Raw genomic sequence first — 56,064 nt, forward strand, 5'->3', positions numbered from 1 at the left:
CGCGAGCATCGTGGTGACCAGTTCCTATGGCTACAGCATCGAACGGATCGCCTACCGCCCCTTGCGCGGCAGCAACCGTCTGATCCCGCTGATTTCGGCCATCGGCATGTCGATCTTCCTGCAGAACACCGTTCTGCTGTCGCAAGACTCCAAGGACAAATCCATTCCCAACCTGATTCCGGGTAACTTTACCTTCGGGCCAGGGGGGGCACAGGAAGTGCTGATTTCCTACATGCAAATCGTGGTGTTCGTGGTGACCCTGGTCGCCATGCTCGGCCTGACGCTGTTCATCTCCCGTTCCCGCCTGGGCCGCGCCTGCCGCGCCTGCGCCGAGGACATCAAGATGGCCAACCTGCTGGGCATCAACACCAACAACATCATTGCCCTGACCTTCGTCATCGGCGCTGCCCTGGCGGCCATCGCCGCCGTGCTGTTGAGCATGCAATACGGTGTGATCAACCCCAACGCCGGTTTCCTCGTGGGCCTGAAGGCCTTCACCGCCGCGGTACTGGGCGGCATCGGCAGCATCCCCGGAGCCATGCTCGGCGGGCTGGTGCTGGGCGTGGCGGAAGCCTTTGGTGCCGACATCTTCGGCGATCAATACAAGGACGTCGTAGCGTTCGGCTTGTTGGTTCTGGTGCTGCTGTTCCGGCCGACCGGCATCCTGGGCCGTCCGGAGGTTGAGAAGGTATGACTAAACATCTTAAATCGGCGCTCTTCAGCGCGCTGTTGGTCTGGGCGGTCGCGTACCCGGTACTCGGCCTGAAACTGACCATCGTGGGCATCGATCTTGAAGTGCACGGCACCAGCCCCGCCATCCTGGCGACCATCGCCGTGTGTTCGGTGCTGATGTTCCTGCGGGTGCTGTTCAGCACGCAGATCAGCGCCGCCTGGAAGGCCTCGCCCGGCCTGCCGATAGTCCCGGCCAAGGCCAGCAACTTCCTGACCCTGCCGACTACCCAGCGCTGGATCATCCTGGCCCTGATCGTCATCGCGTTGGTCTGGCCGTTTTTCGGCTCTCGCGGTGCGGTGGACATCGCCACCCTGATCCTGATCTACGTGATGCTGGGCCTGGGCCTGAACATCGTGGTAGGGCTGGCCGGTCTGCTGGACCTGGGTTACGTCGGCTTCTATGCCGTCGGCGCCTACAGCTACGCGCTGCTGTCCCACTACTTCGGCTTGAGCTTCTGGATCTGCCTGCCAATTGCCGGGATGATGGCCGCCACCTTCGGTTTCCTGCTGGGTTTCCCGGTGCTGCGCTTGCGCGGTGACTACCTGGCAATCGTGACCCTGGGTTTCGGCGAGATCATCCGTCTGTTCCTGCGCAACCTGACCGACATCACCGGTGGCCCGAACGGCATCAGCAATATCGAGAAACCGACGTTCTTCGGCCTGACCTTCGAACGCAAAGCCGCCGAAGGCCTGCAGACCTTCCACGAGTACTTCGGACTGCCCTACAACTCGATCAACAAGGTGATTTTCCTCTACCTGGTTGCGCTGTTGCTGGCCCTGGCTGCGCTGTTCGTCATCAACCGCCTGCTTCGCATGCCTATCGGCCGTGCGTGGGAAGCGCTGCGTGAAGACGAGATCGCCTGCCGTGCCCTGGGTCTGAACCCGACCGTGATCAAGCTTTCAGCTTTCACCCTCGGTGCCGCCTTCGCCGGTTTCGCCGGTAGCTTCTTTGCTGCCCGTCAGGGTCTGGTGACGCCGGAATCCTTCACCTTCATCGAGTCGGCGATCATCCTCGCCATCGTGGTGCTGGGCGGGATGGGCTCGCAGCTGGGTGTGATCCTGGCGGCAATCGTGATGATCCTGTTGCCTGAAATGATGCGTGAATTCAGCGAATACCGCATGTTGATGTTCGGCGCCTTGATGGTGCTGATGATGATCTGGCGTCCTCAAGGTCTGCTGCCTATGCAACGCCCGCACATGGAGCTGCGCAAATGAGCCGCGAGATCCTGAAAGTCGAAAACTTGAGCATGCGCTTCGGCGGCTTGCTGGCGGTCAATGGCGTGGCCCTGACCGTGAAAGAGAAACAGGTCGTTGCATTGATCGGGCCGAACGGCGCGGGCAAGACCACCGTGTTCAACTGCCTGACCGGCTTCTATCAGCCTACCGGCGGCACGATCCTGCTGGACGGCGAGCCGATCCAGGGCCTGCCTGGTCACCACATCGCCCGCAAGGGTGTGGTGCGCACCTTCCAGAACGTGCGGCTGTTCAAGGACATGACGGCGGTCGAGAACCTGTTGATCGCCCAGCATCGTCACCTGAACACCAACTTCTTTGCCGGCCTGTTCAAGACCCCGGCGTTCCGCAAGAGCGAACGCGAGGCCATGGAGTTCGCCGAGTACTGGCTGGAGAAGGTCAATCTCAAGGAGTTCGCCAACCGTACCGCCGGCACCCTGGCCTACGGCCAGCAACGGCGCCTGGAAATCGCCCGCTGCATGATGACCCGCCCGCGGATCCTCATGCTCGACGAACCGGCCGCCGGCCTGAACCCGAAGGAAACCGAAGACCTCAAAGCGCTGATCGGCGTGCTGCGCGAGGAGCACGATGTCACCGTGCTGCTGATCGAGCACGACATGAAGCTGGTCATGAGCATTTCCGACCATATCGTCGTGATCAACCAGGGCACGCCGCTGGCCGACGGTTCGCCGGAACAGATCCGCGACAATCCTGAAGTGATCAAAGCCTACCTGGGGGAAGCGTAAATGCTGCAGTTCGAAAACGTTTCCACCTTCTATGGCAAGATCCAGGCCCTGCACAGCGTCAACGTCGAAGTCCGCCAGGGCGAAATCGTGACGCTGATCGGTGCCAACGGTGCCGGCAAATCCACCCTGCTGATGACGCTCTGCGGTTCGCCCCAGGCCCACAGTGGCAGCATCCGCTACATGGGTGAGGAACTGGTGGGCCAGGACTCTTCGCAGATCATGCGCAAGAGCATCGCCGTGGTGCCGGAGGGCCGTCGGGTATTTGCCCGACTGACCGTGGAAGAAAACCTCGCCATGGGCGGTTTTTTCACCGAAAAGGGTGATTTTCAGGAGCAGATGGACAAGGTGCTGCACCTTTTCCCCCGCCTGAAAGAACGCTTTAGCCAGCGCGGCGGCACCATGTCCGGCGGCGAACAGCAAATGCTCGCCATCGGCCGTGCGCTGATGAGCAAGCCCAAGTTGTTGCTGCTCGACGAACCGTCCCTGGGCCTGGCGCCGATCATCATCCAGCAGATCTTCGACATCATCGAACAACTGCGCAAGGATGGCGTGACGGTATTCCTGGTGGAGCAGAACGCCAACCAGGCGCTGAAAATCGCTGACCGGGCGTACGTGCTGGAGAACGGCCGCGTGGTGATGCAAGGCACGGGTGAGGCGCTGCTGACCGACCCGAAAGTACGCGAGGCGTATCTGGGCGGTTGAGTCTGTTGCTGCATGAGAAAACGGCCTTCGGGCCGTTTTTTTTTGCCCAGTTCTCAAGTGAATGCTGTTGTGGCGAGGGGATTTATCCCCTCGCCACAATGGATTTCGAAACAAACAAAAAAAATCGAGAACCTGCTGTAACGCATTCCTCCACCCCCTCTCTAGTTCAACAGACCGGCGCTAACGCCGGTTCATTTCCTGAAACTGGAGAATCATCATGACTGCTTCGACCCGCACCCTGTCCGCCGCCGCCCTGGCCCTGGCACTTGGCTCTGCCTTGAGCATGACAGGCGTCTCGACTGTCCATGCCGCCGACGACACCATGGAAAAATGCTTCGGTGTCGCCCTCAAAGGCAAGAACGACTGCGCCGCCGGCGCTGGCACCACCTGTGCCGGCACCGCGAAAATGGACTATCAGGCCAACGCCTGGAAATCGGTCCCCAAGGGCACCTGCACCACCCTCAAAAGCGAAACCTCGCCCACCGGCTTCGGCCAGCTTGAAGCCTATAAAGCCAAGTCCTGATCGCACCGCCTGAGGCCTGCCGCCATGTCGAACACCGCTTCCCTCGCCTTCGATACCCGGCTACCGCCGCGGGCGGGGCTGGGGCTCAAGACCGAGCATTTTCGTGAAGTGCTCCAGACCCGACCGGATCTGGGTTTCTTCGAAGTGCACGCGGAAAACTACATGGTGGCCGGCGGGCCGTTTCATCACTTCCTGGGGCGGATACGCGAACAGTATCCGCTGTCACTGCACGGCGTCGGCCTGTCGATCGGTGGAGAGGGGCCGCTGGATGTTGCGCATTTGCAGCGCCTGGCCACACTGATCGAACGCTATCAGCCCCAGTCTTTTTCCGAACACCTGGCCTGGTCCAGCCATGGCCCGGTGTTTCTCAACGATCTGCTGCCCCTGGCCTACGATGAAACGACGCTCAGGCGCGTCTGCGAACACGTCGATCAGGTCCAGTCCAGCCTCAAATGCACACTGCTGCTGGAAAACCCGGCCACTTATCTGGCGTTCGAGGACTCGACCCTCGACGAGCCTGACTTCATCAGTGAAGTCATCCGTCGCACCGGCTGCGGACTACTGCTGGATGTGAACAACGTCTACGTTTCATGCATCAACCATTGCCGTGATCCCCAGGCTTACCTCGACGCACTGCCCCTGCAGGCCACCGGCGAAATTCATCTGGCCGGGTTTGCCGAAGACTCCGACAGCCTGGGCGAGCGTTTGCTGATCGATGACCACGGTGCGCCAATCGATAACGAGGTCTGGCGCTTGTATCGCACGGCGCTGGCGCGGACCGGGCCAGTCGCCACGCTGATCGAGCGCGACAACCGCATCCCGGCGTTGGCAGTGCTGTTGGCCGAAGCCGGTCAGGCCGACCAACTATTAAACGCCGCCAGGGTCCAGCCATGAGCCGCTACAGCGAATTCGCCGCCGCCCTGCTCGACCCGCGCAAAGCTTGTCCGCAGGGTTTGACCTGCGCCACCGGCGCCGATCCAGAGAGCCGGTTCGCGGTGTATCGCAACAACGTGCTCAGCTCATTGATCAACGCCCTGGCCGACAACTATCCGGTGGTGGCACAACTGGTGGGCGAGGAGTTCTTCGGCGCGATGGCCGGAATGTACGCCCAGTGCGCCGCACCGCGAAGCCCAGTCATGAGTGACTACGGTGCTGACTTTGCCGGGTTCATCGAACATTTCGAACCCGCCGCCAGCGTGCCGTATCTGGCGGATGTCGCCCGACTGGAGCGCCTGCAGGTGCAAGCCTGGCACGCCGCCGACGCCCGGCCCATGGATGCACAACAGGTCATGCAAGTGCTGTCATCGCCGGCATCCCATGATCATCTGAGGGTCGGTCTTCACCCGTCACTGCACCTGTTGCAATCGCCCTTCGCCGTGGTGGCGATCTGGGCCGCCCATCAGCAAGAGCCCGTCATGCCGGTCGACCCCTTCACGCCGCAATGCGCCCTGGTGCTGCGCAACAATCTGGACGTGGAGGTGTTTGCGATCAGTCCCGGCGCCCATGATTTCCTCAAGGACCTGCTGCAAGGTTGTTTCCTGGGCGCGGCCATTGATGCTGCAACCAGGCGCGACAGCGATCTGGAACTGGAGCACACCCTGGCGCAGCTCATCAGCCATCAAGCCGTCACCCATCTGTTAGCCGAGCAGGTATTGCCATGAACGCCCTGATCACTCGCTCCATTGAATGGCTGGATAAAATCCCTCACAGCCTGATCGCCTTCGTTGGGCGCTTTTGCATCGCGGCGGTGTTCTGGAAATCCGGCCAGACCAAAATCGAAGGCCTGGCCATAGACCTGATCGACGGCACCTTCCAGCTCGGCCTGCCGCGACTGGCCGATTCGACCATTCCCCTGTTCAAAAGCGAATACGCCTTGCCGCTGTTGTCGCCAGAACTGGCAGCGCATCTGGCGGCAGCGGCCGAGCATGTGTTCCCGACCCTGATCCTGTTTGGCCTGGCGACACGCTTCTCGGCCCTGGCCCTGCTGGGCATGACCTTGACCATTCAACTGTTCGTCTACCCCGACGCCTATCCGACCCATGGCACCTGGGCGGCGGTACTGCTTTATCTGATGGCGCGCGGGCCGGGCAAGCTGTCGCTCGACCACCTGATCGCCAGGCACTACGCTCGCTGATCAAGTTCGGGACTCCTCTGGGAGCGAGCCTGCTCGCGATAGCAGTGTCAGCTTCAGCACAATTGTTGCCTGACCCACCGCTATCGCGAGCAGGCTCGCTCCCACAAGGTTCGTGTGATGCCTTGCTATCGCTGAAGCCGATCCAGCGCCTCGCCACTGCGCTTGAACCAGTCGATCAGATAATCGGCCAGCACCTGGGTGCGCTTGGGCAAACCGCCCTGGTACGGGTGCACGAGGTACATCGGCATGCGACGGGTCTGAAAATCCCTGAGTAACCAGCGCAAACGTCCGTCAGCCAATTCCTCATGCAACAGATAGGACGGCAACCGGGCGATCCCGGCGTTGGCCAGGGCGGCTTTTTTCAGCAGGCTGTAGTGATTGCTGGCGAACGGTCCCGATACCCGCACCCGCAACAATTCGTGTTGCTGGTGATAGAGCCATTCTTCGCGGCCGCTGTAATGACTGTTGAGCAAGCAACGATGTTCGACCAGGCCCTGGGGCGTCAGGGGTTCGCCGTAGTGTTCGAGGTAGGCCGGGCTGGCGCAGGTCAGTTCATGCCAGGCCAGCAACGGACGCGCCACCAGGCGCTCATCGAGGGCAGCGTCGGAGCGGATCGCCAGGTCGAAACCATCACGGGACAGATCCCGGTAGCCATTGTTGAGTTCCAGTTCAATCTGCACGTCGGGGTAGCGCTGGGCGAACTCCGTCAGCAAACCCTCAAAGAAGGTTTCGCCCAACGACACCGGAACCGTCATACGCACCGGCCCGGAAATTTCATCCTTCAGGCGAGCCAGGGCCTGACGCGCCCTTTGCACCTGCACCAATAACGCCTGGGCCTGGGGCAATAACGCCGCCCCCGCTGCCGTGAGACTCAAGCGCCGCGTGGTGCGCTGTAGCAACACCACCGAAAACCGACTCTCCAGCAGGCTGATGCGCTTGGACAACTGGCCCTTGCTGCAGCCCAATTGCTGGGCCGCCAGGGTGAAACTACCGGCCTCGATCAACACGGCGAACGCCGCCAGGTCGTCCATTTCGCTCATCGGATTGTTTCCAATTGAAAACCAAAGGTTGCCTATTACCACGATTATCAAGAGAAAGAACCTCTCTAGACTGCAATCTCATCCAGCCCATTGAGGAACAGCTAATGAAAATCCTGTTGATCGGCGCCAGCGGCACCATCGGTTCGGCCATTGATAAAGAACTGTCGCCGCGTCACGAGATTGTCCGCATCGGCCGTCACAGCGGCGACCTGCACGTGGATATCAGTGACAGCTCTTCGATCCGTGCCCTGTTCGAGAAAACCGGTCGCTTCGATGCACTGGTCTGCGCCGCGGGCAACGTCACCTTTGCGCCCTTGGACGAGATGACGCAGGACAGCTTCGCCCTGGGTTTGAAAGACAAACTGATGGGCCAGGTCAACCTGCTGCTGATCGGCCGCGAATTCGCCAATGACGGTGCGTCCTTCACCTTCACCACTGGCGTGCTCAGCCACGATCCGATCAGAAGCGGTGCGTCGGCGGCGCTGGTCAACGGTGCCCTGGACAGTTTCGTGCGTGCCGCGGCAATCGAATTGCCCCGGGGCTTGCGGGTCAACTCGGTCAGTCCGAACGTGCTGCTCGAAGCCATGGACAACTATGCCCCGTACTTCCGTGGCTATAAGCCGGTACCAGCCGCCGATGTCGCATTGGCCTACGCCAAGAGTGTCGAAGGCCTGCAGACTGGCCAGACCTTTCACGTCGGTTGACCTCTTGTGATGCAGGATCAGTCTGCGTAACGTGGCGGCACTTGTCTGGAGACTCAATGATGCGTGCCGCCCGTTCCCTGCTGTTTGTCGCCCTCCTGCCGCTTTTCGCCGGCTGCCAGTTGCTCGACGCTCCACCCCAGAGCGTTTCCCATGCCGGCCAGATGCGCATGCAGGGCGAACTTACGGCGGCCGATGGCAAGCTGGTGTTCCAGCCCTGCCAGGAGCAGCGTCGCTACATCGTCAACGACAGCGGCGGCACCAGCGTACTGCAACAGGCCGCCAGCCTGGCCGATGATCAGGGCAAACTGTTTGCCGATGTGCGCGGCCATATCGTCACCAGCGCAGCGGCCGGTACCGACAGCCAGTTGAATCTTGAGCAGCTGTATCGCCTGGAGCGTTCGGGCAGCGCTTGCGACGACGCCGACTTCAAGCGGCTGCTCCTGCGCGCCACCGGCCATGGCCCCGAGTGGAATCTGAACGCCAGCGGCAAAGGCCTGGTGCTCGAACGTGAGGGCCAGCCGCCTCTGGCAGTGCCTTTCGTTGAAGAACAACTGGGCGATGGCCGCTTCAATCTCGGCACCGAAGCCAACGGCCAGAAGGTCGAGCTTTGGGTCACTCCCCAGCGCTGCGTCGACAGCGCGACCGGCAGCGTGCAACACATGAGCGCCGAGCTGCGGGTCAACGGTCAGGTCCAGCGCGGCTGCGCTTACTTCGGCGGTGCGCGTAACGACTGATTCGAAGGTTTTTGGCTTATAATCGCCGCCTCACGCCCTGGCGCAGTTGTGCGTCCCGCGAACCGGATCCTGTCATGTTACGAATCACCGAACTCAAGCTGCCGATCGACCATCCCGAAGAAGACCTGCGCCCAGCCATCGTGCAGCGCCTGGGCATCGCCAGCGATGATCTGCTCGACTTCACCCTGTTCAAACGCAGCTACGACGCGCGTAAGAAGTCCTCTGAACTGTGCTTCATCTACACCATCGACCTGACGGTGCGCGATGAAGCCGGCTTGCTGCGCAAGTTCGCCGATGACCGTAACGTCAACCAGGCGCCGGATGTCAGTTATAAAGTGGTGGGCCAGGCACCGGCTGACCTGAGCGAACGGCCGATCGTGGTCGGCTTCGGCCCGTGCGGGATCTTCGCCGCCATGTTGCTGGCACAGATGGGCTTCAAACCGATCATCCTCGAGCGCGGCCCCGAAGTGCGCCAGCGCACCAAGGACACCTGGGGCCTGTGGCGCAAAAGCGTGCTCAACCCCGAATCCAACGTGCAGTTCGGCGAAGGCGGTGCGGGGACGTTCTCCGACGGCAAGCTCTACAGCCAGATCAAGGATCCCAAGTTCCTGGGTCGCAAAGTCCTGCACGAATTCGTCAAGGCCGGCGCGCCGGAAGAAATCCTCTACGTCAGCAAGCCGCACATCGGTACGTTCCGTCTGACAGGCGTCGTGGAAAACATGCGTGAGCAGATTCGCGCCTTGGGCGGCGAAGTTCGCTTCCAGCAGCGGGTCACGGATGTGTTGATCGAGGACGGCCAGTTGGTCGGTGTTGAACTGGCCAGCGGCGAACGTATTCATTCAAAACATGTGATTCTGGCCCTGGGCCACAGCGCCCGGGACACGTTCCGCATGCTCCACGGCCGCGGCGTGTACATGGAAGCCAAGCCGTTCTCGGTGGGTTTCCGCATCGAACACCCGCAATCGCTGATCGACAGCGCGCGCCTGGGCAAATATGCCGGCCACCCGAAGCTTGGCGCCGCCGATTACAAACTGGTGCACCACGCCAAGAACGGTCGCTCGGTGTACAGCTTCTGCATGTGCCCGGGCGGCACCGTAGTGGCGGCCACCTCCGAGCCGAACCGCGTCGTGACCAACGGCATGAGCCAGTATTCACGTAACGAGCGCAACGCCAACTCCGGCATCGTGGTGGGCATTACGCCTGAAGTGGATTACCCGGGCGGCCCCTTGGCGGGCATCGAATTGCAGGAGCGTCTGGAATCCCACGCTTTCGTGCTCGGTGGCAGCAACTACGAAGCCCCGGCACAACTGGTGGGCGACTTCATTGCCGGCAAACCGTCTACGGCGCTGGGCAGCGTCGAGCCGTCCTACAAGCCGGGTGTGTCTTTGGGCGACCTGGCCTTGGCCCTGCCCGACTTCGCCATCGAAGCCATCCGTGAAGCCCTGCCGGCGTTCGAAAAGCAGATTCGCGGCTACTCGCTGCATGACGCCGTGCTGACCGGCATTGAAACCCGCACCTCGTCGCCGCTGCGCATCACCCGCGACGAAACGTTGCAAAGCCTGAACGTCAAGGGCTTGTTCCCGGCTGGCGAAGGCGCCGGCTACGCGGGCGGGATTCTCTCGGCGGGCGTGGACGGAATCCGGATTGCCGAGGCGGTGGCGCGGGATATCCTGGGCCTCAAGGCCTGACCCCTACCCACTGTGGGAGAAGCTTTGTGGGAGCTGGGCTTGCCCGCGATGCAGGCAGCTCGGTCTATCAGGTGAACCGAGGTGATGCTATCGCGGGCAAGCCCAGCTCCCACACAAGCTCGCTGCCACAAGGAAATTCAGTGTTTTCCAGTGTTCAGATATTGGCTCGGAGCACACTTTCCGGCAGCGCCTCACCCCGCTCCACACTCGCCGCCACGGCGTCCATCAATCCACTCAGCTCATAGCCCTGGGCCTTGAGCCACGCCGGATCGTAATAGGTCGTGGCATAGCGCTCACCGCCGTCACACAAGATTGCCACGATCGAGCCCGTCTCACCTGCTTGCACCATCTGCCTGGCGGCGATCAGCGCGCCGATCAGGTTGGTGCCGCTGGATCCGCCGACCCGTCGGCCCAATCGCTGGGCCAGGTAGTGCATGGCCGCCAGCGACAGGGCATCCGGCACTTTGACCATCGCATCGATCACCTTGGGCAAAAACGACGCTTCGACCCTTGGCCGGCCGATACCTTCGATCCGCGAACCACAATCCAGGCGCAGGCTCGCATCGCCGCTGCGGTAATAGTCGAAAAACACCGAACGCTCGGCGTCGGCACACAGCACACGGGTACAGTGCTGGCGGTAGCGTACGTAACGACCCAGGGTCGCGGTGGTGCCGCCGGTGCCGGGGCTGGAAATCAGCCAGCTCGGCTCCGGATGCCGCTCGAAACGCATCTGCTGGAAGATCGATTCGGCAATGTTGTTATTGGCGCGCCAGTCCGTGGCGCGCTCGGCGTAGGTGAACTGGTCGATGAAGTGGCCGTCATGCTCACGGGCCAAACGCTCGGACTCGGCGTAGATCTGCGTAGGATCGTCCACCAGGTGACTCTGGCCACCATAGAAGGCGATCTGTGCGATTTTTTCCCGGGAGGTGGTCGCCGGCATCACCGCAATAAAGGGCAAGCCCAAAAGCCTCGCGAAGTAAGCCTCGGAAATAGCCGTCGATCCGCTTGAAGCCTCGATCACCGGGGCGCCAGGCTTGAGCCAGCCATTACACAGCGCGTAGAGAAACAGCGAGCGGGCGAGTCGATGCTTGAGGCTGCCGGTGGGGTGGCTGGACTCATCCTTGAAGTACAACTCGATACCCGGCAGCCCTGGCAGCGCCAGTGGAATCAGATGGGTGTCGGCGCTGCGCTGGAAGTCAGCCTCGATGATACGGATCGCTTCACGCGCCCACTGGCGGTGGTCATTCATGATGTCTTCTCACTGGATCAATGCGACGCGAGGAACCTGACGTACAGACAGGCACGACTTGTCTCGGAAAAACCAGTCGCAAGCTTAGGAAAAAACCGACATCGCGCACAGGTACAGCTAAGGTCCAATATGGCCTGTCACTGCCTGACCACGCGTTGCATGCGTTGTAACGACATATAACAAAAAAGAATATAACTTTTGTTTTAACAACTAACAGTACCGGTTAGGGTGGACCATCTTTTTGATTTGATCCATGGAGAGCAACCGTGCCTCTACGTAATACTTTGACCCGTTTCCTTCAGTTGGAAGCTGCCAGCGGCCTGCTATTGATCGCCGCCGCCGTGCTGGCCCTGATACTCAATAACTCACCGCTGTCGTGGCTCTATACGGACTTTCTGGACACCCCTGTGGTGGCCCAGATCGGGGCGCTGAAAATCGCCAAACCGGCGTTGTTGTGGATCAACGACGGCCTGATGGCCATGTTCTTTCTGCTCATCGGCCTCGAAGTCAAACGTGAGGTTCTCGACGGGCAGCTGTCGAAACCCTCGCAGATCGTCTTGCCGGGTGCGGCAGCGATCGGTGGCATGGTCGTCCCCGCCCTGATCTACTGGTTCCTCAACCGCGACAATCCGGCCGCCCTCGCAGGCTGGGCGATTCCAACGGCCACCGACATCGCCTTCGCCCTTGGCGTGCTGGCCCTACTGGGCAAACGGGTACCCGTGTCGCTCAAGCTGTTTTTGATGACCCTGGCGATCATCGACGACCTGGGCGCCATTATCATCATTGCCATCTTCTACTCGGGCGCCCTGTCGACCTTGTCACTGGTATTGGCAGCCGCCTGCATCGCCGCGCTGGTGGCGATGAACCGCGCGGGAGTGGTCAAGCTCGGCCCCTACATGGTTGTCGGCCTGATTCTCTGGGTCTGCGTACTCAAGAGCGGTGTCCATGCCACCCTGGCCGGTGTGACCCTGGCGTTCTGCATTCCGCTGCGCACAAAAAATGCCGAGACCTCGCCGCTGCTGACCCTGGAACATGCCCTGCACCCCTGGGTGGCCTACGGCATCCTGCCGCTCTTCGCCTTCGCCAACGCCGGCTTGTCCCTGAGCGGCGTCACCGTCGAGAGCTTCACCCATCACGTGCCGATGGGCATCGCCATCGGCCTGTTGCTGGGCAAGACCGTCGGCGTTTTCGGCCTGACCTGGCTGGCGGTCAAGATCGGTATCGCCAGCCTGCCCGCCGGCGCCAACTGGGGGCAGATACTGGGCGTGGCAATCCTGTGCGGCATCGGCTTCACCATGAGCCTGTTCGTCGGCTCCCTGGCGTTCGCGCCCGGTACCAGTGAGTATGCCGGTATGGACCGGATGGGTATTCTCACTGGCTCGATCCTGGCGGCGTTGCTGGGTTATGCGGTGACAGCGGCGGCTAGTCGTAAGCAGACTGCATTTAAAGCCAACTAAAATTACCTGATCGGGGTGATGTTTGTTGTGTGTTTATTGGTGTGTATATCCGTTTCTTCGGTGACGGCCACTGGCGGTTCCGCCCTTACGGCGGGTCACTTTTGAACAGCGCAAAAGTAACCAAAACGCTTCTGCCCCACCACTTGGCACCTCGCCTAGGCTCGGTGTGCCCGAACGAAGGCATTGCTCCGTGGGCCCGCCGCGAAGGGCCATCCATGGCCCAGCGCGGCTATCCCGGCATCCATGCCGGGATACCCACTCCACAATGCCTGCGTTCGGCCAGCGTGGTTAACGGGGCGTCCAAGATCAACATCCTCCGCGAGGCGGCCTTATAGCCGACCTGTTTTTTTGATGATCGCGTTTTTCCTGTGGGAGCGAGCCTGCTCGCGAAGAGGTCGACACATGCAACATCTTCGTCAACTGTGTAGCCGCCTTCTCAGCCTTGCGATAGTTCAGTTACATAGCGATTGAATTGGATGCCGTCATCGCGAGCAGGCTCGCTCCCACATTCGATCTTTCAGTGAGCACAAATTTATATCCAACACAGAACCACTGAGGGAGCGGGCTTGTTCGCCAAAAGGCCAACACACCCAACATCTTCATCGACTGTGATACCGCTTGCGTGAGCAAGCCCGCTCCCACAGGAGAAACGCGGTCCCACCAAGAATCAGGCCGGCTATAAGGCCGCCTCGCGGTGGACGTTGATCTTGGACGCCCCGTTAACCACGCTGGCTGAACGGAGGCGTTGTGGAGTGGGCAACCCGGCATGGATGCCGGGTTAGCCGCGCTGGGCCATGGATGGCCCTTCGCGGCGGGCCCACGGAGCAATGCCTTCGTTCAGGCACACCGAGCCTAAGCGAGGTGCCGAGTGGTGGGGCAGAAGCGCTTTGGTTACTTTCGCGCTTTTCGAAAGTGACCCGCCGTAAGGGCGGAACCGCCAGTGGCCGTTACCGAAGAAACGGATATACACGCCGCCCCCCCCCACCGAAACGAAGCCATAAAAAAATCGCGCCTCCCCGTTCAGGAAAAAGCGCGATTTTCTCTTAGCGATTCCAGCTTAGTGCGATACGCGGCTCGTACCATCCACAGTGGCAATACGAACCCGCTCACCCACACGGAACACTTCGTTTTCCTGAACCTGCTGCACATAGGCGCGCATGCTGCCGTCGTCTTCACGAACGGTGATTTCCACACCCTGGGTACGGGTCAGGCCTTCTTCGGTCGCGGAGCCGATCAGGCCGCCGGCCACGGCGCCGATCACGGCAGCAACGATACTGCCACGGCCACCGCCGATGGCGCTGCCACCCACACCACCTACCACCGCACCCGCCGCGCCGCCGATCGGGGTCTTGGTGCCTTCGATCTTGACCGGACGCAAGGCTTCAATGGTCCCCATGCGAATCGTCTGCACGCGACGCGCTTCGTCACGGGAATAGGAGTCACCGGTCAGGCTCGACTGACAGCCAGTGAGCAACATCGCCATCGTGGAAAAGGAAGCAACCAGCAAAACAGACTTACGCATAGCATCAAACTCCAAAAGACAGGTATTCATTAAACTCCGCAGCTTGACGCCTGTCACGGCCTCGCCGGGATAAAATTGTTTTCATTCAGGTGGGATACAGACTCGCCCGAAAAATTCACCCAAACAGTAGCGCCAATTTCCGCTATCCGCGTCACTGGCCTGAGGATTTCTCATGGATTATTTCATCATAGCCGCTACCACCGTCGCCGGTTTGTACTTTCATTGGTGGCTGTACGTGCGGATCAAACGCTGGATGGACCGCGATCTGGCGCTGTCTTTGGCGGGGCAGGATGAGCTGAAAAAAACTTACATGCTGCAACAATTGGCCCACGCCCAGAAGCAAGGGATCAAGCGGCGCGACCTGCCGCAATGGCTTCAGGCCGCGGCGGCAGGGTATACCCAGGGCTAAGGCGCCAGACGCTCGCGGATCCAGCTCGCCTCTTGCAGGCGGTAGTTGAGGCGATCATGCAGACGGCTGGCCCGTCCCTGCCAGAATTCGATACGCTCGGGCAGCAGACGATAGCCCCCCCAATGCTCCGGGCAGTGAGGCTGGCTGTTACTGAAGCGTTGTTCGGTGGCCTTGAGCAAGTCTTCCAGCTCACCTCGACCTGCAATCACCCGGCTTTGAGGTGAAGCCCAGGCCCCGAGGCGACTGCCCAATGGCCGTACCTGATAATAGGCGTCCGACTCTTGCGCCGTGACCTTCTGCACCTTGCCCTCGATACGCACCTGACGCTCCAGCGTCGGCCAGAAAAATGTCATGGCCGCGAACGGGTTCGCGGCCAGTTGCTGACCCTTGGCGCTCTCGTAGTTGGTGAAGAACGTGAAGCCTTGGGCATCGAGCCCCTTGAGCAGCAGGATCCGGCAGTGCGGGCGCCCATCGGCATCCACGGTCGCCAAGGTCATGGCGTTGGCCTCCACCGGCGCCTGTTCGGTTTTCACCGCGTCGGCGAACCACTGGTGGAACAGCGCGAACGGCTCGGCCGGGGCCTGCGCCTCGGTCAGGCCATCGCGGGTGTAGTCGCGGCGCATATCAGCCAGCGTCTGGGTCATGGCGCGTTCCTTGTAGTTAGCCCATCACTGCTTGGATGCATCGGCAGCCGCGACTTTCTTGGCATCGGTAGCGGCTTTGGTCGGTTGCTGCTTCTTCGCCACCGGCGCTTTCTTGGCCGGGGCTTTTTTGGCAGGAGCCTTGGCGACAGCCTTCTTGGCCGGCGCTTTTTTGCTGGCAACAGCCTTGGACTTGTTAGCCGCCGGCGCGGGCGCTGGCGCCAAAGCCGCAGGTTTCACGTCCTGGACCGCCACCAACCTTACTGGTGCCGGGGCCGGCATGTTGTACTTGCTCAGCAGCGCAACCATGGTGTTTTGCGGCGTGACCAGCAGCTCGACACGACGATTCAAAGCGCGACCTTCAACGCTGTCATTGGCGGCACGGGGCGCAACCGAACCCATGCCACGCAGCATCAGGCGATCACGCTGCAAGCCGCTGAGACGGAAAATCGCCGCCACGGATTGGGCGCGTTCCTGGCTGAGCTTCAGGTTGACCGGCGCGGCGCCCGACGTGTCGGCGTGGCCGAGGATCAGCACGGCAGTTTTCGGATCAGCTTCCAGAATTTTCGCAACGCGGGTGAACGGGCCGAGGCTCACCGGCAGCAGCATGGCCGGACGATCCGGGTTGAAGGAGCCGTCCACCGGTGCGGTGACCACCAGCACGTCGTCGCGGCGTTCAAGTTCGAGCTTGCTGTCCTTGATGGCCGTGCGCAATTTCGGCTCGTAGTCGTCGAGCCAAGCCTGGGTGACTTTCGGATCCGGCATCGGCACCGTCTTGGCGGTTTCCTGATCTTTACCGCCGAATGGCCACCACCACTTGCCGTTGCTTTCAGCTTCAGCCTTGGCGACGGTAACCGGCGTCTTGACTTCAGGTTTGGCGTCGACTTTTTTGGCGACGCCGTCGGCGGCGTCATCGGAAGAAAACGGCCACCACCAGTGAGTGGCACCCTCGGCCTTGGCTTGTGGCGCGACGGCAGCCGGTTTCAGCGGCGCCGCTGACGTCGGTTCTTTGGCCGCGACCTTGTCGGAGGCGCCGAACGGCCACCAGCCACTGCCGCCCTCGGCATCATTTTGTGGGGTTTGTGCGCAACCGGTGATAGCGAAGCACAGCGCCAGAGCGAAAGATTTATTCAATGACATTGGATATCCACAAAATGATGTAAAAAAAAAAACAAAGGCCATGTTCGGGCCGCATAAACAGACGGTTGGAAACTGAAAGGAACACGAGGTTCCTGTGCCCGCCGCCTTCGCTAACGTTTTATAGACAAGTGGCAAGTACCCGCGCAAGGTTCTGCGCCCGCGGATCCATCAAAACGTATGGCCCGAGGGTGTTTGTCACAAAGCCAAAAGCCACATCGTGCTCCGGGTCGGCAAAACCGATGGAGCCCCCCGCCCCAGGATGACCGAATGCCCGAGGGCCGAGGCCATAGGTCGCGTTCGGCACATCCGGCTGATCGAGCATGCAACCCAGGCCGAAACGGGTCTGGGTCAACAATGTCTTGTCCTCGCCGAAGCTGTGCTGGCGAGTCAGTTCGTCGAGCATTTCTCCCTCCAGCAGGCTGCCGTCCAGCAGGCCGGCATAAAACCCGGCCAGGCTGCGGGCGTTACCATGGCCGTTGGCCGCCGGTTGTTCCATACGCCGCCACTCTGGCTTATTGGTGCTGGTCATGATCGAGGGCGGGTTAGTAAAGGCCCGGGTAGTCATGGCCGTGGGTTCGCGCATCGTCACTTGTAAAAGGCGCTGGGCCGCCGCATCCCCCACATTGCCTTTGCCGCGAGCGATGTGGGCCACGCGATGAAACTCTTCATCAGCCAGGCCGACGTGGAAATCTAGGCCCAACGGCTTGGCAATACGGGCCACGATGGATGCCCCCGGTCCACGACCGTCAGCCCTGCGCAGCAGTTCGCCGACCAGCCAGCCATAAGTGATCGCCGCGTAGCCGTGACCGTCACCCGGCGTCCACCAGGGCGCTTCAGCGGCCAGAGCATCGACCATGGTCTGCCAGTTATAAAGTGCTTCGGGCGCCAGCAATTCACGTAACGCCGGCAACCCGGCCTGGTGGCAAAGCAACTGACGGAGCGTGACGGCTTGCTTGCCGGCTGCCGCGAACTCAGGCCAGTAGCGGGCGACAGGGGCGTCCAGCTGCAGCTTGCCTTCGGCCACCAGTTGCAGGGCGGTGACGGCGGTGAACGTCTTGGTGCAGGAAAACAGATTGGCGATGGTGTCGCTGTGCCAGGCCTCACTGCCATCCTTGTCGGCCGTGCCGGCCCACAGATCGATGACCGTGCGGCCACCAACCTGAATGCACAACGCCGCGCCGCGCTCCTGAGGATCGTCGAACAGCGCGGCGAAGGCTTCACGCACCGCCTCGAATTGAAGCTCATAATGGCCTTGAATCTGCACCCGCAACTCCCTTGAAACAAACACTTTTTTGAAGTGGCCTGCATTGTTTCAGCCATTGAGGTTTTTGGGAACCGCCGCAAGACGGCTGACCGGACTGACACTGCCCGTTTCGCTAAATCCCCTCGCCACAGAGACCTCCTCAGTCAAAAATCACCGGGAGGCTAGGATATCTCCCGCCGAAACGGTGGCAGGGCGTTGAGGATCGCCTTGCCGTAGCGCTGGGTCACCAGTCGGCGGTCGAGCAAGGTGATGGTGCCGCGGTCTTCTTCGGTGCGCAGCAATCGACCACAGGCCTGGACCAGTTTCAGCGAGGCGTCCGGCACGGAGATTTCCATGAACGGGTTACCACCGCGGGCCTCGATCCATTCGGCCAACGCGGCTTCCACCGGGTCGTCCGGAACCGAAAACGGGATCTTGGCGATCACCACATGCTCACAGTAGGCACCGGGCAAATCCACGCCTTCGGCAAAACTCGCCAGGCCGAACAGCACGCTGGAATCGCCGCCATCGACCCGCGCTTTGTGCTTGTTCAGGGTTTCCTGCTTGGACAGGTTGCCTTGGATGAACACTTGCTTGCGCCAGTCGCGGTCGAGGCCGTCGAACACGTCCTGCATCTGTTTGCGCGAGGAAAACAGCACCAGGGTGCCCCGCGAGCCTTCCACCAGTTCCGGCAGGTCGCGAATAATCGCCGCGGTGTGGGCGGCGGCATCCCGCGGATCAGCCTTGAGGTCCGGGACCCGCAGCACGCCGGCGTCGGCATGATGGAAGGGGCTCGGAACCACGGCGGTCACGGCTTTTTTCGGCAGGCCGGCGCGCATGCGGAAACGGTCGAACGTGCCCAGGGCGGTCAGCGTGGCGGAAGTCACCAGCGCGCCGTAGGCGACATTCCACAGGTTGCGACGCAGCATTTCCGCCGCCAGGATCGGGCTGGCATTGACCTCGATGTCGAACAGCGAGCCGCTTTCGGCCAGGGTCAACCAACGCGCCATCGGCGGGTTGTCTTCCGGGTCTTCAGTCGTGAACGCGGTCCACAACTCCCAGTTACCCTGGGAGCGGGACAGCAGACTGCCGAACAACGGGTACCACTCCTCGGCCTGGTTGCTGGCGATACCGATATTGACCTCGCCATCCATGCCTTCCTTGAGCAGGTCGGTCAGACGGGTGAACAGGTCGGTCAGGCGGGCAAAGCCTTTCTTGAGCTCGATGCCCATCTCGCGCATGTGCTCGGGAATGACGCCGCCGACAAAGCGATGGCGAGGTCGATCACGACCCTCGACGTCTTCGCCGGGCTTGAAATCCGCCACTTGTTCGCAGGCACTGAACATGAACTGCTGGTTCGTCTTGATTTCACGGGCCAGCTCGGGCACCTGCTCGATGAACTTGCCCAGGTCACCCGGCAGCGGGTGTTGGGCCAACAGCTTGGTGAGGTTCTTGGCGGTGGTTTCCAGCCAGTCAGCGGTGGAACGCAGCCGGGTGTAATGGGCGAAATGGCCGATGGCCTTGTCCGGCAGGTGGTGACCTTCGTCGAACACATAGATCGTGTCACGCGGATCCGGCAGCACCGCGCCACCGCCCAGGGCCAGGTCGGCCAGGACCATGTCGTGGTTGGTGACAATGACGTCGACCTTGCCCATGCCTTCGCGGGCCTTGTAAAAGGCGCACTGGCCGAAGTTCGGGCAATGACGGTTGGTGCACTGGCTGTGATCGGTAGTCAGGCGTGACCAGTCGGCGTCTTCCAGGGCGGTGGACCAGCTGTCGCGGTCGCCGTCCCATTTATTGCCGGCCAGTTTTTCGATCATGCTGGTAAACAGCTTCTGACTGGCCTCATCGACTTCGATCTTGAAGCCTTCTTCCTCGAACAACTGGGCCGTGGCGGTCTGCGCCTGGCCTTCCTGAAGCAACATGTCGAGCTTGGACAGGCACATGTAGCGCCCACGCCCCTTGGCCAGGGCGAAGCTGAAATTCAGCCCGCTGTTGCGCATCAGGTCAGGCAGGTCCTTGAAAACGATCTGCTCCTGCAAGGCGATCGTGGCCGTGGCGATCACCAGGCGTTTGCCGGCGGCCTTGGCGGTGGGGATTGCCGCCAGGCTGTAGGCCACGGTCTTGCCGGTGCCGGTGCCGGCCTCCACCGCCACGACGGCAGGCTCGCCACTGCGCCGGCCTTCGTCGTCGGTGTCGATGTCACCCAGGACTTTTGCCACTTCGGCAATCATCAGGCGCTGGCCATATCGCGGCTTGAGGCTCTTGGCTTCGAGAAAACGCGAATAGGCGCCCTGGATCGTGGTTTTGAGTTCGGTGCTGATCATGAATGGTCGGGCGCTAAAAACGCTGGATAAATTTTCAGTGGTTCGGATCGGCGGCTATCATACCCCGCTAATCAATCCTGCGCAGAACGGAGTAACTCAATGACACCCTTTGCCCTCGTCTACACCCTGCATTTACTGGCGGCCCTGGTCTGGGTCGGCGGTATGTTCTTCGCCTGGATGATCCTGCGCCCCGCCGCAATCGCGGCCCTTGAGGGGCCGGCCCGGCTCAAATTATGGACAGAAGTGTTTCAGCGTTTTTTCGTTTGGGTCTGGGTCGCAGTGGTGCTTTTGCCGATCAGCGGCGTGGGCTTGATCCACATGCGCTTTGCCGGCTTCGAGACCGCGCCACGTTATGTGCAGATCATGATCGGCTTGTATGTGGTGATGACGGCGCTGTTTATCCGCATCCAGGGATTGCAATTGCCGGCCCTGCGCAAGGCCGTAGCAGCCCAGGACTGGCCGACGGGCGCGGCGGTACTGGGGAAAATCCGGCAGTTGGTGGGGATTAATCTGTTGATCGGGTTGCTGGTGGTGGCGATTGGCGCGGCGCGGCCGATGTTCTGAACTTAGCGTATCCCCTGGTGGGAGCGAGCCTGCTCGCGATAACGGTGGGTCAGTCACATCAAGGTTGACTGATACCCTGCCATCGCGAGCAGGCTCTCTCCCACAGGTCTCGAGCTCAGTCCTCTTAGAATCGCTGCACCGTCAGCGCCCCCGCTGCTCCGGCTGGTCCCGGCTGGCCATCGGCACCAGGGCGACCGCTTTTGCCACCGTCGGCGGTATAGACAAAGCACCCCTTGGCCTTGCCGCCAGCGCCGGGTTTACCTCCGGCTCCAGCGGCGCCGCCCGCGCCACCCTCCACCGTAACCTTGATCTGCTCATCGGGATAATCACGGGGCAGTTCGAGACGCACCTGCGCACCCGCCGCACCCGGCTGGCCATCGCTGCCATTGCTGCCGTCGGCACCGCGACCGGCTGCCCCCCACGTACAACCCGGCGCCTGGCCGTTGGCGCCGTCGAGGCCCACGTAACCTGGCGCACCGGTTCCACCGCGGGCATCCACCGACAACAATGGCGCATTCAAGGCATTGAAGCGCAGATTGAGATCACGCCCCGGTCGTGCCGCTTTGGTATAGGTTCCGGGCGCGCCCCGAGCCGTGATCTGACTGCCGTCGGCCAGCTCCCCCTCGGCAACTTTTATCTGCAGTGCCTGTTGCCCAGGCACGATGGCGATGCGTGCTTCGCGCCCCAGGTGCAGTTGGCCAATGGTCAACTCAGTGACGTTGGCAGGCACCAGCAACGTGCCGTAATCGGCCACCTCCAGCCGTTCCAGTGTCAGGGCGCTGGTGGTATTGGGCAGGCGCATCAAGGAATGGGTTTCGACCTGGATCACTTGGGCACTGGCCCAGGGGCACACGAGTGCGACAAGCAGACACAATTTACGCATGGGAAGCCTCGGCGGCGATCGGGAGGGTTTGCAGGTGGAAGATGCCGAACAGCAGCACTCGCAGGCGATCACGGCCTGAAGCCGGCCGGCCGCGCAAGCTGGCTCGAAACAACACCAGTTCCAGCAAATGGATCGCCAGCAACATCGCTGCGCCAAAATTGACCAGCAGATGCAGCGGATGAACGAACGGCATGACCAGGTTGACCAGCACCACCAGCCAGAACAGCAGGGTCAACAAGCGCCCCAGCGCCCATAACAGCTTCATACATCCCCCCGGTAAGTATTATTCTTTGCACGCACAGTAACGGCTTGCGCGCAGAATAAGCCAGAGGCCAGGGCAAATTTAATCTGACGCAAACCTCGACTCGTCGGGTCGCCCCACTGGCGACCCGACGGCTCTGGCACGCGGCTCAGCGCTGGATATGCAACTCAACCCGACGATTCTGCGCCCGCCCCTCATCGGTCTCGTTGTCAGCCACCGGCTCGCTTTCACCCTTGCCTTCACTGGTGAGCTTGTCCGGTGAAAGCCCCTGGGTAAGCAGATATTCCACCACGCTGCTTGCCCGACGCTCGGACAACCCCTGGTTGTAGGCGTCAGTGCCGACGCTGTCGGTGTGCCCCACCACGCGAATACTGGCGACATTGGCATGACTCAATTTGCTCATCAGCCCATCGAGTTGGCTTCGCGCGTCTTGAGTGAGATCGGATTTATCGAAGTCGAACAGCACCTTGCCGGCATCGTTGAGGGTGATCACTTCAGTGGCCGGTGCCTGAGGTTCAACCGGCGGAGCGCTGACCGGGTATTGCGGCAACGGGCAACCATGATGTTCAACCGGGGTATTGGCCGGCGTGTCGGGACAACGGTCACGGCGGTCGAACACGCCGTCATCGTCCTCGTCGCCATCCTGGGCGTAGCAGATCAGGCCGCCGGTCAACAGCCCCAGCGCAGCACCGCCCGCCGCCCAACCGCTGCTTTCGAGGGCCCCCAGGCCGCCGCCAACCAGACCGCCGATCAAGCTACAGACTGGCCAGGTGCGTTGATTGAGCGGTGCGCCGCCATCGCTGTGAGTGGCACAACCTGACAATAGACTGCCCGCCAGCAGTACCGGTAAGGCGGCCCTGAGTAGAACCTTCATGGTGAATGCTCCTGTGTTACCGGCCCATACCGGTCACACAGGAGTAAAGACCCGCATCCGCGACTGTACAAGCCGCGGATGACGGGGGCTTCAGCGATTTATCTTGATCTCCGTGCGGCGGTTCATGGCCCGACCATCGGCGGTGCTGTTGTCCGCCACCGGCTGGCTCTCACCGGCCCCCTCCACCGAAACGAAGCTGGAACGGGGCACGCCGCTCTCAACCAGGTATTGCACCACCGCGTTGGCCCGTTGTTCAGACAGGCGCTGGTTATAGGCATCGCTGCCGACGCTGTCAGTGTGGCCGGTGACGCGCAGTTGCGCGGTGGACGTTTCCTGTTTGAGTCGGGTTGCAATCGTGCTCAGGACCTCCTTGTCTGCCGCCGTCAGCGTGGCCTTGTCGAATTCGAAATGCACGTCACGGATCACAATGGTTTCTTCCTGGACCACCACGACTTCTTCAACCATCGGCGCCGGTGCCGGTGGCGGGCAGCCGTCGGCATCGACTTGCACGCCCTTAGGCGTGCCCGGGCATTTGTCGCGGCTGTCCGGCACGCCATCGCCATCCTCATCGCCGTCGCCATGCACCCAGCAATAAGCCGCCGCCATGGTGCCGACAAACAATGCACCACCGCCGGCCCAGGAGGTGCTTTCGATGGCGCCCAATCCAGCGCCCGTCACACCGCCAACCGCCGCGCAGGTCGGCCAATCGGTTTTCTGCAAACCTGCGCAACCAGTCAACACACCGGTCAGCAGAACCAAGGGTAACGCTGTGCGAACTATGCTCATTGGGTTTTCTCCTTGAGGGATCGGCTTTGCGCCGATTCAGGGGAGTAAAGACCCGACTCCGCATCCGCGCCAGCATCACGCTATCGCGGTTTTTGCCCCCTATTTGCCGTAGATCGATACGTTTAAGCACAAACCGCTCTAGGCCATGGGGTCCGCGCAGGCTATCGTGGCGGCTCTGACAGAGGAACTTCGATGACCGTTGCCATTTCTTCCCGTACGCCCCAGCAAGCCCTGGCTGCCGTGCTGGACCGTTATGCCCCGAAAAAACTGCTGTTGATCGGGGCCAGCAGCTTCCCTGCCCTTGAGGCGTTCCAGCAAGCGCATCCTGATACTGAAGTGGTCCACGCCGCCCCTGGCGCCCTTGCGGCGGACGTGGCGGCGCGACGTTTTGACCTGGCCCTGGCGCTTGATTGCCTGGAGCATTTGCCCAAACGTGACGGTCTGAACCTGTTGGGTGGCATCCGCAATCTCAACGCCAGCCGTATCGCCGTGCTGGCGGACCTCAATGCCTGCGGCTGGCAAGAAACTGATTTCTTTTCCCTGGCCCTGCAGGCCAGTGAGCGATTCCAGCGCGAGGAGCAGGTGCTGACCCTGTTTACCTACGATCTGCTTGAATACAAACAAGTCCCTGACTGGCTCAACTCACGCTTTTGGGCCAACCCGGAAAACTTTGGAAAATACTGGTGGTAGCCGTGAACACAAGCATGCACACAACCATTTGCCCGTGCGGCAGTGGCAACCCATTGGACGCCTGCTGCGGCCATTACCACGATGGTCACCCGGCGCCCTGCGCCGAAGCCTTGATGCGTTCGCGTTATAGTGCCTACGTGCTGGGATTGGTGGACTATCTGGTAGCCACGACCTTGCCCGCCCAGCAGGACGGCCTGGATCGCCAATCCATCAGCGAGTGGAGCGCCAAAAGCACATGGCTCGGACTGGAGGTGGAAAGCAGCGAAGTATTCGGTGGCCAACCCGAACACGCCTTTGTCACCTTCACCGCGCGCTGGCACGACGGCCAGGGGGAACACAGCCACCGCGAACAGTCATCCTTCGTACAGAACGGCGCACGCTGGTACTTCATCGACCCGACAGTGCCAGTCAAGACCGGACGCAACGACACCTGCCCGTGCGGCAGTGGGCACAAATTCAAGAAGTGCTGCGCAGGCTACTTTAATCGCTGATATCGGAATCGTCCGACACTGCTGCGCTCGCCAGCAGGCTAGACTGGGATAAACCAGAGGCACGGACATGACCCTTTCATCACATCTGCTGCGCATCACCTGCCTGCTGCTGTTCATCGGGCTCGGCAGTTGTGCGTCCTGGCGAGGTGATGAGGCCCCTGAACCGCAGGTGCATCTGACCAAGGTCGAGGTGGTACGGGCGCGGCTGGTGGAGCAGAAGTTCATGCTGCACTTTCGTGTGGACAACCCCGACGACAGTGATTTGACCGTGCGCGGCATAACCTACCGCATTCATCTGGGCGACCTGTTGCTGACCGAAGGAGAGCACGAGCACTGGTTCACGGTGCGTCCCGGGCATAGCCGCTACTTCAGGGTTCCGATCCGCACCAACCTGTGGCCGCAAGTGCGCAAGCTGGTGAAAATGCTCGAAAAACCTCGCCAGCAGATCCCCTATCGCCTGGAAGGTGAGCTGGAAACCGGTTTATTCATCGCCCACTACGTGCACCTGAGGCGCAATGGCGTGATAATCGCCGCCGATTTTATTGCGGAGTAACCCCGATGACCCAGCAACCCCACGTCCATGGCCCTGACTGCAACCACGATCATGACCATCATCACGATCATGATCACGGACATGTCCATGGCCCGAACTGTGGCCACGCCCACCAGGAACCGGTGCGCAACACCCTGAAGGATGTCGGCCGCAACGACCCTTGCCCATGCGGCAATGGCAAGAAATTCAAGAAGTGCCACGGCGCTTGATGATCCGGGCGAAGATAATCTTCGCCTATTGAATCGTCCTCGCGAGCAGGCTCGCTCCCACAGGGGCCTGCGGCGAACACAAAATCTGGATTCACTACTGAGCCCTGTGGGAGCCTGCTCGCGATGGGGCGTTTGAGGCTAATCCATACCGGCTGGGGCAACCCCACACACTCGGTTTCAACCCGCCGCAAGAATCTGCTTCACGCTGACCACCGTCGCATACTCGCCATGCAAGTTGCCCAGCGACATGGCATGGACCTCGCCAGCCGAACGGGCATGGCCGAAATAGTCAGCCTTGTCGAAGGTAAAACACGCGTCTTCGGCCACCCAAGTGTCGAATCCCAGATTGCCGGCCGTACGCGCCGTGGACTCCACCGAGTTGTTCGTCGCCACGCCCACGATCACCAATTGCTCAATCCCCGCTTCCCGCAAGTCTGTCTCCAGGCGCGTGCCGCAGAACGCATCCGGCACCTGCTTTTGAACCAGCCTTTCCCCGGCTAACGGCTCGAACCGCTCCTGAACCTCCACGCCCGATTGCCCGGGCCAGAACACTGAGTCCGGCGAGCGGGACAGGTGGTGGACATGAATCACCGGCCGTGCCGATTGTCGCCAGAAATCGAGCAACTGGAGCATGCGCAGCTCCGCATCGGGGTTGTTGCGAGGGCCTAGCCTGGGGTGAAGGATGCCTTTTTGTTGATCGATAAGAATCAACGCTGCGTTTTTCTGTAACTCCATGCCGGTTTTCTCGTGTTCGGTCATTGAATTTTCCACACTTGAGCATCACCTCTTCCTACAGGCAAGCCTTTCGGCAATCAGGACGACCTCCCGCCGTCATGTGTTGTCCATCCATCACGCTGTCTTATCTGGAGCCCTCCATGATCGACCTGTATTACTGGACCACGCCCAACGGCCATAAAATCTCGTTGTTCCTTGAAGAAGCCGGCATGCCCTACAAGGTGCACCCGATCAACATCGGCCAGGCAGAGCAGTTCAAGCCCGATTTCCTGAAAATCGCCCCCAACAACCGCATTCCGGCGATCATCGACCACAAACCCGCCGATGGTGGCGAGCCGATTTCGCTGTTCGAGTCGGGCGCGATCCTGCTGTACCTGGCGGAAAAAACCGGCCAGTTCATTCCAGAGAATTTGCGCGGACGGCAAGAAGTGTTGCAGTGGCTGTTCTGGCAGATGGGCGGCCTGGGGCCGATGGCCGGGCAGAATCATCACTTCAGCCGGTTCGCCCCGGAAAAAATCCCCTACGCGATCAAACGCTATGTCGACGAAACCGCTCGTCTGTATGGTGTGCTGGATCGCCGTCTGGCGGACCGTGAATTCGTGGCGGGCAACGAGTACAGCATTGCCGACATGGCGATTTATCCCTGGACCGTTTCACACCAATGGCAAAGCCAGCGGTTGGAAGACTTCCCGAACGTGCAGCGCTGGTTCAATCGCATCAAGGAGCGCCCGGCCACTGCCAAGGCCTATGCCCTGGTGGACAAGGTCAACCCGCCCAAGCCCTGAGCCCTCCTGATACACCCAAAACCCTGCTGTGGGTAAGCCTCACAGCAGGCTTTCATCGCCAAATCAACAAATAACCCCTGCCCCCGCTTGCGCGCCCTCCTCCTGCTCACTAACGTAGCGCCTTTATCGGTGTCCCCCCCTCCCGCAGGAGCTTTGCCATGGCCTCGCCAGCCTCTATTTTTCCCTTCCCCCGGCTCGGCGTTGCCGCCGCAGTGGCCAGTGTGCTCGGTCTGAGCGGTTGCCAGACCTGGAACGCCCAGGACACGGTTCCTCCGACGTCCGGCGTGCAACCGCTCAAGGGGCTGGCGCAGAACGTCTCGGTTCGACGCAATGCCATGGGCATGCCACTGATCGAGAGCAACAATTTCCATGACGCCCTGTTCAGCCTCGGCTACGTCCATGCCAGCGACCGCATCAGCCAGATGGTGACCATGCGCCTGCTGGCTCAGGGTCGTCTGGCAGAAATGTCCGGCGCCGAACGACTGGACGTCGATCGCTACATGCGTGCGGTCAACCTGAAGAAAAGCGCCGACGAGCTGTACAAAGCCTCCTCGCCGCGGCTCAAACGCTTCTTCGAAGTCTATGCCCGCGGCGTCAACGCGTACCTGTTCCGCTATCGCGACAAGTTGCCACCGGACCTGGCCGCCAACGGCTACAAACCCGAATACTGGAAACCGCAAGATTCGGCGCTGATGTTTTGCCTGCTCAATTTCAGCCAATCGGCCAACCTGCCGGAAGAAATCGCCGCCTTGGTGCTGGCCCAGACGGTCACCCAGGACAAACTGGCCTGGCTGAGCCCCTCGTACCCGGATGAACAACTGCCGATGGCCGAGGCCGATAAGCTCCAGGGCCTGCGGCTCAGCGGTCAGGTCCCGGGCCTCAACGAAGTCAGCAAGGCCAGCGCTCAGTTGTCCGAACTGAATTTGCTGAATATTGCTTCCTCCAGCAACTGGGCCATCGCCCCGCATCGCAGCCGCAACGGCAAGAGCCTGCTGGCCAGCGACAGCCATGGCCCATTGAGCGTGCCGTCACTGTGGGTTCCCGTGCAGATTCGTGCGCCCAAGTATCAGGCCGCCGGGGTTTCCGTGGCGGGCATCCCGATGATTCTGGCGGGGTTCAACGGCAAAGTGGCCTGGAGCATGAGCAGCGTGTTGGGCGACAACCAGGACCTGTTCCTGGAAAAAATCCGACGCCAGGGCAATGGTCTGTCCTACGAGGTCAACGGCAAATGGCAGCCGGTGATGGTCCGCAACGAGACCTACTTCATCAAAGGCCAGCGGCCGATTCGCGAAGCGGTGTATGAGACCCGCCACGGCCCCCTGCTCAACAGCGTCCAGGGCTCGGCCATGGCCAACGGTCTTGGCCTGGCCTTGCAGACGCCGAGCTTTAGCGACGACAAAACCCTGGACGCGTTCTTTGACTTGTCCCGAGCGCAGAATGTCGAGAAAGCCTCCGATGCCAGCCGTGAAATCCGCGCCATCGCGGTGAACATGATCTTTGCCGACGCCAGCCACATTGGTTGGCAAGTTACCGGGCGCTATCCGAACCGCCGCGAAGGTGAAGGCCTGTTGCCATCGCCCGGTTGGGAAGGTCGCTACGATTGGGATGGCTACGCCGACCCGATGCTGCACCCCTACGATCAGGATCCGGCCCAGGGCTGGCTCGGCGCCGCCAACCAGCGAGTCATTCCCGACGGCTACGGCATGCAGTTGTCCAATTCCTGGGGCGCACCGGAGCGCGGCGAGCGTATGGCCGAGCTGGCCGGGGCCGGCAAGCACGACAGCCGCAGCCTGACTGCCATGCAATATGACCAGACCACGACCTTTGCCGCCAAGCTCAAGAAAGTCTTCGAAGCCCCGGGCATGGCCCAACCGCTCAAGCAGGCGATCGACGCGCTACCAGTGGCGGACCGGGCCAAGGCTCGCGAGGCCTATACCCGGCTAATGGCTTTCGATGGCCGGCTCAGCCCAGGCTCCGCCGACGCGGCGATTTATGAACTGTTTCTGCAGGAAAGCATGAAGCAGATCTTCCTCGACGAACTGGGTCCGGACAGCAGCCCGGCGTGGAAAGCGCTGCTCGCCAACGGTCAGTTGTCCTACTCGGCCCAGGCCGATCACTTGCTCGGTCGCGAAGACAGCCCGTTCTGGGATGACGTGCGCACACCGCAGAAGGAAGACAAATCCGTGATCCTGGCCCGCAGCCTGGCAGCGGCCATCACTGCTGGCGACAGCCAGTTGGGCGGTGACCACAAGGCTTGGCAGTGGGGCAAGCTGCATCGCTACGAATGGAAGAACAGCAGCGGCCAAATCGTCCGCGGCCCCCTGCCCGCCGGCGGCGATGCCTCCACGCTCAACAGCTCGGCATTCGCCTGGGGCGAGAATTTCAACACCACCCAGGCACCGGCCATGCGATTCATCGTCGACTTCGGCCAGCCCGAGCCGTTGATGATCCAGGGCGGCACCGGCCAGTCTGGCAACCCCGCCAGCCCGAACTACATCAACGGCATTGATCCGTGGATCAAGGGGAACTATCAGAACCTGCCATTGCAGCCGCAGAACTTTGAGCGGGCGTACGGCAAGGCGCGCTTGACCCTGGTGCCCGGTAAGTAGGCTGTCCTGTGTGGCGAGGGAATTTATCCCCGCTGGGCTAAACCCCCTCGCCACATTTGTCCGCCCTGCCACCTGATCCTGCCGCACCAAACCCGATAGAACTTCTCCTCCCGCCCCCGCCTCTACCAGACAAGCCCATCTTCCCGGTGAATGCATGGATCTTGTCATTGCCCGCCCAGAAGGACTGTACTGCCCGCCCGGAGATTTCTACATCGACCCCTGGCGTCCGGTGGAACGTTCGGTCATCACCCACGCCCACGGCGATCACGCCCGTGGTGGCAACCAACACTACTTGGCAGCGGCCCCCGGAGAAGGCATTTTGCGTTCGCGATTGGGCCAGGACATCAACCTGCAAACCCTGGCCTACGGCGAGCGCTTGCTGCACCACGGCGTGAGCTTGAGTTTTCATCCTGCCGGCCACGTGCTGGGTTCGGCCCAGGTGCGCCTGGAATATAAAGGCGAGGTCTGGGTGGCGTCCGGGGACTACAAGATCGAACCCGACGGCACCTGCGCGCCGTTCGAACCGGTGAAGTGTCATACGTTCATCACCGAATCCACCTTCGGCCTGCCGATCTATCGCTGGCAGCCTCAAGCGCAGGTCTTCGACGAAATCAATCAGTGGTGGCGCGGCAACATTGCCGTCGGCCGGGCCAGCGTGCTGTTCTGCTATTCCTTCGGCAAAGCCCAGCGGATTCTCCACGGAATTGACGCGAGCCTGGGTCCGATCCTGGCCCACGGTGCGGTAGAACCCCTGAACCGGGTCTATCGCGAGGCCGGGATCCGTTTGCCAGCGACGATCTATGCCGGCGACATCAAAAAGAACGACCCAATCATGAACCAGGCGCTGATCATCGCTCCCCCCTCTGCCGGTGGGAGCACCTGGATGCGCCGTTTCGGTGACTACAGCGACGCCTTCGCCAGCGGCTGGATGCGCCTGCGGGGCACCCGTCGGCGACGCGGCGTGGATCGCGGCTTTGTGCTGTCCGACCACGCCGATTGGCCCGGCTTGCTCTGGGCCATCGAACAGACCGGCGCCGAGCGGGTGATGGTCACCCACGGTTCAGTGGGCGTACTGGTGCGCCATTTGTGCGAGCAAGGCCTGGATGCCCAAGGCTTCAGCACCGAATACGGTGACGATGAAGAAGACTCAGGCAGCGCCACCGACGAGGACGCGTCATGAAAGCCTTCGCCCAGTTGTATGCCGAACTGGACGCCACCACCTCCAGCAATGCCAAGCTCGCCGCCATGCAGGATTACTTCACCAAGGCCCCGCCCCAGGACGCAGCGTGGGCCGTGTATTTCCTGTCTGGAGGGCGCCCGCGACAACTGGTACCGGTCAAGACCTTGAGGGAACTGGCGGTGCAGATATCCGGGTTGTCGCTGTGGCTGTTCGAAGAAAGCTATCAAGCCGTGGGTGATCTGGCTGAAACCATCTCACTGGTCCTGCCAGAATCACCTCAGCGTTCCGACGAAGGCCTGGCGCTGTGGATCGAAGAGAAACTCCTGCCGCTGCGCGGTGAATCGCCCGAGGTGCTGGCGGTGCGGTTGCCGGCGTTGTGGGCGCAACTCGACCGAGCCAGCCTGATGCTGTGCATCAAACTCATCACCGGCAGTTTCCGCGTGGGCGTGTCCAAGTTGCTGGTCACGCGCGCGCTGGCGGCCATGGCCGGGCTGGACAGCAAACGGGTCGCCCAGCGGCTGGTGGGGTATACCGACCTGTCCCATCGTCCGACCGCTGCAGGTTACCTCAAGCTCATCGCTGCCGAATCCGCTGATGAGCACGCCCAGCGCGGCGGCCAGCCTTATCCGTTTTTCCTGGCTCATGCGCTATCGCAAGCGGTGGAGCAATTCGACACGACGCTGGGACCGGCCAGTGACTGGCAGGTGGAATGGAAGTGGGACGGAATCCGCGCCCAGGTGGTCAAGCGCGATGGCCATTTGTGGGTCTGGTCCCGGGGCGAAGAGCTGGTCACCGAGCGCTTCCCCGAATTGCACAGCCTGGCGCAGGCGTTGCCCGACGGCACGGTGATCGACGGCGAAATCGTGGTATGGAAAGCCGCGCCGCCATCCACCGCGGATGCCTTCGATCCGGATACGCCGCTGGAACCGAGGGTGCAGCCCTTTGCCCTGCTGCAACAACGCATCGGCCGCAAAACCCTGGGCAAGAAAGTCCTCGAAGACGCCCCCGTGGTGGTGATGGCCTACGACCTGCTGGAATGGCAAGGCAAGGATTGGCGCAGTCGTGTGCAGACCGAGCGCCGCGAACAACTGCAGACCCTGATTACCCGCTGTCGCAGCGCGGTGCTGCTGCCCTCCCCGATCATCACCGGCAAGGATTGGTTCGACCTCGCCCGGCAGCGCGAAGCGTCCCGCAGCCTCGGCGTCGAAGGCATGATGCTCAAGGCCCGCGACTCGCTGTACGGCGTTGGCCGGACCAAGGACATGGGCGTGTGGTGGAAGTGGAAAATCGACCCATTCAGTGTCGACGCGGTACTGATCTATGCGCAACGCGGGCATGGCCGCCGCGCCAGCTTGTACAGCGACTACACCTTCGCCGTCTGGGACAACCCGCCGGGCAGCCGCGAACGCACACTGGTGCCGTTCGCCAAGGCGTATTCGGGGCTGACCGATGACCAAATGCGTCAGGTCGACAGCATCGTGCGCAAGACCACCGTGGAGAAGTTCGGCCCGGTGAGCAGCGTCACGCCGACCCTGGTTTTTGAGCTGGGCTTCGAGGGCATTGCATTATCCAAGCGCCACAAGAGCGGGATCGCTGTGCGCTTCCCGCGGATGCTGCGCTGGCGCCAGGACAAAAGCGTCGAGGAGGCTGACACGCTGGCGACGCTTCAGGATCTGTTGAAAGGTTGACCGTTCTCCTCCGAACAGGGCCAGCGTCGGCCCGTGTCATGACGCCCTCCACATCAAGGCGAAAATACTTTCACCCGGTACTTCAAAACGTATGCGTCCATCCCGGCACTGGACAGGGGCATCGCGCTGGCGGCTATCAGGACCGAAAAGGGCAAGGGATGGGCAAGCAGTGCCTGCGCCCTGCAGGCTGATCCGTTGCAGACGGTCGCCCTTGTTTACCCCCAGCACGCTGCGTTCGTTGCCGCGGGCCATCGCCAGGGCATCGACCTCGAACGCGCTGTTGTCCATACGCAGAACCTGATCGAGCCAGTGCGACTGGATGAATTGCTGCGCCAAGCCTACCGGTTTGAGCTCGAAGCGATCGGGTCCTGGCAGGCGGATCATGCCTTTGAGGTGGTGCGGATCGTCAGCGGCCTGAAACCAATTGAGCACGTCGAGCAAACCATCCTGGGCTGAGTTGATCGCAACCGAGGCCCACCAGAGCGATGCGAAGTGCGTCTCCTGTTCGTAGGGGCTCACGCTTGAGCCACTGGAGATATTGGTCTGGTCCAGCAACAACGCCTTGCGTGGCCGGCCATCGGCTTGCAGGCCGACGACTTCGGCGGCCCGGCGCACGGAGTCGCGGTAGACCCGCGTGGCCAGCAGGTCGCGAATCATCCACTCGTGCCAGGCCAAGGCATCGATTTGTGCTGCCGATTCGTCGAGCATCCGCCGAGCCCAGTCGATGCCACGGTGCTGGGCGCCTCGTCGCGTAAACGGTCCGTTGACGAAACGCGAGCTGGCGGGCATGGCGATGCGCACGCCGGCCTCCCGCGCCCCCGGGTAGTCGAGCACCTGACGATACATGGCGTCGAAGAAGTGCTTGTACGTCGCATAGTCGGGATAGTTGTAATTGGGTTCGTCGGCAAACGAGAGGTAGTGCGTGCCGCTACCCAGGGCTACGGTGGCCGCCAGCCAGGCGTTCAGGCCGGCGTTGCTCTGGCTGTTGGCCTTCAGGTCGGCCTTACGCCCAGTGGCGGCCAGCAAGGTGATGTTCGTATCAATGCCACCGCGTTCCAGATAAAAACGTCTGAAGGCATCTTCGTAATGGGGGTCAGCGGCCATGATGTCGACGGCGCTGTAAAAGCTGCCCGCACGGGGCTTGAGCGCGTCGAGCGCGCTGTAGCTTGCCGGCGGTGGAAGCAGGTAGGGCAAGGCCAAGCCCAAGCGCGGCGTAGGGCCCAGCATGTCGGGGTGCAGGGCCAGCTCGGTGCGGCCGCTGTCCTGTCGCAGCGGCTGCAGGTGCTGCGGGCGCTGGGCGAACAGGTTGGCGGTGCCGTCCAGCCAGAAGGCCGCTTTGCCTCTACCTTGCAGGCGCAAGCGCCAGTCTTGATCCCTATCGCTGACGGGTAAGGCAACCTGGTCGAACTTCGGGTACTCCTGGTAGGGCTTGAGCCTCAGTTCGACTGTTTTGCCATCGCCCAGGCGCTCGGCATTCAGAGCCCTGACGCCGCCGAAATACTTGCCCGCCAAGATCGCCTGCTCGCCACCGCGGACCTTGAAATACAACTCGACGTTGGCGGCGGCCTCGACGCTGAAGTGCACTTTCGTCGGCGCGAACAGGGCGACGGTCTTGTCGTCGTGCTCGAAGCGATAGCGCCTGAAGCTATAGCCCGGGACTTCGACGCGGTAACTGGCGGCGCTGGCGGGCAATGCCCAGTCTTGTTTGCCGCTCCCTTCGCTGGCGGGAATAAAACGCTCGTCGCGCAGTTGCCCCTGGCCGTCGAGCAAGTAGATGCGTTCTTCATTAGCGTCGGTTTGCCAGGCCGGCACCCAACTGACGCGCAAGGTGTCGTCGCGCCCTGCCTGCAAATAGAGGCTGCCGTCACGCACATCGCCCCAGCGCATTGGCGCGGCCTGGGCCAGGCTGCTGAACGCCAGCGTTAATAACACGGCGATGCGTTTCATAATGTCCTTTTCACCATCTAACTGAGGCGCGTTGGCGCTCTGCCATCATCGTTCTATACAGTAGTCGCTGTGTAACAGGCGTGAGAAAAATAGTGTGAATCGTCGATGAACGGTATTTGAAGATATGTATTCAGATGGCGTTTTATGCGTTTCTAAAAAAACTATTGATGCCCCGCCCACTAGCAGTTTTTCTGACGCCGTAATTGCGTCATCAGGGTATCTATCACAACAATAAAAAACCGACTTGCTCTTTTAAAGAGCAATGCTAACGTGACATCAGAGCCCACTATTTATTTAAGTGTCTTAAACCGTCCAGATCCTGCGCCAGGCCCTTCATGCAACAGTGACGGGGATACCATCATTCAGGGAGTGGGCAGCCGCCCTCCCAGGGTGCTGCCCCAATGACGTGGCGACCGGAGTGAAACCCAAGACGTGCCAATCGTACAAGCAAGGGAGCCTGACATGCGCGCAGAGCAGCGGTTTCATTCACTGGACAGTTTCAGGGGGTTGATGGCCATTTCAGTAATGCTCTATCACTTGCGCGTCAGCGGTAGTTTTACCGAATGGTTGTTATTCCGTCACGCTGAAGTATTTGTATCTTTCTTTTTTGTATTGAGTGGCTTTGTATTGACGCACGCCTATGGCAGCTCGGTAAAATTTAACTTTAGAAAGTTCTTCATTTCACGAACCTTCCGCTTGCTTCCCTTGCACCTCTTTATGTTGGGCGTCTTTATACTGTTAGAGTGCGGTCGATATTGGGCTGCGCAAAAAGGCATGGACTTCAACAATGCGCCATTCTCAGGAAAGTTCGCCCCTTCTGAAATCCTGCCGAATGCACTGCTGTTGCAATCCTGGACGCATTTGACTAACCCACTGTCATTCAACTATCCGTCCTGGAGCATCAGTATCGAGTATTACACCTACATGATCTTCGCCCTGATCGTGTGTATCGCTTTCGGCATCAGGACATGGATATGGGCGACGGTGATGCTCCTGGCCTTGGCGCTGATGTATGCCGGTAATACCTTCTTCACCATCGAGTCGCTGCGCGGCCTCGCTTACTTTTTCACTGGCTGTCTGGCTTACGCCGTGTACCTGAGGCTCCCCCAGCCCAGCCGGGCCCAGACTTGGTTATTGAGCACGCTTGAAGTGGCGGCAGTGACAGCGGCGCTGATTTTCGTAATCAACGATTTTGCAGGCAAGCAGTTGTGGGCCAGTCCGTTGTTCGGTGTCATCGTTGTGATATTCGCCTTTGATCATGGCGCCGTGTCGCGGCTGTTGGCGGGCCGTGGCTTCGGTTTTCTCGGCAAGTTGTCTTATTCCATCTACCTGACCCACGCGGCCGTTCTGTTTTGCGTAGTGTCGGCATTCATGGTGGCGAAGAAAATCGTTGGCGTTGACATTGCACCGGTGATCGACGGGACTCGCTACCTGGACCTCGGTAATGTACTGCTCAACAACCTCATCGCTTTGCTGGTAGCGGGATCGGTAGTCCTGGTGTCGATGTTCACCTACCGATATGTCGAAATGACCGGGCAATCCCTTGGCCGAGCGCTTAGCAACACCCCCTCGCACAGCGGTCCGGTATTGAGACCTGATACCGAGGCCTAAAAAAACAGCAGCGTCCGCGCCATCCTGGTGCATCTTTTAAAGCCTGCTCATCCCCGCGCACCATCACGTCCCGCTGGCTGCCGCCAAAGTTTTTAAAACGCTTGTTCGGCACTCTGGTTCGGAAATTGCTACCTTTATGCCGTCATACCGTTCTCGCCTTCACCGGTAACAATACTTACGCGCCACAAGCGCTCATATTGGTTTTAGGGATTGAATAATGAAAAAAGCACTGCTGACCCTTTCTGCACTGGCGTTGTGCATGGCCGCCGGCGTCGCCACGGCCAAGGAATACAAGGAACTGCGTTTTGGTGTCGACCCGTCCTATGCCCCGTTTGAATCCAAGGCCGCCGACGGTAGCCTGGTAGGTTTCGATATCGACCTGGGCAATGCAATCTGCGAAGAATTGAAGGTCAAGTGCCGCTGGGTCGAAAGCGATTTCGACGGCATGATCCCTGGCCTGAAGGCCAATAAGTTCGACGGCGTGATCTCGTCCATGACCGTGACCCCGGCCCGGGAAAAAGTCATCGACTTCTCCAATGAACTGTTCTCCGGCCCGACCTCGTATGTGTTCAAGAAGGGTTCCGGCCTGAGCGAAGATGTCGCGTCCCTCAAAGGCAAGACCGTCGGTTACGAGCAAGGCACCATCCAGGAAACCTATGCCAAAACCGTACTGGACAAGGCTGGGGTCAAGACCCAGGCCTACCAGAACCAGGACCAGGTTTATGCCGACCTGACCTCCGGCCGCCTCGATGCGTCGATCCAGGACATGCTGCAGGCCGAACTGGGCTTCTTGAAATCGCCAAAAGGTGGTGACTATGAAGTCAGCAAACCCGTGGACAGCGAACTGCTGCCTTCCAAGACCGCCATCGGTATCAAGAAAGGTAACAAAGAGCTGAAGGCTCTTTTGGATAAAGGTATCAAAGCGTTACACGAAGACGGCAAGTACGCCGAGATCCAGAAGAAACACTTTGGCGATCTGAATCTGTACAGCGGCAAATAATGCGCAGCGCCCATCCGGCCTCGGATGGGCGCTTTTTTTCTGCCAAAGGCCTCTTCCATGTTCGAACAACTCCTACAAAATCTGGGGCTCAGCGCCTTCAGCCTGCAGGGCTTCGGCCCGCTGCTGATGCAGGGCACCTGGATGACCATCAAGCTGGCGGTCCTGTCTTTGTTACTGAGCGTTTTGCTCGGCCTGCTGGGGGCCAGCGCCAAGCTGTCCAGCGTCAAACTGCTGCGTATCCCGGCCCAGCTCTACACCACGCTGATTCGTGGCGTGCCGGATCTGGTGCTGATGCTGCTGATCTTCTACAGCCTGCAAACCTGGCTGACCTCTTTTACCGACTTCATGGAATGGGAATACATCGAGATCAACCCATTCGGCGCCGGGGTCATCACCCTGGGCTTCATTTATGGCGCGTACTTCACCGAGACCTTTCGCGGGGCGATTCTCGCGGTGCCCCGGGGTCAGGTCGAAGCCGCCACGGCGTATGGCCTCAAGCGTGGCCAGCGTTTCCGGTTCGTGGTGTTTCCGCAAATGATGCGCTTTGCCCTGCCGGGCATCGGCAATAACTGGATGGTGATGCTCAAGGCCACCGCGCTGGTGTCGATCATCGGCCTGGCCGATTTGGTCAAGGCCGCCCAGGATGCCGGCAAAAGCACCTACCAACTGTTTTACTTCCTCGTGCTCGCGGCGCTGATCTATCTGCTGATCACCAGCGCGTCCAATGTCGTGCTGCGCTGGCTTGAACGCCGTTACGCCGCCGGTGCACGGGAGGCGGTGCGATGATCGAACTTCTTCAGGAATACTGGCGACCGTTCCTCTACAGCGACGGCAATCACATCACTGGCCTGGCCATGACGATGTGGCTGCTCAGCGCCTCGCTGCTGATCGGCTTCGTGATCTCAATCCCGCTGTCCATCGCCCGGGTCTCCCCCAAAGTCTACGTACGCTGGCCAGTGCAGTTCTACACGTACCTGTTCCGCGGCACGCCGCTCTACATACAGCTATTGATCTGCTACACCGGCATCTACAGCCTCGAAGCCGTGCGCGCCCAGCCCCTGCTCGACAGCTTCTTTCGCGATGCGATGAACTGCACGATCCTGGCCTTCGCCCTGAACACCTGCGCCTACACCACGGAAATCTTCGCCGGGGCGATTCGCAGCATGAACCATGGCGAAGTCGAAGCGGCCAAGGCTTATGGCTTGACGGGCTGGAAGCTGTACGCGTACGTGATCATGCCGTCGGCGTTGCGACGTTCGCTGCCGTACTACAGCAACGAAGTCATCCTGATGTTGCACTCGACGACCGTGGCGTTCACCGCTACCGTTCCAGACGTGCTCAAAGTCGCCCGGGACGCCAACTCGGCCACCTTCCTGACCTTCCAGTCGTTCGGTATCGCCGCGTTGATCTACCTGACCGTGACCTTTGCACTGGTGGGCCTTTTCCGCCTCGCCGAACGCCGCTGGCTGGCCTTTCTCGGGCCGACTCACTAGGGCTTCTGTTCCAGGACATACACGCAAATGCGCCACCAGATTCATGACCTGCTGGCCCCACTGCCGGGGACCGCACGCAAGATCCACAGTTTTCACTTCGGCCCGGAAGAAGCCGTCGGCAAAATCTACATCCAGTCGTCCCTGCACGCTGATGAGTTGCCCGGCATGCTGGTGGCCTGGCACCTCAAGCAGCGTCTGGCCGAGCTTGAGGCATCCGGTCACCTGCGGCACGAAATCGTGCTGGTGCCCGTGGCCAACCCCATCGGCCTGGAACAAGTGCTGATGGACGTGCCGCTGGGCCGCTACGAAATGGAGAGCGGGCAGAATTTCAACCGCCGGTTCGTCGACCTGAGCGAAGAGATCGGCAACCAGATCGAAGGCCAGCTCACGGATGATCCACAGCACAACCTGATGCTGATCCGCGAACACCTGCGCGACGCCCTCGCCCGCCAGACCGCCAGCACGCAATTGCAATCCCAGCGCCTGGTTCTGCAACGGCTGGCCTGCGACGCCGACATGGTGCTGGACCTGCATTGTGATTTCGAAGCGGTCGCTCATCTCTACACCACCCCCGAAGCCTGGCCCCAGGTCGAGCCGCTGGCCCGCTACATCGGCGCCGAAGCGAGCCTGCTGGCAACGGATTCGGGCGGTCAGTCGTTCGATGAATGCTTCACCCTGCTCTGGTGGCAACTCAAGGAGCGCTTCGGCGAACAATTCGAGATTCCCCTGGGCTGTTTTTCGGTCACCGTCGAACTGCGCGGCCAGGGCGACGTCACCCACGACCTGGCGAGTCTCGACTGCCAGGCCCTGATCGAATACCTGATCCGCTTCGGTGCCATTGACGGCGAACCGATGCCCTTGCCCGACCTGCCCTACCCGGCTACGCCGCTGGCCGGCGTGGAGCCGGTGGCGACACCGGTCGGCGGCCTGCTGGTCTACAGCGCCGTGCCCGGGGAGTACCTGGAGGCGGGGCAACTGGTGGCGCAAATCATCGACCCCATCAACGACACCGTCACCCCCGTTCATTGCTGCAATGCCGGGCTGCTGTACGCCCGCTCGCTGCGTCGCATGGCCACTGCCGGCATGGTGATCGCCCATGTCGCCGGCGCCGAAGCCTACCGCAGCGGCTACCTACTTTCGCCTTGAGGATGCATGCCCCATGTACAAACTGACCATCGAAGGCCTGCATAAGAGCTATGGCGAACATCAGGTGCTCAAAGGCGTTTCGCTCAAGGCCAGGACCGGCGACGTGATCAGCCTGATCGGCGCCAGCGGCTCGGGCAAAAGTACCTTTTTGCGCTGCATCAACTTTCTGGAACAACCTAACGACGGCGCAATGAGCCTGGACGGCCAGGCGATCCGCATGATCAACGACCGCCACGGCATGCGCGTGGCCGACGAAAAGGAACTGCAGCGCCTGCGCACCCGCCTGGCCATGGTTTTCCAGCACTTCAACCTGTGGAGCCACATGAGCGTACTGGAAAACATCACCATGGCGCCGCGCCGGGTGTTGGGCGTCAGTCAGCAGGAAGCCGAAGACCGTGCCCGTCGTTATCTCGACAAGGTCGGCCTGCCGGCGCGAGTGGCCGAGCAGTACCCGGCGTTCCTCTCCGGTGGTCAGCAACAGCGCGTGGCCATCGCCCGCGCCCTGGCGATGGAGCCGGAGGTGATGCTGTTCGACGAACCCACCTCGGCCCTTGACCCGGAGTTGGTGGGAGAAGTCTTGAAGGTGATTCAGGGCCTGGCCGAAGAAGGCCGGACCATGATCATGGTGACCCACGAAATGAGCTTCGCTCGCAAGGTGTCTGATCAGGTGCTGTTTCTGCACCAGGGCCTGGTGGAAGAAGAAGGCGCGCCGGAAGACGTGCTGGGCAATCCCAAAAGCGAGCGGCTCCAGCAGTTTCTCAGTGGCAACCTGAAATAAACCCGACAAACCTGAAAGACTGCTTCTGTGGCGAGGGAGCTTGCTCCCGCTGGGCTGCGAAGCAGCCCCCAGGCGCTGGATGACACGCTGCTGGGGACGCTGCGCGTCCAGCGGGAGCAAGCTCTCTCGCCACAAAAGCGCCCTCGCCACGATTTTCTTCATTAAACCTTTCATCCCTCACCGCGGTCACTGAAAGAGGACTTTCAGGGCGCACGCGGCGGGTATGGCGACATCCAACAACTACGCAAACCAGTGGTTCAGCGCCCGCGGCTGGAAGCCGTTCGCCTTTCAAAAACAAGTGTGGGCTGCCGTCAAACGCGGCGAATCCGGGCTGTTGCACGCCAACACCGGGGCCGGCAAGACCTACGCCGTGTGGTTCGCGGCGCTCAACCGGTTCGCCCGCTCGGCGCCACCGCCGGATAAACCCCGTAAACGCAAACCAGTGACCGAACCGCTGACGGTCCTGTGGATCACGCCGATGCGCGCGCTGGCCGCCGATACAGGCAAAGCCCTCGAGGCACCACTGGCAGAGCTGCAGATTCCATGGAGCGTCGGCCTGCGCACCGGCGACACCAGCGCCAGCGAACGCGCCCGCCAGGGTCGGCGTCTGCCCACCGCGCTGATCACCACGCCCGAAAGCCTGACCCTGATGCTCGCCCGTGCCGATGCGCAAACGGCTACCTCGACGCTGCGCATGGTCGTGGTGGATGAATGGCACGAGTTGCTCGGCAACAAACGGGGGGTGCAGTTGCAATTGGCATTGGCGCGCTTGCGGCGCTGGCATCCCCAACTCATCGTCTGGGGTGTGTCCGCCACCTTGGGTAACCAGGCCCACGCCGAACAGGTATTAATCCCGCAAGGCAATGGCATCAGCGTGCAGGGGGCCAACGGCAAGGCGCTACGGGTCGATACGCTGCTCCTCCCGGCCCTCGAACGTTTTCCGTGGGCCGGCCACATCGGCCTGAAGATGCTGCCCCAGGTCATTGCTGAAATAGACGCCAGCAGCAGTTGCCTGGTTTTCACCAACACCCGGGCGCAATCGGAAATCTGGTATCAGGCCATTCTCCAAGCCAGACCGGACTGGGCCGGGCTGATCGCGCTGCATCACAGTTCATTGTCCCGGGAAACTCGCGACTGGGTAGAGCAGGCCCTCAAGGAAGGGCAGCTCAAGGCGGTGGTCTGCACCTCCAGCCTGGATCTGGGGGTGGACTTCTTGCCAGTCGAACGGGTCCTGCAGATTGGCTCGGCCAAAGGCGTGGCGCGGCTGATGCAGCGCGCCGGGCGTTCTGGTCATGCGCCGGGGCGGACCTCGCGGGTCACGCTGGTGCCGACCCACAGCCTGGAGCTGATCGAAGCCGCCGCCGCCCAAGACGCCGTGGCTCAGCGGCGCATCGAACCCCGGGAATCGCCCCACAAGCCGCTGGATGTATTGGTCCAGCATCTGGTCAGCATGGCCCTGGGCGGCGGTTTCCTGCCTGACGAGCTGTTTGAGGAAGTGCGCGACGCCTGGGCCTATCGGGACCTCAACGAAGCCGAATGGGCCTGGGCCCTGGCCTTCGTGCGCCATGGTGGGCTGTCATTGACCGCCTATCCCGACTACCGGCGGGTCGAGCCGGACGAACACGGCGTGTGGCGAGTCCCCGATGGGCGACTGGCCCGACGACATCGCATGAGCATCGGCACCATCGTCAGCGATGCCAGCCTGCAATTGAAGTTCTGGAGCAAAGGCGGTGGCGGCAAGACCTTGGGCAGCGTGGAAGAAGGCTTCATCGCTCGCCTGCGGCCTGGAGATGGTTTTCTGTTTGCCGGACGCTTGCTGGAATTGGTCCGCGTCGAAGACATGACCGCCTACGTGCGACGCAGCCAGGCCAAAAAAGCCGCCGTGCCGCGCTGGAACGGCGGGCGGATGCCGCTTTCCAGCGAGCTGGCCGGCGCCGTCGTGGCCCGTCTGAGCGAGGCCGCCACGGGCCGCTTCGAGGGCCCGGAGATGAGCGCCGTGCAGCCCTTGTTATCGATCCAACAACGCTGGTCCGGTTTACCCACGCAAGAAACATTGTTGGCCGAGCGCCTCAAATCCCGCGAGGGCTGGCATTTGTTTCTGTATCCCTTTGCCGGGCGCCAGGTTCATCTGGGGTTGGCGAGCCTGCTGGCCTGGCGCGTCAGCCAACAACAGCCGGTGACGTTTTCCATCGCGGTGAACGATTACGGCCTGGAACTGCTCAGTGCCACGACACTGGACTGGACGCAGCACCTGGGGCCGGAACTCCTGAGCGTCGACAACCTGCTGGGCGATGTGCTGGCGAGCCTGAACGCCGGAGAGCTGGCGCTTCGACGCTTTCGCGAAATCGCCCGGATCGCCGGACTGGTATTTGCCGGCTATCCCGGCGCACCCAAAAGCACCCGCCAAGTCCAGGCGTCCAGCGGGTTGTACTTTCAGGTGTTCAAGCAATACGACACCGACAACCTCTTGCTGGCCCAGGCCGGGGAAGAGGTCCTGCGTGAAGAACTGGATATACGTCGACTGGAGCAGACCTTGGAACGCCTCAATACTTTGAAGCTCGACCTGCATGCCATTAAACGCCCCACCCCACTGGGGTTTCCCTTGCTGGTGGAGCGATTCAGGGAAAGCATGAGTTCGGAGAAGCTCGCCGATCGCATCCGGCGGATGGTCAGCGAACTGGAAACGACCGCTGATCGTGGTGACGCCTGATGCCGGCGCCCTATCCCGTCAGCCTGGCCGGCGAAGAACTCTGGCTATTGCCGGAAAAAGCCCTGTACTGGCCTGCCCAGCAAACCCTGATGGTCGCCGATGTGCATTTCGGCAAGGCCGCTGCTTATCGCAGCCTTGGCCAACCGGTGCCCCATGGTACGACGGCCAGCAACATCGCCGTGCTCGACGGGCTACTGGCGAGCCTGCCATGTCGCCAACTGATCTTCCTAGGCGACTTTCTCCACGGTCCAGGTTCCCATGCCCCAGGCACCTTGAAGGCCCTTTGTAGCTGGCGTGAACGACATCAGCACCTGGCCATGACGCTGATTCGCGGCAATCACGACAAACGTGCCGGCGACCCGCCGCCAGCGCTGAACATCCGGGTCGTGCCGGAGCCTTTGTTGCTCGGACCTTTCGCCGTACAACATGAGCCCAATCCGCATCCCTGCCGCCACGTCCTGGCGGGCCATGTCCATCCCGTCTACCACCTGAGCGGCAAAGGACGGCAACGGCTGCGCCTGGCCTGCTTCCGGCTCGCCAGCGACATCAGCCTGCTGCCCGCCTTTGGCGCATTCACAGGGGGTCATCGGGTCGAACAGGACAATGACTGCAGGATCTTTGTCATTGGGGATAACGAAATATGGCCCGTCAGTTGAAGCACACGTGCTTTCCACTGACGGGCCATTTTGCGATCAGGCAACAGGCGCAGGAGGCGGCTCATCCGGCAGGGTGGGTTCACCGGGTTCGCTGGGTTCGAGGGGCTGTTCGTTGGGGGTATCGGGATCAGGCTGGCCTGGAATACCGCCCGCCGCTTCGGCAGGGTGGGCCAGCAATGACCAAGCCATGACACCGATCTGATTGGGCTCAAGCTTTGCCAGTTCGGCACTGATTCGCGGATCGATCTTCATAGAGCAACTCCTGGGCGAAGGCCCGCTGCGCTGAGGCAAAAAAACGGGCAGTACACCCCATAGAGTGCCTGCCCGCCCAGGAATTCAAACTGTTCGTCAGAATCAGGTACGCGGCAGCGTTACGCCGCGCTGGCCCTGATATTTACCACCACGATCCTTGTAGGACACTTCACATTCCTCATCGGACTCAAGGAACAGCATCTGCGCCACACCCTCGTTGGCATAGATTTTTGCCGGCAAGGTCGTGGTGTTGGAGAACTCCAGGGTCACATGGCCTTCCCACTCAGGCTCCAGCGGCGTGACGTTGACGATGATGCCGCAGCGCGCGTACGTGCTTTTACCCAGGCAGATGGTCAGCACGTTGCGCGGGATACGGAAATACTCGACGGTGCGCGCCAGGGCAAATGAGTTCGGTGGAATGATGCAGACGTCGCTCTTGACGTCGACGAAGCTCTTCTCGTCGAAGTTCTTCGGGTCCACGGTCGCCGAGTTGATGTTGGTGAACACCTTGAACTCATCGGCGCAGCGCACATCGTAGCCGTAGCTGGAGACGCCGAAGGAAATCAGCCGATCGGCGCCTTCGCCACGCATCTGGCGCTCGACGAAAGGCTCGATCATGCCGTGCTCTTGCGCCATGCGGCGAATCCACTTGTCCGATTTGATGCTCATGGCGGTTTCCTGAAATAGCGAGGTGGAAAAAATACGTCCGGCATCTTACCGGGGCGCGAGGCCGGGTTCAAAGTGCGGGACGTAAATCTCGCCGATCCACCTTGATTTCCTGGTCCTGACGGCAATACCGCTGGCCGTCAGTCACCAAAACCGAGAAACCTTCGCAAAGACCATTGGCACATTCAGGAAAAAGGGTTAAGGTGACGTCACTGTGTTGCTTGTGTCACTGAGAATCTCTACACGATATGTTGAATTTCGATCCAACCATCTACAAGAATTTTTCCTGCTCTTTGCACTCAGTCTCGGCCAGGGTTCTTCCTGAGTCGCAGTTATCTTTGTTCAAGGAGTTACACCATGTCTAATCGCCAAACTGGTACCGTTAAGTGGTTCAACGATGAAAAAGGCTTCGGCTTCATCACTCCACAATCCGGTGACGACCTGTTTGTTCACTTCAAAGCAATCCAATCCGACGGCTTCAAAAGCCTGAAAGAAGGCCAACAGGTTTCTTTCATCGCTACCCGCGGTCAGAAAGGCATGCAAGCTGAAGAAGTTCAAGTTATCTAACTTGTCCTTGCTTTAGTAAAAAGCCCCGCCCTCAAAAGCGGGGCTTTTTTGTGCCTGTGTGTTTTTGCCCACGCACAAAAAAAATGTGGGAGCGAGCCTGCTCGCGATAGCGGCGTGTCAGTCAACGTTGATGTTGCTGATCCGCCGCTATCGCGAGCAGGCTCGCTCCCACACGGGTTGGTTGCTAGACCGGGATTACCAGGTCACGCCAAACCCGGCGGTGTAGCGCGTCTTGCTCAAGTCGCTGTCTTCGGTGCCCTCAATGACATCTTTCTCGGCCTTGAGGTTGAGCGAAGCCCAGTCGGTAACTTTGTAGCGCAGCCCCACCTCGGCGTCGTAGGCATATTCGGCAACACTGGACAGCGGCTTGCCGACTTCGCCATTGGTGAAAAATTCGACGCGCTTGCCAATCAGGTAGCGGTTGTAGTCCCACTTCATGGCGATGGAATAGAAGTTGTCGGTGCCACCGTCGCGGTATTCGTAATCGGTGCGGTTGAACAGCGAACCCAACGAGAAAGCACCCAGCTCGTCATCCCAGAACTGGTAGCCCGGACCGGTACCCACCACGCGCTGGCGAGCCAGCTCTTCGACTTTGTCGCGCTTGTAATTCAGGCGCCCTTGCCAGAACCATTTTTCCGTCAGGAAGCGGTCGAGGGAATACTCCAACCTCCAGTTGTCGGTGGAAACCACGTCATCCTGGAACTCACGGTTGTATTCGCCTTCGGCGGTATGCCGCCATCTGCCGTGGCGTGCCGAGGTCTTGAAATCGATGTCGTAGTCATCGGTATCGTTTTCCGCGCGCTGATAATCCAGTGCGGCGTCGATATTGCCCTTCCACACCAGATCCTCGACCACCGGTTTGGGTTTGAGGATTTGCTGGATACTGGCCAGCTCGACGGTTTTGGGTCCGTCGCCGTTGGCCAGGGTCACCTTGCCGTCCTCGGCAGCCTGCAGCGCCTTGGCTTTTTCGCCGGTGTAGGCATCCTGCTTGACCAGCAATTGCTGGTCGCTCTCAAGAGTCTTGACCTGTTTCCAGTCGATGGGAATCGCGCCGGCGTAATCGGTCTGGATCAGCAACTTGCCGCCATCGAAAACGGTGATCTTGCCGCTGAGCTTGTCGCCGTTCTTCAACCAAACGGTATCGGCAAGCAATGGCATGGAGGCGCTGGTGACAGCTAGGCATAGCAGGGTTCTAGACAACATAAGCGTATAAAGAGCTCAAGTTTGCGGTAAAAAGGCGGCATTATCCCCCGGGACGACACCTTAGCAAGGACTGACCGAAGTATTTGTAATGAGTTCATTTCTCAACCAACCTTGCGGGATTTAATCTACAAACGGCAATACGCCCTTGCCCAGGACACCTGAACGTGACTGATGCTCCCGCGGCCCCAGAGAACGCCGCCCAGATCCGCCGCACCACCCTGTACCTGACCCTGGCACAAGTGCCGGCCGGCAAGGTCGTGACCTATGGTCAGCTAGCCGAGATGGCCGGTCTGGGCCGAGCGGCGCGCTGGGTAGGGCGTACCCTCAGTCAGTTGCCGAACGACACAAAGCTGCCATGGCATCGAGTATTGGCTGCCGGCGGTCGGATCAGCCTGCCGGCCGGCAGCGCCTCAGGGGATGAACAACGCGCGCGCCTGCGCACGGAAGGGGTGAGTGTCCTGAATAATCGTGTTGATATTCAGCGCCATGGCTGGCGCCCGGTAGAGCACAGCGGTTAGAGTGCGCGCTTTGTTTTCGCAATTTTTGAGGCAGACTCCAGCCCATGCCCCGTAAAACCTGGCGCGCCGCCCTCGCCGCCTATGCCAGTCCCTCGACGCTCGTGCTGTTGCTGCTTGGCTTCGCCGCCGGCCTGCCCTACATGCTGGTGTTTTCCACGCTTTCGGTCTGGTTGCGCGAAGCTGGCGTGGCCCGCGAGACTATTGGCTACGCGAGCCTCATCGGCCTGGCCTATGCCTTTAAATGGGTCTGGTCGCCCCTGCTCGACCAATGGCGCCTGCCGCTGCTGGGCAAACTCGGCCGTCGGCGTTCATGGTTGGTGCTCTCCCAGGCCCTGGTGATCCTCGGCCTGATCGGCATGGGCTTCTGCGACCCGCAAAAGCACCTGTCATGGTTGATCGCCATCGCCGTGATCGTGGCTTTCGCGTCGGCCACCCAGGACATTGCCGTCGATGCCTATCGCCTGGAGATCGCCGACGACACCCGCCAGGCGGCCCTCGCCGCCAGCTACATGTCCGGGTACCGGATCGCGGCATTGCTGGCCACCGCGGGCGCACTGTTCTTTGCCGAAGGGTTCGGCTCCACCGGTTTCAGTTATAAGCACTCGGCCTGGGCAGGCACCTATCTATTGTTCGGCGCGCTGATGGTCCCTGCTCTGCTCACCTCGCTATTCATGCGCGAACCGCCGGTACCGCTACGCACCCAGTTGCAGGCCGGTCGCTATAGCTTCGTCCACCAGTTGGCCTCGGTGTTCGTACTCATCGTGCTGCTGGTGTCGGTACCGGCGATGTTCACCCAGCTCTATAACACCGACTTTGCCAGTGTCCTGTTCGAAGGCGTCAGCCTTCTGGACCTGCTGCTCGAAGACCGTGCCTTCCTGCGGGCCATTCTCTATATCACCCTGACAGCCCTGTGCCTTTCGGCCATGGGGCGCCGCGGGCTGGCGCCGGTGCTGACACCGGTCAACGATTTCATCCTGCGTTACCGCTGGCAGGCCCTGTTGCTGCTTGGGCTGATTGCCACCTACCGGATGTCCGACACGGTCATGGGCGTCATGGCCAACGTGTTCTACATCGACCAAGGCTTCACCAAGGACCAGATCGCCAGCGTCAGCAAGATTTTCGGGCTGATCATGACGCTCGTCGGCGCCGGCATGGGCGGCTTGTTGATCGTGCGTTTCGGTATCCTGCCGATCCTGTTTATCGGCGGCGTTGCCTCCGCCGGCACCAATATCCTGTTTTTGATGCTCGCCGACATGGGCGCCAACCTGCAGATGCTGGTTGTCACCATCTCCCTGGACAACTTCAGCTCCGGCCTGGCCACTTCGGCGTTCGTCGCCTACTTGTCGAGCCTGACCAACCTGAAGTTCTCGGCCACCCAATACGCCCTGCTCAGCTCAATCATGCTGTTGCTGCCGCGCTTGATCGGCGGTTACTCAGGGGTGATGGTGGAGAAATTCGGCTATCACGACTTCTTCCTGATCACCGCCTTGCTGGGGGTTCCGACCCTGTTACTGATTGCCTTGCACTGGTATCAGGAAAACCGCCGCCAGGGTTCAGGCTCGGCTTCGGAGCCGGAACCGACACCCACGCGACCTGCGCAAGAATCTTAGGAAACTTCCAGCAAGCGCCGGCGAAACCGGCGCTCATGCCTGGCGACCGGCCACGCGCCTGTACGCCAGGGCATCTCGCCCGTACAATGCTCCGTCACTTCTCGTCATCAGCAACCGACAACGGCCAACCATGCGCACCAGTCAATTTTTGCTCGCCACACAGAAAGAAACGCCTTCCGACGCCGTCGTGATCAGCCACCAGCTGATGCTGCGCGCCGGCATGATCCGCAAACTCGCCTCGGGCCTGTACACCTGGCTGCCGATGGGTCTGCGTGTGATGCGCAAGGTAGAAGCCATCGTTCGCGAAGAAATGAACGCCGCCGGCTCTCTGGAAGTGTTGATGCCGGGCACCCAGCCGGCCGAGCTGTGGCAGGAATCGGGGCGCTGGGAAGAGTACGGCCCTGAGTTGCTGCGCATCAAAGACCGTCACGGTCGTGACTTCTGCGCAGGCCCGACTCACGAAGAAGTGATCACCGACCTGATGCGCAACGAGTTGAGCAGCTACAAGCAACTGCCTATCAACCTGTATCAGATCCAGACCAAATTCCGTGATGAAATCCGTCCACGCTTCGGCCTGATGCGCGGCCGCGAATTCATCATGAAGGACGCCTACTCGTTCCACACCGACCTGGCCTCGCTGCAAGTCACCTACGATCGCATGCACCAGGCGTATTGCAACGTATTCACCCGCCTGGGCCTGAAATTCCGTCCGGTTGAAGCCGACAACGGTTCCATCGGTGGCGCCGGCTCCCACGAGTTCCACGTACTGGCCGAGTCCGGCGAAGACGACATCGTATTCAGCAACGGCTCCGACTACGCCGCCAACATCGAGAAAGCCGAGGCCGTGCCACGGGAAACCTCCCGCCCTGCACCGACCGAAGAACTGCGCCTGGTGGACACGCCAAACGCCAAGACCATCGCTCAACTGGTGGAAGGCTACAACCTGCCGATCGAACGCACCATCAAGACCCTGATCGTGCGCGCCGAAGAAGAAGGCAAGCTGATCGCCCTGATCATCCGCGGCGATCACGAGCTGAACGAAATCAAGGCCGGCAACCAGCCTGGCGTTGCCAGCCCCCTGGTCATGGCCACCGACGCCGAACTGCGCGACGCCATCGGCGCCGGTGCCGGCTCCCTCGGCCCGTTGAACCTGCCGCTGCCGATCATCATCGACCGCTCGGTGGAGCTGATGAGCGATTTCGCCATCGGCGCCAACATCGATGACAAGCACTACTTCGGCGTGAACTGGGAGCGCGACCTGCCGGTTCCGGCCGTGGCCGACCTGCGCAACGTTGTGGCCGGCGATCCGAGCCCGGACGGCAAAGGCGTCCTGGAAATCAAGCGCGGCATTGAAGTCGGGCACATCTTCCAGCTGGGCAACAAGTACAGCAAAGCCATGAAGTGCGAAGTGCTGGGCGAGAATGGCAAGCCGGTGACCCTGGAAATGGGTTGCTACGGCATCGGCGTATCCCGCGTGGTCGCCGCGGCCATCGAGCAGAACAACGACGAGAAAGGGATCATCTGGAGCGACGCCCTGGCGCCATTCCAGATTGCCCTGGTGCCGCTGCGCTACGAGACCGAACTGGTTCGCGAAGCCACCGACAAGCTCTACGCCGAACTGACGGCGGCCGGCTTCGAAGTGCTGCTGGACGACCGCGACAAAAAAACCAGCCCCGGCATCAAGTTCGCAGACATGGAACTGATCGGCATCCCGCATCGGATCGTCGTCAGTGACCGCAGCCTGGCCGAAGGCAACCTGGAATACAAAAGTCGCACCGAGGCCGAGCCGCAAGCGCTGCCGGTCGCTGACGTGCTGTCGTTCCTCCAGGCCCGTATCCGCCGCTGACACCAGATAGAGACGTCATGTTCAAGCGAAACACCTTAGGCCTCGGGGGCGCCGCGCTGTGCGGCGCCCTCCTGGTCAGCGGCTGTGCCAACCAAATGTCGCAACGCAGCGAGCACGAAGAGCGGGTCGAGCGCAAACTGCTCGACCATAGCCTGCATATCGAAGTGGGCGAGCCCAAAGTACTCGAACTGCCGCAACGTCGGGTGCGGATCAATGAGCAGAAGACCTTCGAAGTCACCGAATTCGAAGTCACCCGCCATTATGATCGCTATACGCCGTATCAGCCCTGGCGCGAAGTTTACGAAATTCCGCTGGGCGCGGTGGCAGTGGTGGCGGGTGTCGGCGCCAATGTGGTCAATGTGTTCGCTCTTGGCAACCTCCCAGAGAGCGCGACTCGAGACTGGATCAGCTACGGCTTCGCCGGGCTCAATCCATTCATGAACGTGCCGTCCCATGGCCGCGCCCAGCAGAACCTGGCCGGAATCGACGAAGTGCAACGCGACAAACGCGTCGAACACACGAGCCTGCCCTGGAGCGAACGCCCGGTACAGGTCAAGGCTGCCCGGCAAACCTTCGAACTGAGCACCGACCGCAATGGCGTGTTGCGTTTGAATCTGCTGGAAAGCCCGTTCGCCGAGCATGATCTGAGCCACTTCGGCAAGTTGCAGATCAGCGTGACGGACGCCCTGGACGAGGTACACACCGACTCGTCCCTGAGCATCAGCAGCACGTTGCGCGGCAAGCTGGTGGAAGCCCATGGGTTGATCTACGACGATCTGGAAGATGACGAGGTGAGCCAGTGGGTTCATCGGGTCAAGCGGCTGTCGGAGCTGGGGCTTGAAGAAGAGGCCAGCGAGCTGGAACAGAGCCTGATCGAACTGACCCGCAATGATCCGGAGTTACAGACCGAATTCCTCAAAGCCCTGACCAAGGATGGCGGGCGCCTGGTGGCGGATCCAGGAGCGAACTAGCAGCAAAACCTTGTGGCGAGGGAGCTTGCTCCCGCTGGGGCGCGCAGCGGCCCTCAAGCCTGCCACCTCGGTGTGCCAGATAAGTTGAATCAACTGTTTCTGGGGCTGCTGCGCAGCCCAGCGGGAGCAAGCTCCCTCGCCACAAGAGCCGGCAAAGCCTTCATGTAAGTGGCAGCCTCACCGCTCAAACAATTCCAACTGCTCAAACCCGCCTCGCAGATCCTCCAGCCGTACCCCTATCCCCAACAAACGCACCGGCTTGCCGCCGCGGTTGAATGCCTGGGTCAATAGCAACTGGTAACTGCCCAGATCGCGCCCTGCCCCGGCCTGCTCCAGGGTGGTCTGGGTGAAGTCATGGAATTTCACTTTGACGAACGGCTTGCCCGGTCGATAACTACTGTCGATCCGGGCGATGCGCCCACTCAGGGACTGCATCAGCTCCGGCAGTTTATCGAGGCAGCTTGTCAGATCAGGCAGATCGACGTCGTAGGTGTTTTCCACACTGATGGACTGTCTACGGCTGTCATTGTGCACCAGACGCTCATCAATCCCACGAGCCAGGCTCCAGAGGCGCTCACCGAAACTGCCGAATTCGCGCACCAGCGCCAGCTTGTCCCATTGACGCAACTGCAGGCAATCGACAATGCCGAGCCTGTTCAGTTTGTCGGCGGTCACTTTACCCACCCCATGCAGCTTGCTCACCGGAAGGGCCGAAACGAAGTCTTCGACCTGATCCGGGGTGATGACGAACAAGCCGTTGGGCTTTTTCCAATCGCTGGCGATCTTGGCCAGAAACTTGTTGGGGGCGACGCCGGCGGACACCGTGATGTGCAGTTGATTGGAAACCCGCCGACGAATGTCCTGGGCGATGCGGGTGGCACTCCCACCGAAATGGGCACTGGCGGAGACATCCAGGTAGGCCTCATCCAGGGACAGCGGCTCGATCAAGTCAGTGTAATCGCTGAAGATCGTATGAATTTCCTTCGACGCCTCCCGATAGGCGTCCATCCGCGGCTTGACGATGGTCAAGTCGGGGCAGAGCTTCAAGGCGTGTCCGGATGACATGGCCGAGCGCACACCGTAGGCCCGGGCCTCGTAGTTACAGGTCGCGATGACTCCGCGCCGGTCCGCCGAACCACCGACCGCCAGGGGTTTGCCGGCCAGCCGCGGGTCATCGCGCATCTCGATAGCGGCGTAGAAGCAGTCACAGTCGACGTGGATGATTTTGCGTTGCGTCATAAGAGAAGCGGATGTGCGACAAGTCGGGACGCCAGTATCGCACCGACAACTGTATATAGCACCAGTAGTTGAAAAGATCCTTCACTGCGGCTGGAAAAAGCCTACGTGAATTTATTTCTTCAATCGCAGCGAAGCGTCCAATAGAGCGCCAGCCCTTGCCAGGCTTGCGTCACAGCGCTGTCACAATGCCCAGGACTAAGGCTAAGCAATTGAAGCTGAACAGATTTTCCTGGCGCCAGGGTTGACAGCCAGCCGATCCTCTGTAGAATGCCGCCACACAGACGCGGGATGGAGCAGTCTGGTAGCTCGTCGGGCTCATAACCCGAAGGTCGTCGGTTCAAATCCGGCTCCCGCAACCAAACATCAAGAAAGGCTACTCGAAAGGGTGGCCTTTTTTGTGGCCGTTTGTTTTTGAGCAAGGCGCCGTGAAGAGAAGACCTGCGAACCTCGCCCAACCCCACGGCGACGCAATGCAGACTGCCTGCCTGTAGGACAATTTCCTTTTGATTTCTTGTGTTTAGCTCGGTTGGCGACGAATTGGCCGTTTATTTGACCTCACCACCTTTTAACGGTTGACACTCAGGCGTTCGCCTGTAGAATGCCGCCACACAGACGCGGGATGGAGCAGTCTGGTAGCTCGTCGGGCTCATAACCCGAAGGTCGTCGGTTCAAATCCGGCTCCCGCAACCAAACATCAAAAAAGGCTACTCGAAAGAGTGGCCTTTTTTGTGCCTGTCGAAAAAAGCTTTCATGACAAATATTTTGTAATTATTTTTTTCGGCAGGGATTGGTAACTAAGCGGGTTGCCCCCATCCTGTCGCGCATAGTTCAAGAGGTGATTGATGCGCGCTCACTCGACTGCCCCACAAGACACTGTTACTGCGGTACAACCGATCAAGGCCGGGCGCTTGCGCTGGCTGGAGCGTATCAGCCAGTACCGTCAGCCTATCGGCCTCGCCGTCACACTGTTGTTGTTCGCCCTTGCATTGATTGCCTGTCGCCACCTGCTGAGCGAGCTCGATCTGTACGCTCTGCACGACTCGATCATGCAGGTGCCGCGCTCAGCCCTGCTCGGCGCAGTCGCCGCGACGGTCGTCGGATTCGTCATCTTGCTGGGCTATGAATGGTCCGCCAGCCGTTATGCCGGTGTGAAATTGCCCGCAAAAACGCTGGTCCTGGGCGGATTCAGCGCTTTTGCCATCGGCAACGCCATCGGGCTCTCGTTATTGTCGGGGGGCTCGGTTCGCTACCGGCTGTATGCCCGCCATGGCCTGGGCGCGACAGATGTCGCCCACATGACCCTGTTCGCCAGCCTGTCCCTGGGCTGTGCACTGCCGCCGCTGGCAGCCCTGGCAACCCTCAGTGATCTGCCCGCCGCTTCCGCCGCCCTGCACTTGCCGGCCACCTGGCTGGGAGCGATCTGCGTGGCGGTGCTGCTGCTCACCTGTGCGCTGGCTATCGGCATCTACCGTCGGCGCCTGCCAGAACAGCCCTATCGGGACAGCCTGCTGATCAAGGCCGGGCGCCGCACCCTGCGCCTGCCGGGCCGACGCTTGACGCTCCTGCAACTGATCATCACCACGCTGGATGTCGCGGCGGCCGCCACGGTGCTGTACTTGTTGTTGCCCGAAACACCACCGTTCGGCGCCTTCCTGCTGGTGTACCTGTTGGCGCTGGCAGCCGGCGTACTCAGTCATGTACCGGGCGGGGTCGGGGTGTTCGAAGCGATCCTGCTGGCGGCCTTCGCCGACAAACTGGGGGCCGCGCCTTTGGCCGCCGCCCTGCTTTTGTATCGCTTGATCTATGTCCTGCTGCCGATGCTGGTGGCCTGTGTGTTGTTGCTGATCAATGAGGCGCAACGGCTGTTCCAGGCCCGCCAGTCCCTGCGGGTAGCGTCGGGCCTGGCGGCGCCGATCCTGGCGGTGCTGGTGTTCCTCTCGGGCGTGGTGCTGCTGTTTTCCGGCGTGACCCCGGAAATCGATACTCGCCTGGAGCACATTGGTTTCCTGATCCCTCATCGGCTGGTGGACGCCTCGCACCTGGGCGCCAGCCTTGTGGGCGTGTTGTGCCTGTTGCTCGCCCAGGGTCTGCGCCGTCGCTTGTCTGCTGCCTGGATGCTGACCACCGTTTTACTGTTGGTGGGCGCCCTGCTCTCACTGCTCAAGGGCTTCGATTGGGAAGAGGCCACGCTGCTGACGCTGACGGCCAGCTTGTTGGCGGTGTTCCGGCGTTCGTTTTATCGTCCGAGTCGCCTGACCGAGTTGCCATTTTCGCCGCTGTTTCTGATTGCCAGCCTATGCGTGCTCGGCGCGTCAATCTGGCTGCTGCTGTTTGCATACCAGGACGTGCCCTACAGCCATGAACTGTGGTGGCAATTCACCCTCGATGCCGACGCACCTCGTGGTCTGCGCTCACTGCTGGGCGCGGCGGTGCTGCTGGTGGTGGTGTCCCTTACCTGGCTGCTGCGTACCGCCCGCCCGGTGATCCAGCTGCCGGCGGCAGAAGAACTGGAGCGAGCCAAAAAGATTCTCATGGCCTCTTCACAACCCGACGGCGGCCTGGCCCTGACCGGTGACAAGGCATTGCTGTTTCATCCCAACGACGAAGCATTTCTGATGTATGCCCGCCGTGGCCGCAGTCTGGTGGCATTGTACGACCCGATCGGCCCTACCCAGCAACGCGCAGAAATGATCTGGCAGTTCCGCGACCTGTGCGATATCCATCATGCGCGCCCGGTGTTCTATCAGGTTCGCGCCGAGAACCTGCCGTATTACATGGACATCGGACTGACCGCGATCAAGCTGGGTGAAGAAGCACGGGTCGACCTCAAGCATTTCGATCTCGAAGCCAAGGGCAAAGAGATGAAGGACTTGCGCTACACCTGGAACCGCGGTACCCGGGACGGCCTGTCGCTGGAGATCCACGAACCGGGCCAGGCGCCGATGGATGAGCTGAAGGTCATTTCCGACGCCTGGCTGACCGGCAAGAACGTGCGGGAAAAAGGCTTTTCACTTGGCCGCTTCAGCGATGACTACCTCAAGCATTTCCGCATCGCAGTGATTCGTTTCGAAGGCCGCCCGGTGGCGTTCGCCAATCTGCTGGAGACGCACAGCCATGAATTGGCCAGCCTCGACCTGATGCGCGCCCATCCCGACGCCCCGAAACTGACCATGGAATTCATGATGGTCGGGCTGATTCAGCATTACAAAGCCCATGACTATGCCCGCTTCAGCCTCGGAATGGTCCCCCTGTCGGGCCTGCAACCGCGACGCGGCGCACCGCTGACCCAGCGTCTGGGTTCGATGGTGTTCCGCCGTG

The 56,064-nt window shown here is 60.9% G+C and carries 53 protein-coding genes and 2 tRNA genes (2 of these 55 cut by a window edge); 38 read left to right on the forward strand and 17 right to left on the reverse strand.

Going from position 1 to position 56,064, the window contains the following annotated elements:
- The 8 genes from livH to HQ912_RS22230 form a co-directional block, all read left to right on the forward strand.
- Positions 1 to 694 carry the 3' portion of a high-affinity branched-chain amino acid ABC transporter permease LivH gene (gene livH / locus HQ912_RS22195; RefSeq protein WP_047228386.1) on the forward strand. 230 nt of this gene lie to the left of the window's left edge, so the window shows 694 of its 924 coding nt (coding positions 231-924); its start codon lies off the left edge, out of view; it ends in the stop codon at positions 692 to 694.
- Entirely contained in the window at positions 691 to 1,947 is a 1,257-nt protein-coding gene (locus HQ912_RS22200) for a high-affinity branched-chain amino acid ABC transporter permease LivM (protein ID WP_076386070.1), read from the forward strand. The genes livH and HQ912_RS22200 overlap by 4 nt, the downstream gene beginning before the upstream one ends.
- The gene (livG, locus tag HQ912_RS22205) at positions 1,944 to 2,711 is read left to right on the forward strand and encodes a high-affinity branched-chain amino acid ABC transporter ATP-binding protein LivG (protein WP_047228388.1); all 768 of its coding nucleotides are present in this window, start codon (positions 1,944 to 1,946) and stop codon (positions 2,709 to 2,711) included. Before HQ912_RS22200 ends, livG begins: the two co-directional genes overlap by 4 nt.
- Positions 2,712 to 3,413, forward strand: a complete 702-nt coding sequence (locus HQ912_RS22210) for an ABC transporter ATP-binding protein (RefSeq protein ID WP_047228389.1) — start codon at positions 2,712 to 2,714, stop codon at positions 3,411 to 3,413.
- A gap of 217 nt (positions 3,414 to 3,630) precedes the next feature.
- Complete coding sequence (locus HQ912_RS22215) at positions 3,631 to 3,936, forward strand: DUF2282 domain-containing protein (protein WP_047228390.1); 306 nt, start codon at positions 3,631 to 3,633, stop codon at positions 3,934 to 3,936.
- Positions 3,937 to 3,960: 24 nt separating this feature from the next.
- Positions 3,961 to 4,830, forward strand: coding sequence for a DUF692 domain-containing protein (locus HQ912_RS22220; protein ID WP_047228391.1), 870 nt, complete (start codon positions 3,961 to 3,963; stop codon positions 4,828 to 4,830).
- Entirely contained in the window at positions 4,827 to 5,597 is a 771-nt protein-coding gene (locus tag HQ912_RS22225) for a DUF2063 domain-containing protein (protein WP_173407313.1), read from the forward strand. The genes HQ912_RS22220 and HQ912_RS22225 overlap by 4 nt, the downstream gene beginning before the upstream one ends.
- Positions 5,594 to 6,070 carry a DoxX family protein gene (locus HQ912_RS22230; RefSeq protein WP_047228393.1) on the forward strand — a complete coding sequence of 159 codons (477 nt, stop codon included), beginning with the start codon at positions 5,594 to 5,596 and terminating at the stop codon, positions 6,068 to 6,070. The genes HQ912_RS22225 and HQ912_RS22230 overlap by 4 nt, the downstream gene beginning before the upstream one ends.
- Positions 6,071 to 6,195: 125 nt before the next feature.
- On the opposite strand, the gene HQ912_RS22235 is transcribed toward HQ912_RS22230, so the two are convergent.
- Positions 6,196 to 7,110: a LysR family transcriptional regulator gene (locus tag HQ912_RS22235; RefSeq protein ID WP_047228394.1), complete on the reverse strand. Its 915-nt coding sequence runs from the start codon at positions 7,108 to 7,110 to the stop codon at positions 6,196 to 6,198.
- Positions 7,111 to 7,214: 104 nt separating this feature from the next.
- Here HQ912_RS22235 and HQ912_RS22240 point away from each other — a divergent pair, with 104 nt between their 5' ends.
- From HQ912_RS22240 to HQ912_RS22250, 3 genes are all read left to right on the forward strand, one after another.
- Positions 7,215 to 7,814, forward strand: coding sequence for a short chain dehydrogenase (locus HQ912_RS22240; protein ID WP_173407314.1), 600 nt, complete (start codon positions 7,215 to 7,217; stop codon positions 7,812 to 7,814).
- 59 nt (positions 7,815 to 7,873) lie between these two features.
- On the forward strand, positions 7,874 to 8,548 hold the full coding sequence (locus HQ912_RS22245) for a COG3650 family protein (protein ID WP_160891755.1): 675 nt from the start codon (positions 7,874 to 7,876) through the stop codon (positions 8,546 to 8,548).
- A gap of 74 nt (positions 8,549 to 8,622) precedes the next feature.
- Complete coding sequence (locus tag HQ912_RS22250) at positions 8,623 to 10,236, forward strand: NAD(P)/FAD-dependent oxidoreductase (RefSeq protein ID WP_047228396.1); 1,614 nt, start codon at positions 8,623 to 8,625, stop codon at positions 10,234 to 10,236.
- Positions 10,237 to 10,390: 154 nt separating this feature from the next.
- On the opposite strand, the gene HQ912_RS22255 is transcribed toward HQ912_RS22250, so the two are convergent.
- On the reverse strand, positions 10,391 to 11,488 hold the full coding sequence (locus tag HQ912_RS22255) for a PLP-dependent cysteine synthase family protein (RefSeq protein ID WP_173407562.1): 1,098 nt from the start codon (positions 11,486 to 11,488) through the stop codon (positions 10,391 to 10,393).
- A 263-nt stretch (positions 11,489 to 11,751) separates the two neighbouring features.
- Here HQ912_RS22255 and nhaA point away from each other — a divergent pair, with 263 nt between their 5' ends.
- Positions 11,752 to 12,942 (forward strand): Na+/H+ antiporter NhaA, encoded by a 1,191-nt coding sequence (gene nhaA, locus HQ912_RS22260; protein ID WP_047228398.1) that lies wholly within the window; start codon positions 11,752 to 11,754, stop codon positions 12,940 to 12,942.
- A 1,057-nt stretch (positions 12,943 to 13,999) separates the two neighbouring features.
- Here nhaA and HQ912_RS22265 read toward each other — a convergent pair.
- Positions 14,000 to 14,464, reverse strand: a complete 465-nt coding sequence (locus HQ912_RS22265; protein WP_160891711.1) for a glycine zipper 2TM domain-containing protein — start codon at positions 14,462 to 14,464, stop codon at positions 14,000 to 14,002.
- A 172-nt stretch (positions 14,465 to 14,636) separates the two neighbouring features.
- On the opposite strand from HQ912_RS22265, the gene HQ912_RS22270 reads away from it, so the two are divergent.
- Positions 14,637 to 14,873: a hypothetical protein gene (locus HQ912_RS22270; RefSeq protein WP_107321608.1), complete on the forward strand. Its 237-nt coding sequence runs from the start codon at positions 14,637 to 14,639 to the stop codon at positions 14,871 to 14,873.
- Here the strand turns inward: HQ912_RS22270 and pdxH are convergent.
- The 4 genes from pdxH to dinG form a co-directional block, all read right to left on the reverse strand.
- A complete protein-coding gene (gene pdxH, locus HQ912_RS22275) occupies positions 14,870 to 15,517 on the reverse strand; it encodes a pyridoxamine 5'-phosphate oxidase (RefSeq protein WP_173407315.1) in 648 nt (215 codons plus the stop codon). The genes HQ912_RS22270 and pdxH overlap by 4 nt on opposite strands.
- 24 nt (positions 15,518 to 15,541) lie before the next feature.
- Positions 15,542 to 16,654: an OmpA family protein gene (locus tag HQ912_RS22280; RefSeq protein ID WP_173407316.1), complete on the reverse strand. Its 1,113-nt coding sequence runs from the start codon at positions 16,652 to 16,654 to the stop codon at positions 15,542 to 15,544.
- Positions 16,655 to 16,772: 118 nt separating this feature from the next.
- Positions 16,773 to 17,918 (reverse strand): serine hydrolase domain-containing protein, encoded by a 1,146-nt coding sequence (locus HQ912_RS22285; protein ID WP_047228403.1) that lies wholly within the window; start codon positions 17,916 to 17,918, stop codon positions 16,773 to 16,775.
- A 161-nt stretch (positions 17,919 to 18,079) separates the two neighbouring features.
- On the reverse strand, positions 18,080 to 20,224 hold the full coding sequence (dinG, locus tag HQ912_RS22290) for an ATP-dependent DNA helicase DinG (protein ID WP_047228404.1): 2,145 nt from the start codon (positions 20,222 to 20,224) through the stop codon (positions 18,080 to 18,082).
- Between the two features lie 99 nt (positions 20,225 to 20,323).
- On the opposite strand from dinG, the gene HQ912_RS22295 reads away from it, so the two are divergent.
- Positions 20,324 to 20,788, forward strand: coding sequence for a CopD family protein (locus HQ912_RS22295; protein ID WP_047228405.1), 465 nt, complete (start codon positions 20,324 to 20,326; stop codon positions 20,786 to 20,788).
- A gap of 124 nt (positions 20,789 to 20,912) precedes the next feature.
- Here the strand turns inward: HQ912_RS22295 and HQ912_RS22300 are convergent, their stop codons facing one another.
- The 4 genes from HQ912_RS22300 to HQ912_RS22315 form a co-directional block, all read right to left on the reverse strand.
- A complete protein-coding gene (locus tag HQ912_RS22300) occupies positions 20,913 to 21,671 on the reverse strand; it encodes a hypothetical protein (protein WP_047228406.1) in 759 nt (252 codons plus the stop codon).
- The gene (locus HQ912_RS22305) at positions 21,664 to 21,936 is read right to left on the reverse strand and encodes a DUF1145 domain-containing protein (protein ID WP_047228407.1); all 273 of its coding nucleotides are present in this window, start codon (positions 21,934 to 21,936) and stop codon (positions 21,664 to 21,666) included. Before HQ912_RS22305 ends, HQ912_RS22300 begins: the two co-directional genes overlap by 8 nt.
- Before the next feature lie 145 nt (positions 21,937 to 22,081).
- A complete protein-coding gene (locus tag HQ912_RS22310; protein WP_047228408.1) occupies positions 22,082 to 22,807 on the reverse strand; it encodes an OmpA family protein in 726 nt (241 codons plus the stop codon).
- A gap of 90 nt (positions 22,808 to 22,897) precedes the next feature.
- A complete protein-coding gene (locus HQ912_RS22315) occupies positions 22,898 to 23,593 on the reverse strand; it encodes an OmpA family protein (protein WP_047228409.1) in 696 nt (231 codons plus the stop codon).
- A 192-nt stretch (positions 23,594 to 23,785) separates the two neighbouring features.
- Between HQ912_RS22315 and HQ912_RS22320 the strand changes: the two genes are divergently transcribed.
- From HQ912_RS22320 to HQ912_RS22335, 4 genes are all read left to right on the forward strand, one after another.
- The gene (locus HQ912_RS22320; protein ID WP_047228410.1) at positions 23,786 to 24,283 is read left to right on the forward strand and encodes a DUF6231 family protein; all 498 of its coding nucleotides are present in this window, start codon (positions 23,786 to 23,788) and stop codon (positions 24,281 to 24,283) included.
- A gap of 14 nt (positions 24,284 to 24,297) precedes the next feature.
- Positions 24,298 to 24,774, forward strand: coding sequence for a YchJ family protein (locus HQ912_RS22325; RefSeq protein ID WP_047228411.1), 477 nt, complete (start codon positions 24,298 to 24,300; stop codon positions 24,772 to 24,774).
- 67 nt (positions 24,775 to 24,841) lie between these two features.
- A complete protein-coding gene (locus tag HQ912_RS22330; protein ID WP_047228412.1) occupies positions 24,842 to 25,327 on the forward strand; it encodes an LEA type 2 family protein in 486 nt (161 codons plus the stop codon).
- A 5-nt stretch (positions 25,328 to 25,332) separates the two neighbouring features.
- On the forward strand, positions 25,333 to 25,536 hold the full coding sequence (locus HQ912_RS22335; RefSeq protein WP_047228413.1) for an SEC-C metal-binding domain-containing protein: 204 nt from the start codon (positions 25,333 to 25,335) through the stop codon (positions 25,534 to 25,536).
- Between the two features lie 177 nt (positions 25,537 to 25,713).
- On the opposite strand, the gene HQ912_RS22340 is transcribed toward HQ912_RS22335, so the two are convergent.
- Positions 25,714 to 26,271: a cysteine hydrolase family protein gene (locus tag HQ912_RS22340; protein WP_076386731.1), complete on the reverse strand. Its 558-nt coding sequence runs from the start codon at positions 26,269 to 26,271 to the stop codon at positions 25,714 to 25,716.
- Between the two features lie 140 nt (positions 26,272 to 26,411).
- On the opposite strand from HQ912_RS22340, the gene HQ912_RS22345 reads away from it, so the two are divergent.
- The 4 genes from HQ912_RS22345 (at position 26,412) to HQ912_RS22360 (ending at position 32,533) form a co-directional block, all read left to right on the forward strand.
- On the forward strand, positions 26,412 to 27,056 hold the full coding sequence (locus tag HQ912_RS22345) for a glutathione binding-like protein (protein WP_047228414.1): 645 nt from the start codon (positions 26,412 to 26,414) through the stop codon (positions 27,054 to 27,056).
- A 158-nt stretch (positions 27,057 to 27,214) separates the two neighbouring features.
- Positions 27,215 to 29,665: a penicillin acylase family protein gene (locus tag HQ912_RS22350; protein WP_173407317.1), complete on the forward strand. Its 2,451-nt coding sequence runs from the start codon at positions 27,215 to 27,217 to the stop codon at positions 29,663 to 29,665.
- Between the two features lie 154 nt (positions 29,666 to 29,819).
- Positions 29,820 to 30,845 (forward strand): ligase-associated DNA damage response exonuclease, encoded by a 1,026-nt coding sequence (locus HQ912_RS22355; RefSeq protein WP_047228416.1) that lies wholly within the window; start codon positions 29,820 to 29,822, stop codon positions 30,843 to 30,845.
- Positions 30,842 to 32,533 carry an ATP-dependent DNA ligase gene (locus HQ912_RS22360; RefSeq protein WP_173407318.1) on the forward strand — a complete coding sequence of 564 codons (1,692 nt, stop codon included), beginning with the start codon at positions 30,842 to 30,844 and terminating at the stop codon, positions 32,531 to 32,533. The genes HQ912_RS22355 and HQ912_RS22360 overlap by 4 nt, the downstream gene beginning before the upstream one ends.
- Positions 32,534 to 32,569: 36 nt before the next feature.
- Here the strand turns inward: HQ912_RS22360 and HQ912_RS22365 are convergent, their stop codons facing one another.
- Positions 32,570 to 34,480, reverse strand: a complete 1,911-nt coding sequence (locus HQ912_RS22365; protein ID WP_173407319.1) for a hypothetical protein — start codon at positions 34,478 to 34,480, stop codon at positions 32,570 to 32,572.
- 462 nt (positions 34,481 to 34,942) lie between these two features.
- Here HQ912_RS22365 and HQ912_RS22370 point away from each other — a divergent pair, with 462 nt between their 5' ends.
- From HQ912_RS22370 to pdeM, 8 genes are all read left to right on the forward strand, one after another.
- A complete protein-coding gene (locus tag HQ912_RS22370; protein ID WP_173407320.1) occupies positions 34,943 to 36,091 on the forward strand; it encodes an acyltransferase family protein in 1,149 nt (382 codons plus the stop codon).
- A 217-nt stretch (positions 36,092 to 36,308) separates the two neighbouring features.
- A complete protein-coding gene (locus tag HQ912_RS22375; protein WP_047228420.1) occupies positions 36,309 to 37,091 on the forward strand; it encodes a transporter substrate-binding domain-containing protein in 783 nt (260 codons plus the stop codon).
- A gap of 57 nt (positions 37,092 to 37,148) precedes the next feature.
- Positions 37,149 to 37,877 (forward strand): ABC transporter permease, encoded by a 729-nt coding sequence (locus HQ912_RS22380; protein ID WP_047228421.1) that lies wholly within the window; start codon positions 37,149 to 37,151, stop codon positions 37,875 to 37,877.
- Positions 37,874 to 38,584, forward strand: a complete 711-nt coding sequence (locus tag HQ912_RS22385) for an ABC transporter permease (protein ID WP_047228422.1) — start codon at positions 37,874 to 37,876, stop codon at positions 38,582 to 38,584. Before HQ912_RS22380 ends, HQ912_RS22385 begins: the two co-directional genes overlap by 4 nt.
- Before the next feature lie 27 nt (positions 38,585 to 38,611).
- Positions 38,612 to 39,730 (forward strand): succinylglutamate desuccinylase/aspartoacylase family protein, encoded by a 1,119-nt coding sequence (locus HQ912_RS22390; protein WP_173407321.1) that lies wholly within the window; start codon positions 38,612 to 38,614, stop codon positions 39,728 to 39,730.
- Positions 39,731 to 39,743: 13 nt separating this feature from the next.
- Positions 39,744 to 40,508: an ABC transporter ATP-binding protein gene (locus HQ912_RS22395; RefSeq protein ID WP_047228424.1), complete on the forward strand. Its 765-nt coding sequence runs from the start codon at positions 39,744 to 39,746 to the stop codon at positions 40,506 to 40,508.
- A gap of 223 nt (positions 40,509 to 40,731) precedes the next feature.
- Positions 40,732 to 43,218 carry a ligase-associated DNA damage response DEXH box helicase gene (locus tag HQ912_RS22400; RefSeq protein ID WP_173407322.1) on the forward strand — a complete coding sequence of 829 codons (2,487 nt, stop codon included), beginning with the start codon at positions 40,732 to 40,734 and terminating at the stop codon, positions 43,216 to 43,218.
- Complete coding sequence (gene pdeM, locus HQ912_RS22405; protein ID WP_107321600.1) at positions 43,218 to 43,874, forward strand: ligase-associated DNA damage response endonuclease PdeM; 657 nt, start codon at positions 43,218 to 43,220, stop codon at positions 43,872 to 43,874. Before HQ912_RS22400 ends, pdeM begins: the two co-directional genes overlap by 1 nt.
- A 36-nt stretch (positions 43,875 to 43,910) precedes the next feature.
- On the opposite strand, the gene HQ912_RS22410 is transcribed toward pdeM, so the two are convergent.
- Positions 43,911 to 44,126, reverse strand: a complete 216-nt coding sequence (locus HQ912_RS22410) for a hypothetical protein (protein ID WP_047228427.1) — start codon at positions 44,124 to 44,126, stop codon at positions 43,911 to 43,913.
- A 102-nt stretch (positions 44,127 to 44,228) separates the two neighbouring features.
- Complete coding sequence (gene dcd / locus HQ912_RS22415; RefSeq protein ID WP_003184751.1) at positions 44,229 to 44,795, reverse strand: dCTP deaminase; 567 nt, start codon at positions 44,793 to 44,795, stop codon at positions 44,229 to 44,231.
- A 354-nt stretch (positions 44,796 to 45,149) separates the two neighbouring features.
- Between dcd and HQ912_RS22420 the strand changes: the two genes are divergently transcribed.
- Complete coding sequence (locus HQ912_RS22420; protein WP_002554837.1) at positions 45,150 to 45,359, forward strand: cold-shock protein; 210 nt, start codon at positions 45,150 to 45,152, stop codon at positions 45,357 to 45,359.
- Positions 45,360 to 45,554: 195 nt separating this feature from the next.
- Here the strand turns inward: HQ912_RS22420 and HQ912_RS22425 are convergent, their stop codons facing one another.
- Positions 45,555 to 46,562, reverse strand: coding sequence for a DUF481 domain-containing protein (locus HQ912_RS22425; protein WP_047228428.1), 1,008 nt, complete (start codon positions 46,560 to 46,562; stop codon positions 45,555 to 45,557).
- Positions 46,563 to 46,699: 137 nt separating this feature from the next.
- On the opposite strand from HQ912_RS22425, the gene HQ912_RS22430 reads away from it, so the two are divergent.
- The 4 genes from HQ912_RS22430 to HQ912_RS22445 all read left to right on the forward strand — a co-directional run bounded on the left by HQ912_RS22430 (position 46,700) and on the right by HQ912_RS22445 (position 51,507).
- The gene (locus HQ912_RS22430; protein WP_171061418.1) at positions 46,700 to 47,080 is read left to right on the forward strand and encodes an MGMT family protein; all 381 of its coding nucleotides are present in this window, start codon (positions 46,700 to 46,702) and stop codon (positions 47,078 to 47,080) included.
- A 44-nt stretch (positions 47,081 to 47,124) separates the two neighbouring features.
- Complete coding sequence (locus tag HQ912_RS22435) at positions 47,125 to 48,690, forward strand: AmpG family muropeptide MFS transporter (protein WP_139051014.1); 1,566 nt, start codon at positions 47,125 to 47,127, stop codon at positions 48,688 to 48,690.
- Positions 48,691 to 48,820: 130 nt separating this feature from the next.
- Positions 48,821 to 50,536, forward strand: coding sequence for a proline--tRNA ligase (locus HQ912_RS22440; RefSeq protein ID WP_047228431.1), 1,716 nt, complete (start codon positions 48,821 to 48,823; stop codon positions 50,534 to 50,536).
- Between the two features lie 17 nt (positions 50,537 to 50,553).
- Complete coding sequence (locus tag HQ912_RS22445; RefSeq protein ID WP_047228432.1) at positions 50,554 to 51,507, forward strand: hypothetical protein; 954 nt, start codon at positions 50,554 to 50,556, stop codon at positions 51,505 to 51,507.
- Between the two features lie 177 nt (positions 51,508 to 51,684).
- Here the strand turns inward: HQ912_RS22445 and dinB are convergent, their stop codons facing one another.
- The gene (gene dinB / locus HQ912_RS22450) at positions 51,685 to 52,746 is read right to left on the reverse strand and encodes a DNA polymerase IV (RefSeq protein ID WP_076386106.1); all 1,062 of its coding nucleotides are present in this window, start codon (positions 52,744 to 52,746) and stop codon (positions 51,685 to 51,687) included.
- Between the two features lie 282 nt (positions 52,747 to 53,028).
- On the opposite strand from dinB, the gene HQ912_RS22455 reads away from it, so the two are divergent.
- The 3 genes from HQ912_RS22455 to mprF form a co-directional block, all read left to right on the forward strand.
- Positions 53,029 to 53,105, forward strand: a tRNA-Met gene (locus HQ912_RS22455).
- A gap of 254 nt (positions 53,106 to 53,359) precedes the next feature.
- Positions 53,360 to 53,436: transfer RNA gene (locus HQ912_RS22460), tRNA-Met, on the forward strand.
- Between the two features lie 152 nt (positions 53,437 to 53,588).
- Positions 53,589 to 56,064 carry the 5' portion of a bifunctional lysylphosphatidylglycerol flippase/synthetase MprF gene (gene mprF / locus HQ912_RS22465; protein WP_173407323.1) on the forward strand. The gene runs 167 nt beyond the window's last position, so the window shows 2,476 of its 2,643 coding nt (coding positions 1-2,476); the start codon lies at positions 53,589 to 53,591; its stop codon lies beyond the right edge, outside the window.

It is taken from the genome of Pseudomonas sp. MPDS, from assembly GCF_013283895.1.
Lineage (GTDB): Bacteria > Pseudomonadota > Gammaproteobacteria > Pseudomonadales > Pseudomonadaceae > Aquipseudomonas > Aquipseudomonas rhizophila.

Excerpts from the sequence above, each read along its gene's own strand:
- HQ912_RS22200 (WP_076386070.1), top strand. The coding sequence starts at position 691 with ATGACTAAACATCTTAAATCGGCGCTCTTCAGCGCGCTGTTGGTCTGG.
- livG (WP_047228388.1), top strand. The coding sequence starts at position 1,944 with ATGAGCCGCGAGATCCTGAAAGTCGAAAACTTGAGCATGCGCTTCGGC.
- HQ912_RS22210 (WP_047228389.1), top strand. The coding sequence starts at position 2,712 with ATGCTGCAGTTCGAAAACGTTTCCACCTTCTATGGCAAGATCCAGGCC.
- HQ912_RS22215 (WP_047228390.1), top strand. The coding sequence starts at position 3,631 with ATGACTGCTTCGACCCGCACCCTGTCCGCCGCCGCCCTGGCCCTGGCA.
- HQ912_RS22220 (WP_047228391.1), top strand. The coding sequence starts at position 3,961 with ATGTCGAACACCGCTTCCCTCGCCTTCGATACCCGGCTACCGCCGCGG.
- HQ912_RS22225 (WP_173407313.1), top strand. The coding sequence starts at position 4,827 with ATGAGCCGCTACAGCGAATTCGCCGCCGCCCTGCTCGACCCGCGCAAA.
- HQ912_RS22230 (WP_047228393.1), top strand. The coding sequence starts at position 5,594 with ATGAACGCCCTGATCACTCGCTCCATTGAATGGCTGGATAAAATCCCT.
- HQ912_RS22235 (WP_047228394.1), bottom strand. The coding sequence starts at position 7,110 with ATGAGCGAAATGGACGACCTGGCGGCGTTCGCCGTGTTGATCGAGGCC.
- HQ912_RS22240 (WP_173407314.1), top strand. The coding sequence starts at position 7,215 with ATGAAAATCCTGTTGATCGGCGCCAGCGGCACCATCGGTTCGGCCATT.
- HQ912_RS22245 (WP_160891755.1), top strand. The coding sequence starts at position 7,874 with ATGCGTGCCGCCCGTTCCCTGCTGTTTGTCGCCCTCCTGCCGCTTTTC.
- HQ912_RS22250 (WP_047228396.1), top strand. The coding sequence starts at position 8,623 with ATGTTACGAATCACCGAACTCAAGCTGCCGATCGACCATCCCGAAGAA.
- HQ912_RS22265 (WP_160891711.1), bottom strand. The coding sequence starts at position 14,464 with ATGCGTAAGTCTGTTTTGCTGGTTGCTTCCTTTTCCACGATGGCGATG.
- HQ912_RS22270 (WP_107321608.1), top strand. The coding sequence starts at position 14,637 with ATGGATTATTTCATCATAGCCGCTACCACCGTCGCCGGTTTGTACTTT.
- pdxH (WP_173407315.1), bottom strand. The coding sequence starts at position 15,517 with ATGACCCAGACGCTGGCTGATATGCGCCGCGACTACACCCGCGATGGC.
- HQ912_RS22280 (WP_173407316.1), bottom strand. The coding sequence starts at position 16,654 with ATGTCATTGAATAAATCTTTCGCTCTGGCGCTGTGCTTCGCTATCACC.
- dinG (WP_047228404.1), bottom strand. The coding sequence starts at position 20,224 with ATGATCAGCACCGAACTCAAAACCACGATCCAGGGCGCCTATTCGCGT.
- HQ912_RS22295 (WP_047228405.1), top strand. The coding sequence starts at position 20,324 with ATGACACCCTTTGCCCTCGTCTACACCCTGCATTTACTGGCGGCCCTG.
- HQ912_RS22300 (WP_047228406.1), bottom strand. The coding sequence starts at position 21,671 with ATGCGTAAATTGTGTCTGCTTGTCGCACTCGTGTGCCCCTGGGCCAGT.
- HQ912_RS22305 (WP_047228407.1), bottom strand. The coding sequence starts at position 21,936 with ATGAAGCTGTTATGGGCGCTGGGGCGCTTGTTGACCCTGCTGTTCTGG.
- HQ912_RS22310 (WP_047228408.1), bottom strand. The coding sequence starts at position 22,807 with ATGAAGGTTCTACTCAGGGCCGCCTTACCGGTACTGCTGGCGGGCAGT.
- HQ912_RS22315 (WP_047228409.1), bottom strand. The coding sequence starts at position 23,593 with ATGAGCATAGTTCGCACAGCGTTACCCTTGGTTCTGCTGACCGGTGTG.
- HQ912_RS22320 (WP_047228410.1), top strand. The coding sequence starts at position 23,786 with ATGACCGTTGCCATTTCTTCCCGTACGCCCCAGCAAGCCCTGGCTGCC.
- HQ912_RS22325 (WP_047228411.1), top strand. The coding sequence starts at position 24,298 with ATGCACACAACCATTTGCCCGTGCGGCAGTGGCAACCCATTGGACGCC.
- HQ912_RS22330 (WP_047228412.1), top strand. The coding sequence starts at position 24,842 with ATGACCCTTTCATCACATCTGCTGCGCATCACCTGCCTGCTGCTGTTC.
- HQ912_RS22335 (WP_047228413.1), top strand. The coding sequence starts at position 25,333 with ATGACCCAGCAACCCCACGTCCATGGCCCTGACTGCAACCACGATCAT.
- HQ912_RS22340 (WP_076386731.1), bottom strand. The coding sequence starts at position 26,271 with ATGGAGTTACAGAAAAACGCAGCGTTGATTCTTATCGATCAACAAAAA.
- HQ912_RS22345 (WP_047228414.1), top strand. The coding sequence starts at position 26,412 with ATGATCGACCTGTATTACTGGACCACGCCCAACGGCCATAAAATCTCG.
- HQ912_RS22350 (WP_173407317.1), top strand. The coding sequence starts at position 27,215 with ATGGCCTCGCCAGCCTCTATTTTTCCCTTCCCCCGGCTCGGCGTTGCC.
- HQ912_RS22355 (WP_047228416.1), top strand. The coding sequence starts at position 29,820 with ATGGATCTTGTCATTGCCCGCCCAGAAGGACTGTACTGCCCGCCCGGA.
- HQ912_RS22360 (WP_173407318.1), top strand. The coding sequence starts at position 30,842 with ATGAAAGCCTTCGCCCAGTTGTATGCCGAACTGGACGCCACCACCTCC.
- HQ912_RS22365 (WP_173407319.1), bottom strand. The coding sequence starts at position 34,480 with ATGAAACGCATCGCCGTGTTATTAACGCTGGCGTTCAGCAGCCTGGCC.
- HQ912_RS22370 (WP_173407320.1), top strand. The coding sequence starts at position 34,943 with ATGCGCGCAGAGCAGCGGTTTCATTCACTGGACAGTTTCAGGGGGTTG.
- HQ912_RS22375 (WP_047228420.1), top strand. The coding sequence starts at position 36,309 with ATGAAAAAAGCACTGCTGACCCTTTCTGCACTGGCGTTGTGCATGGCC.
- HQ912_RS22380 (WP_047228421.1), top strand. The coding sequence starts at position 37,149 with ATGTTCGAACAACTCCTACAAAATCTGGGGCTCAGCGCCTTCAGCCTG.
- HQ912_RS22385 (WP_047228422.1), top strand. The coding sequence starts at position 37,874 with ATGATCGAACTTCTTCAGGAATACTGGCGACCGTTCCTCTACAGCGAC.
- HQ912_RS22390 (WP_173407321.1), top strand. The coding sequence starts at position 38,612 with ATGCGCCACCAGATTCATGACCTGCTGGCCCCACTGCCGGGGACCGCA.
- HQ912_RS22395 (WP_047228424.1), top strand. The coding sequence starts at position 39,744 with ATGTACAAACTGACCATCGAAGGCCTGCATAAGAGCTATGGCGAACAT.
- HQ912_RS22400 (WP_173407322.1), top strand. The coding sequence starts at position 40,732 with ATGGCGACATCCAACAACTACGCAAACCAGTGGTTCAGCGCCCGCGGC.
- pdeM (WP_107321600.1), top strand. The coding sequence starts at position 43,218 with ATGCCGGCGCCCTATCCCGTCAGCCTGGCCGGCGAAGAACTCTGGCTA.
- HQ912_RS22410 (WP_047228427.1), bottom strand. The coding sequence starts at position 44,126 with ATGAAGATCGATCCGCGAATCAGTGCCGAACTGGCAAAGCTTGAGCCC.
- dcd (WP_003184751.1), bottom strand. The coding sequence starts at position 44,795 with ATGAGCATCAAATCGGACAAGTGGATTCGCCGCATGGCGCAAGAGCAC.
- HQ912_RS22420 (WP_002554837.1), top strand. The coding sequence starts at position 45,150 with ATGTCTAATCGCCAAACTGGTACCGTTAAGTGGTTCAACGATGAAAAA.
- HQ912_RS22425 (WP_047228428.1), bottom strand. The coding sequence starts at position 46,562 with ATGTTGTCTAGAACCCTGCTATGCCTAGCTGTCACCAGCGCCTCCATG.
- HQ912_RS22435 (WP_139051014.1), top strand. The coding sequence starts at position 47,125 with ATGCCCCGTAAAACCTGGCGCGCCGCCCTCGCCGCCTATGCCAGTCCC.
- HQ912_RS22440 (WP_047228431.1), top strand. The coding sequence starts at position 48,821 with ATGCGCACCAGTCAATTTTTGCTCGCCACACAGAAAGAAACGCCTTCC.
- HQ912_RS22445 (WP_047228432.1), top strand. The coding sequence starts at position 50,554 with ATGTTCAAGCGAAACACCTTAGGCCTCGGGGGCGCCGCGCTGTGCGGC.
- dinB (WP_076386106.1), bottom strand. The coding sequence starts at position 52,746 with ATGACGCAACGCAAAATCATCCACGTCGACTGTGACTGCTTCTACGCC.